A 57671-nucleotide genomic window follows, 5' to 3' on the forward strand; every position below is an offset into this window, starting at 1 on the left:
GTTGGTTGTCGAGCAAACTGCGTGTGAAGTCACCTATAGCATTGATGACTACCTCAAGCTTTTGAGTACCTTTCGGAGACTAGAGCCACAAGCAAAAGAGTTACTATTTGCAGGATTGCGCCAGAAGCTAGAAAAATTTGGAGATAGCGTACAACTCTCGTTTCTTTCTGCTGTTCATGTTGCTTGCACTTCCCCCGTGAGAGGTTAAGAGAATTGCACAAATGTCTTTAATTGTAAGTCGGAAACTTTTATGAAACTCTACTATGTAACTTTAAATAATACAGATGAAGCACGCCAAATTGGTCGGGCATTACTGGAATGTAAGTTAGCAGTTTGTGTCAATTGGTTCCCGATTACTTGTGCTTATAGTTGGCAAGGAGAAATTACTGAAGAACCAGAAGTTGTTTTAATTATCAAAACTCAAGATAGTTATGCTTTAGAAATAGAAAAACTTATTCAAGAGCATATTACTTATACTAATTTTATCGCCGAAATTTCTCCGACAACAGTTAATCAGGGTTTTGTCAATTGGTTGAATGCAGAAGTTTCACCGCGTTAATAATAGAAATTACCTAAGAAGACGGTACAAATAGAGATAGACAAGATATCAAGGCACAGAAAATGGTTTGGAGCAAGATATGAACCTGCTACGGGTGTGATTAACGCTCCTGCAAAATATGAAATAATACTTTTTAAATAGTTTATTTGCTCCTACAAGTTATGCCTCGAAAGCCTTATTTTAACTATTTTACTGGAGGTCAAAAATGGCAGTTCTCAAACTAGAAAATGGAACTCTCCACACCGATTTAATTCACATTGCCCAGGAATTAGCCCCCCTGAATATTCAAATTAATCACCTGGCTGTAGCAGATAACCCCAAACTTCAACATTTGTTGGCACAGAATAGTCTCAACGAAGATGAAAAAGAACAAGTACTCAAAGCAATAGATAGTTACTTTGAGCAACTACAACAGACAGCCGGCTATAAATCTCGTGATTTGGTTGTCCTTCATCAAGGGATTCCTAACCTTGATGAGTTAATGGCAAAGTTTGACCAAATTCATACCCATGCAGATGATGAAGTCCGCTACATCATTGATGGAGAAGCAATTTTTGGTTTTGTACTTTCTGATGGTAGTCAAGTAGAACTGACAGTACAACCAGAAGAATATATCAACATCCCAGCCGGAACCGAACATTGGTTTTATCTCACCCCAGGAAGGCGGGTGAAAGCAGTACGCTATTTCATCACCACAGAAGGTTGGATACCCCAATATACAGGCAGAGAAATTCGCATCCGCCAACCCCTGGTGAGGTAAATTCTAAATTATCAAACATTACAAGTTACAAATTAGTATGAAGCGGATTGTTTTTTGTGACTTTGATGGCACTATTACAGTTGACGAAACTTTTGTCGCGGTTCTGAGAAAGTTTGCACCAGTACTTTCTGCAAAACTACTGCCTGAAATGTATGCAAAAAGGCTGACACTGCGAGAGGGTGTCAAGGAAATTCTGCAATCAATTCCATCTGCAAGTTATCCAGAAATTCTGGAATTTACTAAACCTCAATTGATGCGTCCTGGGTTTATAGAATTGTTGGATTTTCTGGAGTGTCAGGGAGTTTTATTAATAGTAATTTCTGGGGGACTACGGGGAATGGTAGAGGTCGTTTTGGATGCGATAGTGCATAGAGTAGAGAGAATTTATGCTGTAGATGTTGATATTAGCAGTACTTATTTAAAAGTAAATTCTCAATACGAAGGAGATACAGAACTGATCGCTAAGGTGCAGGTTATGGATCAGTACCCAGCCGATGAAAAGATCGCTATTGGTGACTCCATCACCGACTTAAATATGGGATTGCAAGCTTCTGTTGTCTTTGCACGCCCTCCCTTAGCACAATATTTAGATGAACACCAAAAACCCTATATTCCCTGGAATGATTTTTTCCAAATCCGCGATTATTTAGCAAAATCATGGAGTTAAACCCAACAATAGCAGATCCTCGTTTGCAACTAATTGCCACTGCTCAGTATTTTTACCAACAAGGTTGGATGGTAGGAACTGCCGGCAACCTCTCTACTCGATTAGCCGATGGTAGTTTTTGGATTACAGCTAGTGGTAAATCTAAGAGTGAGTTATTACTCAACGATTTTGTTCTCATTGCTCCAGATGGCAAAATAGAAGCATTAGCTACCCAGCAGCTACCTTCAGCTGAAACAGCTATTCATCAACTACTTTACCGCCTGTTTCCAGAATCACTTGCTTGTTATCATATACATTCTATTGAGAGCAATTTGGTTTCTCGCTTGGTTGAAGATGATACTTTACCTTTACCACCGCTAGAAATGCTCAAAGGTTTGGGAGTTTGGCAAGAAAATCCCTATTGTGTAATACCAATTTTTGCTAATCATCTCCAAGTTGCCCAGATTGCTGGTGATATTGAACAACGCTTTGCCACTACTCCACCGCAAATATCCGCATTACTAATTCGGGATCATGGTTTGACAGTTTGGGCTTGTTCTCTTGAAGCTGCTCGTAATTATATTGAGTTATTAGACTACATCTTTCGCTACATAATTGCCGCCATTCGGTTAGGCATAAATATCTGAATCAGACTAACTATTGACTATGGACTCTTGATTATAAACTAATGGCTAATAATGCTGGAGTGCCAAAATAAGATATTATTTTGGGTTTTTATGCTCCCTACAAGCGGAAGTTTACTGAGTTTGCAGCAGGTTAGGCAAAATAGCTGTAGGGGTTATAAGTTATGAGTGATGAGTTATGAATTTTTAACTCATCACTCATAACTCATAACTCATTTTCTGTCGCGATCGCTCTTGGGATATTACCAACAGTTGCCAGTTGCACTGTAAAGGTAGAACCTTCAGATAATTTACTTTTTACAGAAATAGATCCACCACAGCGCAGCAGCAATTGCTGTATTATCGTTAACCCTAACCCAGCACCACCATAATCTTCGGTTGCTGCTGTACGCACGCGATAAAACCGATCAAAGATTTTGGGAATTTCGTTTTCGGCAATACCGATACCTGTGTCGCGGAATTCTAATTGGACATAATCACCTTGATTACGGGCACGCACCCATACTTGACCTCCATTAGGAGTAAACTTAAGGCTGTTGTGCAACAGATTAATCACAATTTGCCTCAGCTTACCACTCACGCACCAAACAGATGGGAGTTCAGTCGGTACGGTGTAGGCTAGCATAATTCCTTTTTCTTGGGCTACAGGTTGGTAGGTACTGACTACTCCAGGTACTATCTCTGAGAGACGCACCAACTCCAAAGTCGTCCCCTCTAAATTCTGTTCTAGCTGCACCAGTTCCAAGAAACCAGTAATCAGGGAGTTTTGCTGATCGCACTGGGTATTTAACATTTGTAAATAACGTTGTCGTTGTGGGGGTTTAAGATTGGGGGAATTTAATAATGAAAGTGCTGTCTTCATGTGCGTCAAAGGTATACGCAGTTCATGACAGACATTTTTCAGGTATTCATCTTTGAGTTGCTCTTTGTTGTGCAGTTCTTGATTTTGCTGCTCCAACTTATTAGTGCGTACTGTGATGATTTGACGATTAATTTCATCTTGTCGGAGGAGTTGTTTTGCCAACAGTTGATTCATAAGTGCGCCTTCGGGCACGGTTGGACAAATAAAACTAGCAGGTAAAATTGAGGATGATTCTGGTGCAATCGCTTGTTGGATACTATTTAATACTTGCTGAATTACTCTCCCCTCAACAGTAGTTATAATTAGCAACGGCTGGTTTTTATTAGTATTTACCTTCCCTAATGTCTGATTTTTGCGTTTTTTAAGTGGTCGATGAGCCAAAATTAAACTGCAAAACTGGGGCGATAACACCATCAGAAAGTTTTCCCGTCGCATTTGGCTATCTGGTGGTAGGTGAACGGGGACATAATGAGATGATGGGGATGAAGGAGATGAGGAGATATTTAATCTTCCCTCTCCCTTGTCTTCCCCTCCTTCCTCTGCTCCCCCTTTCCTACTCTCCTCAATCTGGCAAGTATAAATGAGACTAGACGCACCTATCGAGGATTGATAACGCGCTAATTCTGATTGCCAAATTTTATCTGGTGGTAGCTTCACCCAGAGAGTGGCTGCAATTTGCTGCTCAATGAGTAAGTCAATTTGCGCTCTCACCAGTGATAGCAGAGTAGCAGGACTGAGGGACAATGGTTTAGGAGGCGCTTGCACTCCCATAACCAGTTGATAAACAGACAGATCCTTAGCCAGAGAAACATTCATGAGTCAAGCACAAAAAGGATGAAGCAAGAAATAATTCTGTCTTCGATTTTCACCTTTATGTGTGCATTTTTTACAAAATCCCCACGGAAAGAAATATTAACTATAAAAAACTCTACCTAGAGGGGAGTGGGGGAGCAGAGGGGCAGGGGAGTAGGGGAGCAGGGGAGTAGGGGAGCAGGGGAGTAGGGGAGCAGGGAAGCAGAGGCGCAAGGGAGTAGGGGAGTCGGGGAGCAGGGAAGCAGAAGCGCAAGGGAGTAGGGGAGAAGTTGCAGTAAGTTTTTCTCCTCTGCCCCTCTGCACCTCTGCCTTTTATGCCCAATGCCCAAATTAAGCTTGTACGTTAAGTCTTTGCTGTAAAGCGTCGCGTGCGTGTTCTCGGTCGTCAAAATGGATTTTTTCGGTGCCGAGAATTTGGTAGTCTTCGTGACCTTTACCAGCAAGCAATACTCCATCACCGGGTTGTGCTTGTAAAATAGCGGTACGAATTGCGATCGCCCGATCGCAAATTACTGTTGGCTGCACTGTGTCAGCTATTCCCGCCAAAATATCTTGCAAAATCCTTTCTGGGTCTTCAGTTCGGGGATTATCTGATGTCACCACTGCCACATCAGCTAACTCAGCAGCGATTTTACCCATTTTTGGGCGCTTAGTGCGATCGCGATCGCCTCCACAACCAAATACACAAATCACTTTACCAGGTATAAACGGACGCGCAGCTTTCAATAAATTTTCTAAGCTGTCGGGCGTGTGGGCATAATCCACAATCACGCTAATATCTTGGTCAGTACTAATCTGTACCCGTTCCATCCGTCCGGGAACTCCGGGAAACTCAGGTATCACAGATGCCACTAACTGCAAATCTAGCCCTAAGTGCAAAACTGCTCCTACAGCTGCGAGAAGATTTTCTAAATTATATTGTCCGACTAGGGGCGATCGAAAAGCCACGTCACCTTTTGGTGTATGTAATGTCCCACTAACACCATTTGGCTGGTAACTTAAATCGCTCATCCATAAATCAGCGCTATTGTCGTTAACACTGTAACTCCAAACCCGTTCGGAATCCAACGACGCAATTAACCGCTTTCCGTAAAAATCATCAGCATTAATTATTGCCCGTCCCTTGAGATAATTAGGACTAAATAACAACGCTTTGGCGGCAAAGTAATCTTCCATATCGCTGTGATAGTCGAGATGGTCTTGAGTAAGATTACTAAATACTGCCACCTCAAATTCACAACCCAACACTCTACCTTGGGACAAAGCGTGAGAACTAACTTCCATCACCCCAAATTCACTCCCAGCATTTACAGCCTCTGCTAGCTGCTGTTGCAGTTCCACTGCAAAAGGGGTAGTGTGGGCAGCAGTTTGCTCAAAACCTGCCCAACGAGTGTAGAGAGTTCCCATCAAAGCTGTAGCTAAATTAGCTTTGTTGAGTAGAAATTCAATCAAATGAGTAGTTGTAGTTTTGCCATTTGTACCAGTTACGCCTACCAACTTGAGTTTTCGCCCCGGATAACCATAAAAAGCACTGGCTATCTGCGCACAAGCTTGAGTAATGTTACTTGCACTAATGACCACAGCCTGATTTGTGGGAGGATTTTTTTGTGCAGCTTCGGGAGAAACGATCGCAGCTACAGCCCCCGATGCGATCGCACTTTGCCAAAATTCCCCACCATCAACCCGCGTTCCTGGCATCCCAATAAACAAATCTCCCACACGACAAGCATGAGAATTCGTCTTTAAACCCCTAACTTCCACATCTTCCAAAGTTGGATAATTAGGCAATTGCTCAACACTGTCTACCGCTGCTAGTAATTCCCGCAATTTCATTTTGTGAACCTCGTCACATTCTTGATCTTGCGCTTATTCTGCATTATTTTTTTCTAATTGGCTAAATATTTACGCAACATTTGCTCCAACTGCTGCACGCTAGCACGAGGAGAAGGACGTGGCAATAATTTCTCACTCCCCTCCTCATCCTCTGTGCCTCTGTAGTTCGATAAATAAAGTACCGGCACTTCATACTCATAGGCAGCAAACCAATCTTCACGAGTCGTAATATCCCTAACTTCCAACTCGAAACTAAGATTTTGGATTTGTTCTAGCTTTTCTTGCAAGCCTTCACATAAATGACAGCCGGATTTACTGTATAAAATTAATCGCATTCTTGATTTGAGTTGGCGCAAGAAGTTATAAGTTTAGAATAACGTAGACGCTTCGGCTTGTCGCAGAGAGGGCACGGAGGAGAAGGTAGCCAATTTCAAAGTCCCTCTCTCAAGCTTGGAAGAGGGATTTAGGGTGAAAGCTCATTGATTCACGAAAGAAGTCTAATGACCAAATTCTGTGACAATGATTAACAACCAGCCAGAATACTGTATCTAAGCTACTTATGAGCCAAAGTTCTCAAAACAGCCCTTTATCAGGCAAATCTGTTCAATCATATTTCCAATGGTTATACGCTTTCTGGAAATTCTCTCGCCCTCACACAATTATTGGTACAAGTCTGAGTGTTTTGGGTTTATATTTAATTGCCATTGCCATCAGTAGAGATGCGATTCATCGCGTCTCTACGTATTCCCTACTCCCTGTCTTTGGTGCATGGATTGGTTGTCTGTGTGGCAATGTTTATATTGTGGGGCTGAATCAATTAGAAGATGTGGAAATTGACAAGATTAATAAGCCTCATTTACCCTTAGCGTCTGGTGAGTTTTCCCAGCAAACTGGGCAATTAATTGTCGCTTTGACTGGGATTTTGGCGCTAGTTGTGGCGTGGCTAACTGGCCCGTTTTTATTGGGTATGGTAGCAATTAGTTTGGCCATTGGTACTGCTTATTCTTTACCGCCAATTCGCTTGAAACAGTTTCCCGTTTGGGCGGCGCTGTGTATTTTTTCGGTGCGCGGTACGATTGTTAACTTAGGGCTATATCTGCATTACAGTTGGGCGTTGCAACAAAGCCAAACAATTCCGCCTGTGGTGTGGGTGTTGACATTATTTATTTTGGTGTTTACCTTTGCGATCGCTATCTTTAAAGATATCCCCGATATGGAAGGCGATCGCCTATACAATATTACTACTTTCACCATCAAACTTGGGCCCCAAGCTGTGTTCAATCTGTCTCTTTGGGTAATAACAACCTGTTATTTGGGAATAATTCTGGTTGGGGTGCTACACGTCGCCTCAGTTAACGCCATATTCCTGGTAGTTACTCATTTGGGCCTGTTGACTTGGCTGTGGTTGCGGAGTTTGACGGTAGACTTACAAGATAAAAGTGCGATCGCTCAATTCTACCAATTTATCTGGAAACTCTTTTTTATGGAATATCTGATTTTTCCTATCGCCTGTCTTTTGGCTTAGACAATGCTAGAAACCTTTCCCACTAGTTCGATTATCGCTGCTGTTGTAGTTGTTCTGAGTCTGTCAATCCTTGGCTATTTCGCTTGGAAAACTTTGATCACCTCAGACTTGTTTCAAAAAGGCATCAATCTTGCCGAAGCAAAAGATTACCAAGGTGCAGAAGCAGCTTTTCGCAAAGTGATTTCCATCAACTCTACAAATGACGTAGTACGCTTGTTTTTGGGAGATGTTTTAAACCAGCAAGGACAAGTAGAGGAAGCAACAGAATTATTTCGGGAAGTAATTCGCCGCAGTCCGAAAAATCCTGATGCTTACTTGCGTCTGGCGAATATCTTCATGCAGCAAGAACGAGAAGAAGAAGCTAAAACTAACCTGCTACAAGCTAAAGATTTATTACAAAAACAGCGTCAACCTGAAAAAGCTAAAAAAATCACTCAACTGTTAGATAAAATGAGTGCTAAGTCCAGCGAATCTTAACTTTAATGAGAATTGCAGAGATTAAATTTTCCTGTTGTGTCTCCTAATTTTTTTGCCATTCTCACCATAATGATGGGAATGGTTTTTATTTTGTAACTTACTAGTGTATACCATAATTATGTCCACACTTTCCGCAAGTTTGACCACTCTCTTCATAGCCATTACAATTGCAATCGGATGCGCGAAAAGCTCTATAGTCGCAATTAATTAATTTAGGCTTTAGAAGAGAAAATATTGGGAATTTAAAATGATTTATTTTTGCAAAACAGCGATGATACTAACAGTCTTTTTGTTTTGTAAAGATATATTGTAGTCTCCTTAAGGAGTACAGAAATTAGACACACTGTATCAGTAATATTTTGGTACTAGAATATTCTTAAGCAAGGGCAGAGATTTAGTAGTAGATTTTATAGCTTAAACAATCAAGTATTTATGTCAAATATAATATCAAAATTGTGGATTAACTTTTTTACACCAGAATCATTATATCTCCTCTATACAAACAACGTTGGAACCCAAAACATCGTTTCAAAAAACTAATACGTCCTTCTACGCTGTTATGCCAATAACGACCTTTTCTAAAATTTATTTTCCTTTCATGCTCAATTCGTTGCTTGCTTCTATAACCTCCTTTAGGTAATATAACTTCTTTGTCTTCGACCAATATTTCTAGAGGCGCGCTGAGCAAATTCGGCGATCTTCTCCTCAATGGTAAATTCGAGCAACTGTGGCACGCGATCGCCCAAAAACTGCTGTGCTTGTGCGGTCGAGGAGAACTCCAGCGGTACATCACTACCGACGATGGAGAACCAACGGACTGTTTGTGTTTCTAAATCTTTGTCTTCCGCGAGCGCGCCTGCAACGCTTATGCGGACATCGGAGAGCACATAAATATAGTTTTCTCCCATTGATTGCCAATTCGATCAAGCTCAATCATCGTGGAATAGTAAGAAGATGATTGGGCCTCGACAGTGAATCCTGGAATCTGCTCCTCCATTGCTTGGCAAACGACACAACCTGTACCATCTGCACCAATAATGAAATCGAACTGCTGCCTTTGCGCACCATTTGACTTAGACTCGTAGGTGAGGCTACCAGCCAGGACATCGACTGAAGTAACGTGGCATTCAAACTCGCAGGATATCCATTGTGAGACTACCATCAAAAATTCAATAGTAAAACTTTGCAATTTTCTGAGCGTTTTCTTTCCACTGTGGATTACCTGTAACAGATGCCCAGTAAGCAAAAGCACGTAATGCTGACTTTCTATCTATACCTTTTACCTTACCAGAACGTCCTTTTTCCTGTCCAGCGGTGCGGGTATTGCCCTGAGTACTAATTTCTCCAGAAGGCAAGATTCTTGTCTGCTCCCATAGCAACGATTTATTAATCATCGCTACAACTTTAGGCGTTATTTCATCTTGCGGAAAGTATGTCACCCATCGCTGGGCATAAATCACACCTACCATCTGGTAACTACTGTCATGTCCATTCTTTTCCGGGTTAACGCCATCTGGACGTTGCAGAGATAAACCATCTTCAATAGACTTATGGGCGTACTCAATCAGTTCTTGATCGCCAGTTAATTTACCCGTAAGTCCTAAAGCTGTTGCAACTAAGTAACGACGATGGGTGTATGGTTTGTTACGTCTGATTCCGATTTTCCAGATATTTGGCTTAATCATCCATCGAGCTGCACGATGCACCAAAGGTTTATATTTGGCTACTTGGTCAGCATACTTTTCTGCATAGGGGGATTGTTGTATTACTAAAAGGCTACGAGCAACAGCTTCTACAAAGAAGGATGTACTGTGAAAGCGATCGCCCGTTATAAAGAAGCTACCATCATCAACTTGGTGGGCAAACCCCCAATCAAACATCTTAAATCCTGCTTCAATGGCTTGTGGATCATTCTTGACCAACCCACCAATGATTAAGTCTTCCCCATATCGCTGCTCTTCAATATACCAACTTCTTGCCTGATGACGTATCCAAAGGACGTTTGCAGCAATAGCACCATTAGGCATCATTGATTTCTGCAAACCTGATAAACGTCGGTAGATAACATTGGCGATTAAATCAGTTGATTCATGCTCAAAATCTGTTTTTGCAGAAAGTTTGATGGGAATTTGTTTATTTTCCCTTACCAATAGATGCATTCTAGCGTTTACAGTACTATTGTTATGAGTCGCACCAATAAAGACGATTTGTGTTGCTAGCTGCAATAACAATAATATTGAGAACCGAGATGCTAGATATCTCAGTGTAAGCAAAAAACTTTTTTTAGCCACAGATGTTACCATCAAATTTACTGCTACTATTCTTGTTTAGCTAGAGACTAAGCTACCAATCCTGGCTTAGTACAATAATATATATCTTCATCTGGCATCAAGCCAAATTTTTGAATATTGTCAATCCCCAATTCTTGCGCGTAGCTATCAACTTTTACTGTAAATCCAGCTTTTTCAAGCTTCTCTTTATAATCACGACCATACATTCTCATATGATCATGATGACCAAATAGCCGTTCTCTTTCTTCAGGTGATAAATCACTTGTTCCTTCCAGGGTCTTCTCTAGCTTAGGATCAAGCGGGATATGTAAAATTGCCCAGCCACCAGGTTTTAATACTCTGCATAATTCAGCCATAGCTTGCCAATCGTTAGGAATATGTTCTAGAACATGGCTACACAAAATTACATCAAATACATTATTTGGATATTGAATATCTGTAATATCCATCTGCACCATTGCTTCATTTGGTTGTAAATCAGCACTGAGGTAATTAATATTAGGCAGATTAGATATAGATTTTTTGAGAAGATATTCTGGTGCAACATGAAGTAATTCGAGTTTTTGTGAAAGCAAATTTGTTTTGTTCTTGAGATAAAGCCAAAGTAAACGATGCCTTTCTAAAGATAAACATCTAGGGCATATAGCATTAGGTCGCTTCTGAGCGCCAAAAGGTAAAAATTTTTGAAACTTTCTTTCACAGCAAGGGCAGAAAACATCGTTGCCAGCATACCAGAGTGAGCGTATATAAAGATAGGGAGTCCCTAGTTTAAAAAACAAAGAACGTTTTTTGAGAATATATGGATATATCTTTAGAAAAATAGAGCGGTTCATAAGTACCTCAGATCAAATGTAGTATATAGTGAATTTCAACGAGAAGAATTTTGCGAATCATCTGCTTGCTTAATTTTCTGGAATCCAGCAGAATCTAATAGTAAGATTACTCCTCCTGGTAAGGCTAATAGCCAACCTAGCATTGTCATGGTAATAGATAACAAAAGAGCTTGCTCTCCAGTTAGACCAATTCGATTGAACAAGTAAATCCATAAACCTTCTTTTACACCAAGACCCCCTAGAGATATAGGAATTAACGTAATTACCGCTATGATCGGAATAAAAACTAAAAGCTCCAGGTAAGAAATAGGAATTTTTAGTTGTTGAGCTATGAGATAATGATAATAAACTATAGCAAGCATTAATAAAAAAGAAAGACAGATCGATAAACCTAAAGCTTGGCGATGTTGAGCAAATTGCCTTAAAAGCATTTGGATTTTAGCAAAGCGTACTCCTAAATTTTGCAAATGTAGTTTTTGTAGCCAAGGTTCTGCTACTTTTAGTAATTGAGGACTAACAATTAAAAGCACTCCACCAACTAAAGAAATAACACAACCAAAAAAAAGTAGAATAATATCCCAACGTCCAACTACTCTTATGGCAGGAGGTAAGCCTAATATAGCTAAAGCAGATAAAGCAAAAAGCCCTGTAAATCTTTCTAGAAATACAGATACAAGTGCAGCTTCAGAATCTTTAGTTTCTTTTGTTAATCGGTAGACACGATAGGCATCTCCACCAAAAGAACCAGGGAGAAATATATTGAGAAACATCCCAGCAAAATAACTGTTGAGGAGACTAATCATCGGTACTGAATGTCCAGTGGAATGGAGTACAACTAGCCATCGCCAACAACTCAACCATTGACACGCTGTGTAATAAATTAGAACACAAGCAACAAATGGCAAAGATAAAGTCTGAAACTGTTTCCAAGTTTTAGCAATATCTATATGAGTGAATATTAAGATTATAAGTCCTAGACTAATAACAGTTTTAAAAAGTACTATTGGTTTGATTTTCACTATAAAATCCTCATATCTATAACATCCGATTTGATTGGTAAAATTACTTGCATAGGTAGTGCATAGAGAACACTTAATAGGGTAAAAAAAGATAATATATTATGTAATAATTTGTCAATTTCCCAAAAATAAAGAAGAGTCATATAAAAGTGTTAGTAAGCTCCTAAATCCTTACCTTGATTAGATACACTACTTGGTATTCCATCTTCTGGTTGCCAGAGCCTTAAACGAGTTCCGAAGCTATTTAGAACTGGTTTACCCAAAGTTGCAATATATGTCCAAGTTTCACGGTTGAATCTACCTTCTCTAGTATCTTCCAAATGAATCCATACACGGTGGGAGCTTTGTAAAACACGATTTAATTGGTCTAAATTACTAATTACCGTTGCACCAGCCCAACGGTCAATTAACTTACCTTCATGCCAATAAACAGCATCAAAATAGCCAGTACCCATTAAGAAGTAATCAAGTTTACCTAATTTAATTACTGCCAATGATGGTAGAGGAGAGAGAACTATATCAGAAGGCTGTTTATGATCATGGATATATTCAAATACAAACGTATTATTTCTATTGATAGCCTCGTTATATCCAGCTAAGATTCGAGTCGGTTGTATATCGATAAAAAATATAATAAAAACTATAGCCAAACTAATAGCTTTTAGTGGAATCAAATCATTCAAAAGAGACTGTAATTTTCTACCATAAGTTTCTATTATAGAAACTGCGCTGTAAATACCTAATAAAATGAATAATGGATAAACTCCATAGACATATCGCTCATTTAATCCATAACTGATAATTGTAACTATCAAAATTTGAATAAGAGTGCTACTAAATAGAAAACATAATTGATAATTATTTTTTCTGATAAAGTAAATAAATCCCACTAAAAAGAAAGCAGTATAAGTATTTTGCAATCTGTCAGGACCAATAAATAAATTGGAAATTAATAATGTGATATCTGAAAAGTGCAATCTCAGATAATCATTTGTACTATCAGATATAGCGGACAGAGGAGTTAAAAGGCGGATAGCAGCAAAACCAAGATTATATATAAAAATAGCTAAAGTAACTATACTGCCTAAAATTATATGCCAATCTTTAGATAAGCTAAATGGGCGATAAAAACAAAGGAAAGCAATTAGGAATACTGGCAATAGAGTTAAGCTAATCTCTTGAGTTAGTAAGGTTAAAGTAAGAGCAATAAAGAAAACATATTGATAACGCTTTCCAGATTGTTCAATAAAACCTTTAAAGAAAGACCAAAAAGATAGAATAGTTAAGCATTGTAGAACCTGATAAAAACGAATATTGCGTGAATACCAAAGTTCCCAAGAGTTGATAGCTAAAATTGCTGTTACTAATACAGCAATCCAAGCCTTTCCAGTAAGCTGACGAGCAAAGATATAAACTAAAACTAGAGTAACTGTACCCCAAATCGTAGATAGCAAGCGAGCATTAACTATAGAATCTCCCACTACTCGTAACCAAAGAGCTAGCAAGTAATGATAAAAAGGGCCACGAGTATACCAAATACTAGAAGTAGCTATAGGTGCGCCTGTACGAAGAATACCCCTAGCAGCATCTAGGGAAGTATTTTCATCGGCATCCAAATCTATAAAACCAAGGTTATAAACCCTTAGCCCAAACCCTACACTGACGATGAGGATGAGAAATATCCACTCGCCCCAAATAGGCCATCTCTGCTGTATAAGATTAAATTTGTCTTGCAATACTCGGATTGGTGATTGTTCCCGTCTCTGCATCAAAACGAAAATGTAGGCAAGAATCGCTGCTACAAACGCTAAACTAAAGACAAGAAAGACATTTCCACCCGATGCCAAGCTGAAACTAACACAAGCTACTAAACCCAGTGAGAACCAAATAAAAGATAGAGGTAATTTATTAATTTTTCTATTGACGCGAATGTAAACTAATGTCAATACAATTATGGCTGTAAATCCAAACAATATTACATAGTTGCTTTGCGGTTGGGCAAATAGTAAACCAACTTCTGCTTCTGCAAAGCGGTGTTTTAGTAAACCAATAGCTGCTAAAAATAAAGTACTTGGTGAAAGTATTGCAGATCCTGCAACAAAGTTATCCCACCAACGATTCCCATATCCCAGCCATAAACCTAAAAGTGAAGCATAAATTACTGCAAAGACAACTCCTCCTATTAACCATAGACTTTGATGCCATAAATAATTAGGGTAATTGAGCAGATAGGCATTACCTTCAAAGTTGCGTTGGAAAGTTTCTGCTTTAGGTTTAGCTAAAAGACTTACAGGTTTATCCTTACCTACACCTTCTGTCCATCTAGATACAGGTTGATTTAAACCTTTCCAAGTATTATCAGTGGTAATTTCGCCAAGAATTTTGCCTGTTGTTGTTTCTGCCCATCCATCGAGAAAGAAATTAAGAATATTATTAGGGCTAATAGAATTAGTCCCTGTTGATACGGTATTTAGTGAGCTAATTAAGCTTACAGCTAATGTATTATTTCCAGGTTTGAGAAACCTTGTAATTTCTAAAAGATGGAGTTGGTTACTATTTTCGTTTCTGTAACTATTAACAAGATTGCCGTTGATTAACAGAGAATATGCACCTTGCCCAGCAAATCGAATGTAGGCGCGAGAAATCCGATCTGTTGGTATTTGCCAACTACCTCTGAGCCATGCTTGCCCTTCAGAACTTTGATTTCCTGCAATCCAATTCCCCTGTAGAGGACGGTCAAACAAATTTTTACTTAAGCGACTGTAAGTTGCTTCTCGAACTGAACCCAGTACCTTAGCTTCTGGCCAATTTTCATCTGAAAAATCTTGGTCAAACCATTGGAGAGATTGACGAGTTTCTGACAGATTAGAAACTCTCCAGGTAGTTTCTCCCGTTGACAAACTAATCGCTGTAGCATCATCTGTAGGATAAACAGCTCCCTCAACAACTACACGAGGATTAGTTTGTCCCTTTTGAACTTCTAATGCAATAACATTTTTACCTGGGCGTAAATGATGAGTTATGTCTATATAAGCTGTTAATTTCCAGTCATTGGAACTAGCCAGTAAATAATTGACTGATGTTTTAGTATTGTAATGATTACTATCATTAATGTCTTGAAAAGGTATTCTCAATCCTGCACTTAATCCAAGAGAATTATTGAGAACACTATTTTCTCTTGCTATAGCTCTGTTATTTACATATAAGGTAAAGTCATTATCAGCACTTATTCGTAGCCAAGCTGCTATTGCATTATTAGGTAAACTGAAAGTATTACGTGTATAAAAACGGTAATTAGGTGTTTGAGGGGCAATCCATTGGGCTTGTTGTGACCAATTTACGCGCTCTAGAGAAGTAGGTATTTTCTCCCAAATAGAAAACATCAAACTTCCCAGTAATAATCCTAAAGCTAATATCAACCCCAATGGCAACCAACGCTCTGAACGTTCCATTATTATTCCTCTACTCCTGATTCATCCCAAGCTTTGGTGTCAACCGATTGACGGTATCTTTCCCAGGTTTTACTAATATTGCCTTTGTTATATTCAGCCCAAGTTAGATGGACATAGGCTTGTCCCATTAAACCAATCCCTGGTTCTTGAAAGTACTTCTGCCCATTTATGATTTGTTTAGCAACTTCAGCCGATTTCTGAAATTCTCCATTAACAACCCTGGCTAGCATCAGGTCATATAAAGCCTCAACATGACCCGGAAATATGCTGAATGCTTTTTCAAAAATATCTGCTGCTGTGCCCGCATTTCTAGTATTAGGTTCGTTGAAATAATTAACACCTCTATTTAAAGTGGCTGCCACCAAATATCCTCTTACTAAAAAGCGGTTAGGTTTAATCTCTAAAGATTTTTTAAAATAATTCTCTGCTTCTAGAAAATTACTATTTTTATAATTTTCTAGACCCTGAATGAAATTAATTAATCCTGGTTCGGCAACATCTGTATATAACTCTGCTCTGGCCAGACGCTCTAAAAACTCTTCATCTCCCTGCAAAGGTGGATACAATCTTGTTAAAACTTGGCTGGTGTTTACTACTTGAGAATATTCACCTTTGGCAAACTGCACATTTAATTGATAATTAACAATATTAAAATAAATATGAGAGCCTAAAATAGCAGAAAATAATAGTATGCTCACAGGCACTAATATTTTCATATCTTTAGTTAGAGAATTGATTCCCTGCTGTTCGCAGGCTAGATAAAGGCCCATTAGGCAAATCAGCACTCCAATCAGGCTGAAGCTCCAACCTTGTCCAATAAAAGCAAAAAAACTATTTTTATAACCAAATCCTTCAAGGATAACTTTATCCCATGATGGAAGTTGAAAAAATCGGCTATCCTCAATTTTTATGCCAAAACTAGAAGTAGGAATATCTGGATTATCTAAAACTATATTCTGTTTCCATTGAGCTTGAACTTCTGAAAAATTTTTATCTACATGAGATGATACTTTTTCTCCCTGGTTATAGTATTCTGCTGCAACAAAAGATACAGCAGGTGACCAAGTTGTAATGAAATAGGGAAAAAATAATATTGGTATTAATACACCCCAAAAAACTAAGCGTGGAGCTTGTCGAACATGAAATACAAAAGTGTAAGTAAAACCTGCGATCGCACACAAAGCTAATGGCACTCTCACAGCATTTGCCGAAAATAGATTTGTACCGAATGCTTCTAGGGTTTCTGGAGGTAACCGATACCAAGGATAGATGGCTCCTAGTAATAGTAAAATAGAGCCAATTAACAGAGTAATCCTTTCTCGATTAAACCAATTAGTAAAGGCAAAAAATCTGTAAGTCCAATAACTTTGATTCATCTGTTAATTTCTCTCTGCGATTGGCAATGATGCAGATTTGGTGTTTAGGCGATCGCCTGGATTTAAAGCTCTAGAAGAAGGCACTACCTGTTCTCCTTCTTTTAAACCTTCTAGCACTTCTCGTTGATTATCAAATACCCTACCTAACTTCACTTTTTTGACAATAGCTTTGCCTTCTTCAGCAACCATCACCATACCCTCACCAGCAGACAAATGTGTAACTGAACTTTCTGGTATGACTAAACTTTTTATGTTTTGCTCAAACTTAACGTAGCCTTGCAATCCTGGAGCCATTTTTAAGTCGTTAACCGCAACCCAAACAGAATATGTGTACTGTCGATCAACTCCAATTTTAGTAGTTTTATTTGCCTCAGTTTTGACTGTGGGGTTGAGTTGAATCACACTTCCTTCAAAGGTTCGTCCTGGATATGCTACTAACCGAACTGTAGCCTTATCGCCAATTTTGACAGAATTAAGTCGCGCTTGATCAATATAAGCCTTGAATACAGTATTTTGAGTCACAGTCATTAAAGAATCACGGTAGCGTGAATCCGCTAATTCACCAATATGGATATTGATTTGGCTAACTAATCCATCTGTACTGGCATAAATTATTGTCCTATTTAAGTCTCTTAAAGACTCTTGAAGTTCTATTCTTCTGTTATCCAAGGCTAAGCGAGCATTCGCTAATTCTTTATCTAAATTATCCTGAGTAAGTTCTAAAGCTTGTTTAGCAGATATGAATTCATTTTGCCGAGTAATTGAGAAATCTTGATTAGTAAAACGTTGAGTTTCAGTATTCAAAACTCCTTGTTGTGCTGTTATTAATTCACGTTTGCGAGTGGCGTAAACATCTTGCATATCATATAGCTGAAACTTGGCAATTGCTCCTTGCTCAGCTAATAATTTCACTTGTTTGAGTTTTTCTCCAGCTGTCCTTAATCTCACTTTAGCAGCAGCAATATTATTTTTGTATTCATCATCTGCTAAATTATCAATTGCTTTTAGTCTAGTATTTGCAGCATCTAGCCTAGCTTGAGCTGACCTAAAATTTGCTTTTAAATCTAATAATCTTCCTGGTACAGTGCTTTGCAAAGTTTGAAGATTCTTTTGAGCCGTGGTCAGATTGTTACGTGCTGCATTTACACTATCTTCAAATGGACTTTGTTGTAACTGGATCAGAGGTTGACCTCGACGTACTAACTGCCCTTCTGTCACGTATACTTTTTCTACTTTTCCCGATACCTGAGAGCGTACGTCTACTTGTTGTAAAGGAACTGATTCACCTGGAGCGGCTAAACTCTCTTCTAAATTTGTGAGAGCTACTGGGAAAGTCTGCACTTGAATGGGTTTGCCTATCAGACGTTGCATAGATGGATAACCAATACTGGAAGAATAAATTCTTGACTCTGGATCTTTTAAAGCAGGTAAAAGAACATTTACTGAAAGAACCCCCATCAAAACTAAGGGTGCTAATACCAGAGTAGTCAAAACTCCACGAGATAAAAAAGGTCTGAGTTGCATTACTTTCTTAATAAAAACAGTATTGACATAAGAAAATTTACAAGTTACTTTAAAGCATAATTTCTAGTCCTATTTGGAAGTTTTTACTACATCAACTGTTAACTACTTTTACTGACTTGCCGTTTTATCCGAGCTTTTAATACTGTGATGGAATTGTAAAAATTGGCTAGGCTATATTTTAAACCAGAGCCTTGTTCAGGTGCAAAATTTGTTAGATGTCTAGGTGGTAATTTCTGAAACAATTCTTCTTTGTATAAGGGAACAAGAATTGATTTACGAGTTAAACCATCAGGTAGTTTCAATTGGCTGTAACCATGATAAGTAGTATCATCTGATTGCATAATAATGCAGCGATTAAACCGAGGATAAATCTGATGGGTTACCCCTTTCAATCCTGATTTTAATAAAAGTTGTCCTCTAAACTCTTCTTTCCAATCTTTAGTTAAATAGATAATAATATTTAAACTATGTAGCCAGTTATCTTTTAATTGATGTAGATTGAAGTCTGTGTGTATATCTAAAAAGCCGCCGTTGAGACCAAGATGGATATCTCCACATAATTCACGGTCAACAAATAAATCTTCATTGACAATTTCTTTAATAAACAATCTTAGTCTATTAGAAGTTAATTCTTCATAAAGTTTTTGAAAAGAATCAGATTTTCTTTTCCGAATTCCTAGCTCATATTTCTTAGCAAATAGATAATGATGAGAAAGATTCATCTCAAAAATATCTGGAAAATCTTGTACCAAAGCTTCTGCTAAAGATTCATCTAAAAAATTGTCGATGACCACATAAGAAAAGGGAACTGCATTATAATACAACACTGCCCAATCTTTGACTCTGTTATATACATTTGGATTAATTGCACAAGGCATAATACTAATTCGTAATTCGTAATGATGCTCGTTAGTGGGACTTAGACAAAAAATAGGCAGAAAAAACACTCAAATGTATATACAGAGAGATTTTGACATCGTTTTGCCTAGTTTATTGATATATCTGGGTTTCAAGCATTTTTGAGCCTTTGGTATATTTTCCTTGCCCTGTATGGGTTTGAGGCTTATTTCTGCCTCAAAAATGTTTAAGTCCCGTTAGCATAGCGTTTCTGACAGGAGAAAAATCACTAACCTTGCACTAACGTAATCCGTAGGTTTTGGGTCTGATTCCTTCTCGTCTATATGTGATTTGTTTCAGTTGATTCTAAATCCTTGTCTGAAACTGTTTTGAATTTTTTAACTGTCTTATAGGTTAGGTTTTAGCTGCTCTTCGGTAGTGTTCAAAGCTCTGTTTATTCCCAATGCTGTAGCAAATGTTTGCTGCCACAGGGGAGTAATCTTAGACCAGCTAAAGCGACTCTGCACATCTTGAAAACCTTTGCGCCCCATTTCACTGGCTTGTTCAGGATTCGCTAATAGTCCTATAATTGCCTTAGCTAGAATAGATGGGTCTTTTTCTGGTACAAGTAATCCAGTTTTGCCAGACCTAATTACATCTATAATTCCGCCAACGGCACTAGCAATTACTGGCTTTTCATGGGCTAAAGCCTCAATCATCACAATGCCCAGGCCTTCTGTATCGCCTTTGCTATCTATAATCGCAGGCAATACAAATATATCGCAGGAAGCGTACTCGTCTGCCAGTTCTTCTTTAGTAACAAAGCCTAAAAAATCTACCACATCTTCTAAACCTAGAGCTTGGCATTGCGCTCTGATTTCTGACTCTAAAATGCCTTTCCCAACAATTCTCAAACGGACAGGCTGATGCTGCAACACAGTAGGTAGTGCTTCTAATAGATACCGCAGCCCCTTGCGTTCATCTAGCCTACCGACAAAAAGTAGTCTGGGATCTGCTCCTTCAGGACGAAGTTTTGAGGGTTTGACCTCAATTGTCATTCCATAGGGAATGATAGTGACTGGTCTATCATAAAGTTTGCGGATTAATCCTTGCGTAAACGAAGAATTAGCTGTGACGATCGCACTCATTGGTATCATCCAGCGTAAAACATTTGCTACAAAGCCAAACCTATTTGCCAACAGGAGTTCAGCACCATGAAAACTGAAAACCATCGGAATGCCTAATACTCTACTAGCAGGTAATGCCATTAATCCGTGTGGAAAAGGCCAGTGAACTTGTAATAGGTCTGGCTTTTCTTTGCAACACACCCAAAACAGCTGGCAAGTTCCCAGTAAAATGTATAAAGCAGCAACAAACAGATAAAGAGGCTGACGCTTGAGTTTAGTAGGCGCACCATCTCGAACTAGATTTTCAAAACGTTTGAGGCAGTAACGAAAACGATAAACCTTGACTCCATCCAATATGCAAGATTTACTACCTTCATAGGCGGGAGCAAAAACTGTAAATTTTATTTCTGGTTGTTGCAATCGCACAATAGCCTCTCGAACAAAAGCGCCATGATTGGCATCAACAGTTTCGGGATAGACTGAACTTATAACGAGGAGGTGTTTACCTTGAAAAACCATAGTGTCTGTACTACCTCTGTCAAAATGGTCGGGAAGCAATTAACGGTTCTATTACTGCCTCAAACAGTACGAAAAGCTTATCTTACAAGTATTTTGAACTTTTAATTACATGTAGCGGCACTAGCCACCTGCTTCTGTTTTAATCTGCATATAAAACTCTTCTCGACCAGCGCAAAATCCCACTTTAGTGGCTGCTAAAATTGCTAAAAAATAGCGCATCGGTAGAATTGGACGGTGTTGAAAGTAAAACCACCACCAAGTTTTAGAAAAGTCGATCGCAGACGAAACTAAGCGCTTGCGACCAAACTTACTCTTACCTGAAAAGCGGGGATACCAAGGTGTTGGCACCTCAGTAATGCGATGCCCCTTTGCAGCTAAAATGGCAAGAAGATAGCGGTGAGTAGTCACTTCAACCTGTAAGTCTACTAGTAAATCCCGACGTACCAGCTTAATCCAGTTCATATCGTGGATCTTGAGTCCAAAAGCTAATTTACAGGCAGTGTTAGCAAACTTAGATGCCAAAATTTTGCCATCTCCCCGTTGCTGTCGCCAACCTGCAACACCATCTATTCCTGGTTTACAAGCATTCAACAGTAATGGAATGTCGGTTGCAGGATCAGACTCCAAATCAGCTTGGCTCCAACAAATCCAGTCTGTTTTGACATTGGCGATGGCTGTCTTCCAAACTTCAGTTACCCCTCGTATCTGGGGATGACGAATTACTTGTAAAAAAGTGTACTGCCTAATTAGCTTTGCCAAAATTTCTTGACTACTGTCTGTGCTGCCATCATCAATTATTAATACTGGTAAGGTGAAGCCAATGTTTTTAAATGCTTTTTCTACAGAAAGCAGCAAAGGCTGCAAATTACCTTCTTCGTTATGGGCAGGAATCACAACCGTGACAGAACGACTCTCAGCAGGCATCGGTGAGAAATGTACTTCAGGCGAAATCATAGCTATTTCCTTAATTTCCTAGAGAAGAACGCTGCTCTTGCTTGCCGGCTGGACAGCGCTATTTTACTTAGTTGTGCGAGTAAGTGATAAACTTGCAGTTCAGCACCATCTATACTATGAACTTATTTTCACAGCAGCTAAATTACCTGTTTGGTTTTAATTTAATGGCAGTTTTATTTGGGTTGGTTATAATATCACTAACCCTGGTTTCCTAGGGAACTGGACACCGTTCTTGCTTGCCGGCTGGGCGGTGCCCTTAATTTTGCCATCATCAATTTCTCCTTATCTTTAAAAGCGTAGCTGTTTATACAGACAAGTAAATATTCTTCAAAAAATTGTCAAATTTTGCTAATAGTTTGTCAATTTTGTTTTTTTTTTGACTGTAGTTATTTAAATACCACAATCTACAATGAGATGTTAATACTCTTCACGATATCTTCATATTATTACAAAATTAAAAGATTTGAATGATTAGAATACGCCTTATAACAGTTTGAGAAGCAAATATTAACAGTCTTAAATATTAAGAGAACTCCACAGAATGATTGATCCTATGATCAGAGAAAGATAATTTCAGTGTGCAGCCTACCTCATGTCTCCAAAATCTGTTATTTAACTCACCGAGAACCTAAAATCTCTTTACATCAAAACAGCGAAAAAACTCAAGGGAAGCGACCGACGACTCTTTAGTAGACCCACAAACTCAAACTGACCCCAGCTTTAAGAGTACACGCTTATATACACGCATGACTGCCAGTGAAGTACGTCGTCAACTAATTGAATAATTTGGTTACAGTGACAAAGAACTACCTTCATCAGAGACAATTCGACGACGATTGAATGATTTGGGTTATACCTTAGACCTCTTGCAAAAATCCTTGAATCACCCCTCCCCAACCCTCCCCGATGTGTTGGGGAGGGGGCAAGATTTCAAGTTTCCCCCCAATATATCGGGGGGATTAAGGGGGGTCTATTCGACTTATGCAAGAGGTCTCTTAAAACGAGTTCTTAAAACCAAGCCTATCAAGAAGATTCCAGAAACAGAAGCCATTTTTGAACAAGTCGAGCAAATTAATACGCTTTGCTGATAATGACCCTCATACTCTCCGGATATCCGTTGATCGAAGGTGGCAGTCAAGATTGGAGAATTTGACTGAGGTGGTAAAACTCGAATGCCAACTACCTCATTAGACCACGATTTTCCGACCGAGACGACTCTGATTCCCTACGGCATTTTTATACCTGAGTACAACGAGTTATTTTTATTCTTCGTTTCTTCCAAATTAACTGCTGATTGTATTGTTGACTTGCTTGAAAGCTGGTGGCAAACTGTCAAACACCGATTTGCTCATATTCAAAAACTGGTAATTAATCAGGATAATCTACCGGAAAATCATTCTCGTCGCACTCAGTTTCTGAAACGGATTGTAGATTTTAGCACATCATCTCAACTGACGTTACAACTTGCTTATTATCCGCCGTATCATAAGTAATTAAACAAATTAATTACACAAATAAATATACAATTTAAACTAGGATTAGCTTAAATGAAAATAAGAGTTTCAATGATTTTTTTGAGAGAAATCAATCCGCTTTCGCTGAAACTGTTGGAGCGCATCTATCGCCAAAGTCAATATCATCATGTGCGTCAAAGAGCACATTTATTAATTTTAGTCTGTCAGGGAATAGAGTTAGAAGAATTAATGACAATATTTAATGTTAGTTCCAAGACAATATATAACTGGATAAATCGTTGGGAATCAGAGGGAATGGTAAGACTGTATAATAAACCAGGAAGAGGTAGAAAACGAATATTTAAGCCAGAACAAGAAGCAGAAATTAGAGAGTGGGCGGAACAAGAGCTAAGACAATTAAAAAAGACGCTACAAAAAATTAAATCATCATGGGATATTGAAGTTAGCACTGAAACCATTAAAAGAATATTAATAAATTTTTATATGAGTTGGCATAGAATGCGACGAGATGTTGGAGGAGAGCCAGACCCAATAGAATACAAGGAAAAATCAGAACAAACCAAGGGCTTTGTGTTGCTCAAAAAACGTTGGGTGGTAGAGCGCACTTTCGGTTGGTTGATGGGGTGTCGGCGATTGGTCAGAGACTATAAGTTACTACCCAAAACATCGGAAACGTTTATCTATCTTGCCATGATCCGTATTATGCTAAGGCGATTGGCTTAAAATTTGACTTCCTAAAACTTTTCAAACAGCCTCTAAGAGTAAGAAAGGGCTGAAATGGGGTATTTTAACGATCGCAATTAGCCGAACTTGATATTATATGTAAACCAAGCAGGTAAGGTAAGAAAAATGCTGAAAAACAAGAATCTACTGATAGCAGCTATTATCTGCTTGTGTTTGAGTAATGGGAATACTGCCTTTGGTAAAGATGTTGGCGTTATTTTAGCAAAAATTCAAAACTCTACTCAGTCCGCAGTTATTCGGAACAAAAACGCAGTTGCTAACTTTGAGCAAGGAAGCAATCTCTATAAACAAGGAGATTTAAAAGGAGCAGAGGCGGCTTTTCGGAAGGCAATTGAATTAGAACCCAATTTTGCACAAGCTTATATTGCCTTGGGAAATACTCTCGACGATCGAGGTAAACCACAAGAAGCGATCGCTCAATACAATAAAGCCATTAGCCTCGATCCTCAAGACTCTAGAGCATATTTTAATCTAGGTTTGACTTTAGCAAGACTAAATCAGTTAGAACCTGCGATCGCCCAATATCAGAAAGCCATCAGCCTTGAACCCAAGTATGCTGAAGCTCACTATAACTTAGGAAATGCTCTCTACGCTCAAGGCAAACTCACAGAAGCAGTTACCGAATATACAGCAGCTATTCGCCTCAAACCAGACTATGCGCCGACTTACACGCGTTTAGGAAATGCTCTGTACGATCGAGGTGAGCTAGCAGAAGCAGTTACTCAGTATAAAAAATCTATTAGCTTCGATCCTAACTATGCAGACGCTTACTATTACTTAGGAAACGCCTTGTACGCTCAAGGAAAGCCAGCAGAAGCAATCGCCAACTATACCGAAGCCATTCGCCTCGCTCCGAAAAATCCAGCAGGTTATAATGCCTTGGGAAATACTCTGTACGCTCAAGGCAAACTAGAAGAAGCGATCGCACATTACAAAAAAGCCATCAGCTTCGCTCCCAACTATGCAGACGCTCACTATAATTTAGCAAGTGCTTTTTACGCTCAAGGCAAGCTAACAGAAGCAATCGCTGGCTATACTGAAGCGATTCGTCTCGATCCCAAACACGCACAAGCTTACACAGGTTTGGGAAATGCGATGGACGATCGAGGTAAACCTCAAGAAGCGATCGCACATTACAAAAAAGCCATTAGCCTCGTCCCCAACGATGCATTCACTTACTATAATTTGGGAATCACTTTGGGAAGACAACAACAGCCAAAAGAAGCGATCATTAATCTCAAAAAAGCCAGAGAATTATTCCAAGCTGAGAAAAACAAGGAGATGATTGAGCAAGTCGATCGGCTAATCCAAAAAATTAATACCCAAACGAATTGAATAAAGGGCATGGGGCATGGGGCATGGGGCATTGGGCATTGGGCATTGGGCATTGGGCATTGGGAGCAGGAGAGCAGAGGAGAATAACTACTGACAAATGACAAATGACAAATGACTGAAGAAAGGGGTAAAGTCTACCTCGTAGGTGCTGGGCCTGGAGATGCAGCATACCTGACAGTAAAAGCTTACAAACTCTTAGCTGCTGCTCAAGTGTTAGTCTACGATGCTTTAGTAGATGCTCAATTATTGCAGTGCGTACCAGATGATTGCCTGAAGTTAGATGTCGGTAAACGCGGTGGCAAACCCAGTACAAGCCAAGCACAGATTAACAAGTTACTGGTAAAGCACTGTCTGCAAGGAAAACAAGTTATACGCCTCAAATCAGGCGATCCGCTGATTTTTGGGCGTTGCACTTCCGAAATTGAAGCTTTGAAAGCATCCAGTTGTGATTTTGAACTAGTACCAGGAATTTCCTCAGCCCTTGCAGCACCTTTATTGGCAGGAATTCCCCTAACAGATCCGGTTTTAAGCCGCACTTTTGCAGTGCTTACAGCTCATGAACCAGAGGTTTTAGACTGGGAGGCGCTGTCACGCTTAGAGACACTGGTAATTTTGATGGGAGGGCAACATCTAGCAGAGATTGTAGATCAACTGGTGCGACATGGGCGATCGCACTTAACACCCATTGCCATCATCCGTTGGGCAGGAACTCCCGATCAACAAATTTGGACCGCGCAACTGGGCAATATTCTGGAACAAACCGCCGGATTACCCCTTTCCCCCGCAGTAATTGTAATTGGCGAAGTTGTTGGGCTACGTAAGTACTTACAACCTGAGAAAATAGATTGTCAGGATTCGACTACAGCCAAAACTTTTAGCCCCCCTGCTATGTCAAGCAATTTCCCTCTATCTCCCCTTACTGGTAAAATGATCTTGGTAACACGTTCAGTTAGCCAATCGAGTCAATTTAGCGATCGCCTCATTGCATCAGGTGCAACAGTCATCGAAATGCCTACCTTAGAAATCGGCCCGCCCTCCAGTTGGGAAGCTTTGGATCGTGCGATCGCTCATTTATCTGACTTCGACTGGTTAATTCTCACTTCTACCAATGGCATAGACTACTTTTTTGAAAGGCTAACTACCCAAGGTAAAGATAGCCGTGCCTTAGCTGGCATCAAAATTGCCGTCGTTGGTGAGAAAACAGCCCAAAGTCTCAAACAACGCTCTCTGCAAGCAGATTTTATTCCCCCCAACTTTGTTGCCGATTCTTTAGTGGAAAATTTCCCAGATAAATTAGATGGTAAAAAGGTGTTATTTCCCAGAGTTGAAAGCGGCGGTAGAGAAGTTTTAGTTAAGGAATTAACTCTCAAGGGAGCAAAAGTGATAGAAGTTGCGGCATATCAATCTTGTTGTCCTAGTAGTATTCCACCTGCGGCAAAGTTAGCTCTCCAAAACCGCAAGGTAGATGTGATTACCTTTGCCAGTTCTAAAACCGTACAATTTTTCTGTCAACTTACTAATAATATATTTCCCAACAACTCTGATGCTAGCCAAGTCTTAGAGGGAGTTTGTATTGCCTCTATCGGCCCCCAAACATCCAAAACTTGCCATGATTTATTCGGACGTGTGGATGTAGAAGCCCAAGAATATACTTTAGATGGTTTAACCCAAGCACTGATCGCATGGGCGACAAATTCTTAGATGAGGGAGAAATCAATTCAAAATTCAAAATTCAAAATTCAAAATTAAAGAACTTCTGCCTTCTGCCTCCTGCCTCCTCTTTCCCAATGCCCAATGCCCAATGCCCAATGTCCAATGACAAAACGTATAATCGGCTTAACTGGAGGTATTGCCACAGGCAAAACCACTGTCACCAATTATTTAGCTAGCACTTATAACCTGCCGATTTTGGACGCAGATATTTATGCTAGAGAGGCAGTATCTTTAGGTTCGCCTATTTTGGGTGCGATCGCTCAACGTTACGGCGAACAAATTTTATTACCAGATGGCAGCCTCAACCGCCAAAAGCTAGGTGAAGTTATCTTTAATCGTCAAGATGAACGCAACTGGATAGACAATTTGATTCACCCTGATGTGCGCGATCGCTTCCTCAAAGCAATTGCTCAGTCTTCGTCACAAATACTGGTGTTAGTAGTGCCTCTATTATTTGAAGCTGGGATGACTGATTTGGTAACAGAAATCTGGGTAGTGCGTTGTTCCCAAGAGCAACAACTACAAAGATTGATACAACGAAACCATTTAAATACAGAACAGGCACGAGCCAGGATTAACAGCCAATTATCCATCGAAGAAAAAGCGGCTCATGCAGATGTCGTTTTAGATAACTCTTCTACCCTAGAAGTACTACTGAAGCAGATAGATGTAGCTCTAGTCATGACAAGTAGTGACTAAATTATATTGATATTAAAATATATACATATATGACATTTTCAAGACATAAAAAGCTTATTAATTAATACTAGATAGTTAAGCAAAAAACTTATATCTCACCAAATCTCGTCCAACAGTTAGGTGATTTTACAGTTGAATCTGCGGTTAATAGTACTGTAAATTTAAAAGAATCGGCTTTTAAATTAATTATAAGTTCTATTTTTTAAATGTTTTTAAGTGCCTTCTCTTCAATCAGAACAGGTATGAACTTAAGTTTTAGTTTTTTAAATAAATTAGCTCTGGTTATCTCTCCAGTAACAGAATTAAAACAAAAGAATAAAATCCATGATTACAGACAACAACTTTGTGGAGGCGACTACATATTTGAGCGCCTCAATGAAGGAACAATCGGGTACATGACTGGAGTAGGGAAAAGCGTTAAAGCTTGCGATCGCATTATTTTACGAGAAGGTTGTGAATCTTATCAATATCAAGTTGAAGAAATTGATTACTACTCCGCTCCATCTGATATGTGGATAGCTTTACTCAAGCAAATACCGAATGACTAAATATTAAAGTCAACCAGTTGCTTCAGTTCTAGAGTTCAATACAGTTCAGAATGAGCAACAAAATCTTGATGTAGAGACGCTATAAATCGCGTCTTGAAATGCTCTCTTGATACAATTATCCTCTCATCAAGGGGGAACTGAGTAGCAACTTCTTTTTGATCAATTACATTTCTTAAAAGATTAGTTTTTACTATTGTGCCACTCGGGTCTTGCCAGTGTTCTAATTTCCACCAATGCTGCCAATATGAAATCTTATTAATTTTTTCAAAAATATTTCTGTAATGTCCAATTGGGAAGGTAAACCAACTTTCTCCTGCGTCGCTAACGCTGCGCTAACAGCAGTCGCTCATGGGGGAAACCCCCTTTGCGTAGCGTCTCGTAGAGAAGACCGCGCTGCTTCACCAAGTTGCAATCTGCTGTAGCTTAAGTTTTAGTCATGGTCTGAGCCTCGACTTTATGCATTTTTCCTTTATTACACTTGTAGCAAACCGCTAAAGCGCCTACGCATAGGCTGAAACCTAAAACCTTTATTGATTAAGAAATTGGACTTTTTCAATTTCACCAGAATTAGTCACAATAGAAAAAGTTTCACGCCTCAAACCAAAACTTTTACCCAACAACGTCGTTTACTTTCCTTAATTGGATAAAGTCGGACTAAGCTGTTGAAGAAACTCAATATTCAAATCTAGCTTTTCTCCTAACCATAGGGAATGAACTGCGTGGTCTGCCACAGCATTCCCGGTCTCAGGATGGACGAGAATATCCAATCCCTCACGATTGAGCATTAACCAAGGAACGACTTTATCAAACTGATTCGGTAAGAAAGCAACTTGATACATCGCTTTTGGATGGGGCCCGATGGGCTTGTCAAACCAGCGTCCGAGTTGCACGTCAAACCTAGCGCCTAATCCTTCGCGTATACGCGCAGCTACATCCTGACTCGCAGGATCGAAGTAAACATGTGCATGAAAACCAGCGATTTTGCTAGTATCTTCTTTCATAGATCCACTTTTCGCTCTCAACTATAATTTTGCATAGCATCACGCCAAAGTTTTGCCCACTCTAATTATCCAAGTTAGATGTGGAATAGCTTAGTAGTTAGTTAACGCTGAAAGCGCTTGTAGTTTCTTTGACAACTTCATCTATTTTAGGAGTAATTGAAAGATGCACAACATGCACTGAACAAGGAGCATGGTGAAGAACGTAGTTACTCACACTACCGAGAAATAGTTCCATCAACCGAGAATGACCCCTACGCCCCATAACAATTAGGTCAGCGCCACAACTATGCGCTAAATCACAAATAATGCGACCAGGATTACCAACATTTTGTGTAAATTCCGTAGTCACGCCTGCTGTGTTTGCTTGAGCACAGAAAGATTGCAACATCTGGATTCCTAAATTTTTAAAGGTATCCCACTGTTGTTGGTATAACTCAAAGCTTTGATTGGCCAATCCTGGATAGTAGTCCATATTAGACAGCATAGGTACATAAGGACTACCCTCTTCTTCAGAAGATAGGACATGAAGTAACATTAAGCTAGCTTGTGTTAACTTTGCTAAATCCAATGCTTCCTCAAAAACCTGTTGCCCTATTTCCGAGCGATCTAATGCAACTAGAATCTTTTTAAACATCATATAGACCTCCGATTTCATTGGTTATTGGTCTTTACGGTTTCGGGTTTCCAGATGCTGGATTGTCAAAATGACTAATCCCTCAACTATGTTTAGCGACTTCTGAATTTTAAATCTCTTAAAGGGTTTCGCCCTATATTTATATTTATAGCAAAACAATTTGAGGAATTTGTGAGGAAAGCCAGCATTTATCTTTGAGCATCCCATTTTGGGAGAAATATCTTTGGCCCCTGAGCCTAAATCCCTCTCTCAAAGTTGCTATGCATTAGTCACATCTTTCTTAAAATTGCTGTAAATATGTATTGCATACCAACGAAAAGGGTAAAGCATTAAACAATCCGGTTGACAATTGTCCATACTTCCCCATCAGAGCGGACATAGGGAACGGAGATTGTTTTAAAGCCTGTAATAAAGGGCTTGTAATAAATCTGCCAATACATTGGACTCAGTTGATTGGCACAAGCCTTAAGAAAACGGACTTCTGCGGCCAGTTCACTTGCTAGTTGATTAATGCGTTGAGCATGTACCTGAGCCACTTCTTTCGCTTCCTCTAGCTGCTGCTGTTGGATAAGTTGTTTGGATTCACCTTGCCAACGCACTAACTTACCTTGTTTTTGTTTTATCTGGGCTTCCAGGGCGACGATCGCTGCATCTATGCCTTGGAGTTCAACTGATAATTGGGCATTTTCTCTGGCTTGACGGCGGTAAGCTTCCACCATTGCCTGGGGTGAATCATTCTCGCCAGAGATGACATTATTAATAGTGAGTGCAGCGCGTTCTTCTAAAAGAGCCTGAATTTGAGAGTTAAGCGCCGCTATTTCAGCCTGAGTTTGCTGCATAAATCGAGTTTTAAGTGCTGAGTAAAATATTAAAAGCTTTTTGCGCCTTGGGTATCTAGAGAAAGCGATCGCACCTCGGCTGTAATTCCTTCTTCTTGCCAAGCAGCTAACATCGCCGCCTCCACAGCCTTTGAGTGTAACTTATCCGCCAAAGCTAACAGTGTCGGCCCCGCACCACTAATCACCATACCATAAGCACCAGCACTAACGGCTGCAATGTTGAGAGCATCATAACCAGGAATCAAAGCTTTGCGATAGGGCTGATGCAATCGATCTTGTAAAGCTGTCTTTAACCATTGTCCATTACCAGTTTCCAAGCCGCGTAACAATAAGCCCAAATGGGCTGTATTGAAAATCGCATCCGCACGACTCACTTCATTTGGAAGAACGCCCCGCGCTTTTGAAGTGGAAAGTTCAAAATTAGGAATAGCCACAACTGGGACAACATCTTTATGCCAGGGAACATCACAAATTTCCCAACCTGCGCCACTGGTAGCAGCAAGACGACATCCTCCCAACAAAGCTGGAACTACATTATCAGGATGTCCTTCCATTGCGATCGCTAACTCCATCACCTGTGACTGACTCATAGGCGCACCTTCGAGTTGATTAGCAGCAACCAACCCACCAACAATTGCTGTCGCCGAACTACCCAAACCTCTCGCCAGTGGGACACCCAATTTAATCTCTATTTTCACAGTCGGCGGCGTCTGCTCTATATGTTGATAAAACTTGACAAACGCTTGATAGAGGAGATTGCTCTCATCAGTTTGGACTCGTTTAGCTTCTGTACCAGTGACATTAATAATTAACCCACCCTCTTCTAGGCGAGTGAACTTGAACTCGTTGTACAGCTTTAAAGCTGCACCGATGCAATCAAAACCAGGCCCCAAATTCGCAGTTGTGGCAGGAACGGTAACAGTGATAGCAGAAACAACAGACATTGGCAAAACTCACTAATCATCAACTAGCATCCCATGTTAAGGGTTGATTTGTTTACTAGTGATGCTCATTATCTGTTGTGGTAGTTTGCATACCTATCTGAGTGTTTACATTTTATTAATATATTTTTTTCCCTAATGATTTAAAAATAATGTTATTATCGGATTATATATTATTGACTATTTATATTAACTAATTTAAAAAATGGAATATTTAAAGCGCTTTCTTGAGTATGCTCCTGAAGCGTATGATGCTATTCGTGATGCTGACGATATAGCAGAAATTGCACGTAACACTGGATGGGCAGAGTTTCGCATTCGTCGGATCAAAAAACATTTATTTTATGATGAACACCAGTTGGATTACGATCTCGGATTTAAACACTTTAGTCCTGATCCAGATATAGCAGATGCCTGGATTAGGTTACAGCGAGGTAATTTTAACCCTGAAGATTTGAGACTACTGGAACATGAATACTTTGAGTCGAGGTTTGAAGGCATTTTCCATACTAACTACCGTACAGCTCATGACGCTACTGAACGCTCTGGTCGTTTGTGGAGTCCCCCAGTAACATGAGCATAACTCAAATGAGTTAAAACTGAAGTATTCAACTTTTACAGACCACATTAATTTGTTATGGCTTTTTACGTATTGATTCTAAAAGAAAAGGAGGATGAGACCGGCGTTACTTACCGCTTTGGCCCACATGAAGATCGTCTCGGCTCTTTATGGATAGATAAATTGAGTGGAGAAATTAAGGAACTTCAAGAAACCCCAGAGCAGAACTCGCAGGCATTTTTTCAACGAGCAGCAGTAAAGGTTTGGCAAAATTGGAAAAAAGGAGCTTTTCCAGAAAAAACATCTTGGGCATCCTGAGAATGATTTGGCATTGATAGCCTATCCATAGTGATCGGCTATCAATCCTCTGTTCTTCCTCAGAAATATACCTAGAAGTTATCTAAGTTAGCGATCGCTCTTTTCCACAGAAGGAAGAGATTTCAAAAAGCTTACTTCAAAGTTCCCAAAACGGGCGCTACCTCAACCTCTGAAATTTGCGGAACTAAGAGTGCTTTAGCATAAATCTGGGGATTGGTTTGCGAAACTATGGCATAAGACTGGCGAAGATTAGCATTGACTGCAACGGTCTTCACATCGTACATCTGCATCGCCATCTTGGGATAGAAACCAATACCAATAATTATCAGCAGAAAACAGGCAGCGATAAACACCTCACGGGGTCTAGCATCCTCGTAGACTGCATCTTCTGGCACGAGACAGTCTGTACCAAAACAAACTGTTCCCTCATCTTCTTGATTTTCCAAGCCTGCATTATTAATGTCGCAGATGAGTGCTGCACCCTGACCATAAAATACCTCTCTTAGCATAGAAAGTAGATAAATCGGCGTGAGGATAATTCCAACAGCGGCGAGAAAAACCGTTACGGTGCAGAAAGTAGAACTGTAAACGTCACTGCTTGTCATCCCAACAAATACCGAGAGTTCGCCAGCAAAGCCGCTCATACCGGGAAGTGCCAGAGATGCCATCGCTCCAATTGTAAACAGGGCAAAGACTTTGGGCATGGCTTGACCAATACCGCCCATATCTTTCATTACCATTGTGTGGGTGCGATCGTAAGTAACACCTGCTAAGAAGAACAGCACTGATGCAATCAAACCATGCGAAATCATCTGCAACATCGCGCCGTTGATTCCCAAATCAGTGAAGGACGCAATCCCAAGCAGTACAAACCCCATGTGAGAAATCGACGAATAAGCTAAACGCCGCTTCATATTGGTCTGAGCAAAGGAGTTCAATGCACCATAGATAATGTTGACAACACCGAGAATGGCTAGAATCGGCGCAAAATAAATGTGTGCATCGGGAAGCAACTCAAGATTCAGGCGAATCAGTCCATATCCGCCCATCTTCAGCAATACACCAGCTAATATCATCGATACAGGAGAGGATGCTTCGCCGTGGGCATCAGGCAACCAAGTATGCATGGGGAAAACAGCAAGCTTGACACCAAATGCAATCAACAATCCTGCATAAAGTAGCAGTTGTAGACCAAGGGGATATTCTTTGCTGGCGAGAGCGGTGATGTCAAATGTCATATTACCGCCGCCATATAGCCCCATTGCCAGGGCTGCGACTAAAATAAATATAGAAGCAGCTGCGGTATACAACAAAAATTTCGTAGCCGCATAACGACGCCTTTGCCCACCCCAAATGCAGACTAGTAGGTAGACGGGAATCAGTTCTACTTCCCACATGATGAAAAATAGCAGCAAGTCTTTAGCAACAAACACCCCTACCTGTGCCGAATACAGCACCAGCATTAAAAAATAGAAGAGGCGAGGACGGTGATCAACTTGCCAAGCTGAAAATATCGAGAGTGTGGTGACAAATCCGGCTAAAAGTACAAGTGGCGCTGAAAGCCCATCGACTGATACCGCCCAGTTAAAACCTAACTGAGGCACCCAGGCATAATTTTCCACCATTTGAAAACTAGCACTGCTGGCATCGTAATGCTTCCAAAAGGCATAGCACATCAATGCAAAATCTGCAATACCTACACCTAGTGCATACCACCGCACGCGCTTACCATCTTTATCAGGCAACACAGGGATGAGCAGCGAAGCAACAAGTGGCAGTAAGACAATCGCGGTAAGCCAGGGAAATTGATCCGCTATCATGTATGTATATAAAAATACTTATTTAGTCAATTATGTCATTCTACTAAACTTTGTAACAATTTCTTCATAAATCTTTGTCCCAGTTAACTGCTTTGACCGAAAAACAATTGACTGGAGACTGGGAAAGAAATATTTTTATTTGTTAAGTGTTGTTGTGTACGCTGTTGATGATGGTTACTTACTTGCTCACGGTACTAATCCCGCCCGCAAAGCACGGACAGCAGCTTGTGTCCGGTCAGCAACACAGAGTTTATTGAGAATACCTCGAACATGAGTTTTGACAGTACCGACTGTTAAATAGAGCCTTTTAGCAATTTCTGCATTGTCACAGCCAGCGACAATCAACTCTAAAACATCCATCTCTCTGTGAGTTAAAGGATAGCTGACTATACTTTTCTCAGTATCTGGGTCAATACCTTCAATCAAGACTCTTTTTCCAGATGCGCCTCTGTTGCCATCAGGGAAATCTTGACGTATTTGTTGTAGTACAAGGTCTGCGATCGCTGGATCGATCCATGAGCTACCTGCATAAGTCGTTTGCACAGCCTCTATTAGTTTCTCAGTTTCGATATCCTTCATGCAATAAGAATCTGCACCTGCTGCAAATGCTGCTAAAACTGCTTGTTCGCTATTTTGCATCGTTAAAATTAGCAGCTTTGTTGTGTAGTCCTCATTCTCTGCCTGATGTTGCCTAAATGTGCGTGTTAGCTCAATACCATCCATGTCAGGCAAACCAATGTCAATAGTAGCAACATCCGGCTTGAGAGTTTTCAGAAGCTTGATGCCATCGGCTGCATTGGCTGCTTCACCAACAATGTTAAATTCTGGTTGGGTTTGTAAAGCAGACCGCAAGCCGATTCTTGTCAGGTTGTGATCTTCAATTACAAGGATCTTGATTTCACTCATAGTTGCTTAACTTTACTGTTATTTATCTAAAGTACAGATTAAAATAATCTCGTTCTTCTATTCGGGATCTTATACAAAAAGCAATGCGTTTGGTATTATTCCCTGAACTTCATCTACCATTAGACATAGATAACCTTATCTCGTAAGCTTTTCTAAGGCAAGAGTTTCGATATGACAATATAATTTAATCAAAAAATATTTCTATACATTAACCTAACGCTTGATGTTTGATGCTAAACAATTTTTCATGAAAAATCTGGTAGCAAGCAAAAGTAGGTGACTATCAAGTAGTTACCCTTGCTTTGAGTGGGATTATGCACAGAAAGGGACTAAAATAACTCACTCTAACACCAAGGCACTGATATTAATTGGATAATTCAGGCTGCTAATATACTTACAAAAAAATATGCTAATTAAATAAATAGCACATATAAGAAAGGAAAAACCAGTTTAATTACGTAGATAATAGGTATTTAAATCAGGAAACTCTAAAATAAAATGTTAATCCTTAATAATCTCAGCGCTGGTGAAGTAAGCTATTACTAGATTTGCGAGGGATAGCCAAGCACTTCTTTTTTTATTTAGCCATGTCTTTACCTAAAACTGTCAAAAAAGATAAAATTCTCGTTGTTGATGATGTTTTTGACAATCTACTGGTCTTAGAAGCAGTCCTAGAAGATGAGGACTATGAAATTAGCTTGGTAGAAGATAGCAAGATTGCTCTGGTTATGGTTGAAGATTCACCGCCAGACATAATTCTCTTAGATGTGATGATGCCGGAGCTAGATGGCTATGAATTTACTCGGCGCATCCGACAGAATCAGGCGTTGCCATTTATCCCAATTCTGCTGCTTACGGCTCACTATGAGTCTAGCGTTGTTGAAGGACTCGACGCTGGTGCAGATGACTTCATTCGCAAACCATTCGATCCTGATGAACTACATGCAAGAGTGCGATCGCTCCTGCGCCTCAAGCATAGTATCGACGAACGAGATCAGATGGCGAACCTCCGGGCAGATTTTGTTTCGCGTTTTACTCACGATTTACGTATACCGCTAGTAGCCTCCAACCGCGTATTAAAATTATTGCTGGAAGGCAGGTTTTGCGATGTTTCGCCACAATTGCAAGAGATAATTGATACCATGATTGGCAGCAATCAAGACCTGCTGGAAATGGTAAATACCTTGTTAGAAGTTTATCGTCATGAAGCGGGCTGTAAAACCTTAAAAATTTCTCCCTGCAATATTCAGGAATTAGTTAGTGAAGTTTCCCAAGAATTAACTCCTTTAGCTGAAGAAAAAGGATTAGCTGTAAACATTGATCGAGGTGAAACTGCAAGCACCATTATGGGCGATCGCTTAGAACTGCGGCGAGTTTTGACAAATCTCATCGGCAATGCTATCAAATTTACAGACAAAGGCTCTGTAAATATTCACTGTTATCTGACTTCGGTAGCTGTGAATATTGATATCCGAGATACAGGGCCAGGAATTTCTAAACCAGATCAGGCAATATTATTCGAGCGATTTCGTCAAGGGAAACACCAACGTTCTGGTAGTGGCTTGGGACTATATTTATCTCGCTGTATTATTGAAGCACATCAAGGCACAATCGATGTGACATCTGAACCAGGCAAGGGTAGTACATTTACTATACGTCTACCTTTAGCTGACGAAAACTAAAAGTAGGCAAACAAAAAATTATTACCGATCGATTTCTGGAACAATATCAGGACGTTCTTTATCTTCCCAACCTACAGGACGTTTGGAATTGTACCAGGCAATTGATCCTATAGTCACAGCAGCGATAAAGCCTAATCCTAATAACGCTGTCAGCACAATAGAATAAGTAGAGTTACCTTGTGATGTTGGGATGTCTGTTAAAAGATAGGTAAATAAAATATTAATCATGAATTAGCACCTTTGAAAAAATCAGTAATAGATTGATAAAATGTTTTACGATCGCTATTGTCAAAATCCCTGAAAATCTTAGGCAAAAAACAGACTTAATAAAGGGAGAAGGTTCAGTAAATAATTATTTAACTTAAACCTTCTTCCTAAATAAAGTTTCACCTATTACATTACCGCCAAAATTTAGTTACTTGAGCAACTTGTTACAGCGAGGAAAACCTCGATCGCGCTGTACTATTCTAAAGTCTTTTTAACTTCATCCTTAATATTCTCAGCGGTGTGACGGACTTGGGCTTCAGTTTGTTTAGCTTTACCTTCAGCTTTATCTTTAGGATCGCCAGTTACTTCGCCAATTGCCTCTTGTACTTTTCCTTCGACATTTTTAGCAAAAGCTTTTGCTTTATCTTCGATACTCATATTTTTTGTTCCTAAAGTATGTTTAAGTGTTGATTACTTCTTGCTTGCTCGAAAAGCGCTGCAATGTTTATAGATTACTTCTATAAAACTTTTAAATCTTCTATCTGACGATATTTTTATAACAAATATTTGTGTCCATTGTACATAGTTATTTAACCTTGAAATTCATCTTTGGAAATTCAAGTAATATTCAAAAGAGGGAAAGGGATCATTCTATTGTTCTATCTTCAGACAAAATCATTTATCACTTCAGGTAGACAGCCATAATCATAAACCGCAACTTGGCTTATTACCACTGGATATGGTAAATACAGCGCTTTTTATCTAGGTCGAGTACACTATCCACCCGCCCCAATACTTCTCGGGTTTTGGGGAAAAGGGGAAAGAAAAAACCTTTAACCCAAACCCAGTAGCATTTTCCCAAAACCCGATTCCGAATTAAAAATGTCTAACCGAGAAGTATTGCCACTCGTCCTATCGGGCACTCTCCCCAATAGCTTGGTTATACATTAGTCACATCTTTCTTAACAGTCACTTACGAACGTGCAATCGCCTGTATATTACTTCTGTAACTCTGACTACTTAAGCAAGTATTAGAAATAACCGACACTAAAAATAGTTTAAATCTCAGTAAATACTTTAGGAGTAGTAGCTTATAGAATAAAGATTTTGTCACAAAATTTAGCAGAAATCAACATAATTTTTCAGGTTTTAACTGAAGAATAGTTTAGCTAGTGGAAGAAGGCATTGAAAAGTCTAAGCAGCGGCTTTGAAGTACCTAATAGAACTTGTGACTAATTTCTGCTCAAAGACAGCAGGAACAATTATCCACGTTTCTTTATAGCTTCTTACTTGTAGTATTTATGAAGATATTTATGCAATCAAATTCTAGTACTCAACCAACTCCCAACTCCCAATATATAGACTCTAGGATACAAACTGATTCATCTGTTAACATTTTCATCGGATATTCTATCTTGATTCCAATGATTGTGTTTGTAGGGTTTAATCTTTATAAGAAACACCGGGCTGCTGTTTTTTGCCGACAAGTTGCTTCTTTAGAGAAACTGTGGCATTTGAATATTAAAAAAGAGCTTGAAGAAAAATAATAATGAAGTACTTATTTCTAGTTTGGGTGCTTATATTCTTTTTAGTCGCTCCTAGTGCGGCGATATCTGACAACAAGCCGCTTCTCGACGAGAGCCTACATCAACATGTCTATGCTGAAGTAAAACAGCCATACAACTTAATATCTGGACTTGGTACAATCCACCATCCAGTTTCTACTTCTAATCCCCAAGCCCAAGAGTTTTTCGATCAGGGATTAAATTTAATTTACGCTTTCAATCATGATGAGGCAGTGCGTTCTTTTGAATATGCTGCCAAACTCGATCCGCATTTAGCGATCGCATATTGGGGTGTTGCTTTAGCCTTGGGGCCCAACATTAATTCAGAAATAGACCCCAATCGGGAATTAGCTGCTTACCAAGCGGTACAGCAAGCTTTGGCACTTTCTACCCAAGCTTCCACCCAAGAACGAGACTACATTACCGCCTTAGCAAAACGTTACTCTCAAGATGCCGATGCTGATTTGTATCAACTAGCGCTTTACTACGCCAAAGCAATGGGAAACCTAGTCAAGCGCTATCCTGATGATTTGGATGCAGCGACACTTTACGCTGAAAGTCTGATGGATCTGCATCCTTGGCAGCATTGGACTAAAGATGGCAAGCCACAGCCAGATACAGAAAAAATTGTGGCTGTTTTAGAATCAGTTCTCAAACGTAACCCGAATCATGCAGGAGCTAATCATTACTATATCCATGCAGTGGAAGCCTCACCTTCTCCAGAACGGGCCCTTGTCAGTGCTAAACGACTCGGAACTCTAGCGCCAGCGGCGGGACACTTGGTGCACATGCCTTCTCATATTTATTTTCGTGTGGGAGATTATCAAGGGGCAATGCAGGCAAATGAGCAAGCGATCGCTCAAGATGATATTTACATCAAAAAATATCAAGTCCAGGGCACTTACCCCATGATGTATTACAACCACAACGTACATTTCCTCATGGTGGCCAGCAGCATGGCAGGAAGATATGAAGATGCTCTTAAATCCGCAGATAAATTAGTTGCAAATGCTACTGCAATTGACCCGTATGCACCAATGCTTGAGGGATTCCTGGGCAGCAAAATGCTGATTCAGACACGCTTTAGTAATTGGGATGCCATCTTAAAAACTCCTGCTCCCGAAGCTAAATTGCCCACTACCACAGCACTTTGGCATTTTGCTCGCGGTATGGCAAGCGCAGCCACAGGTAAACTTGAAGATGCAGCAAGTGAAAGTCGGGCATTACTGGCTGCCAAACAGGGAATTTCCACCAAAGCAACCATTGGATTCAGTCCCGCCAGTAGTATTTTAGACATTGCCTCAAAAGTTCTAGACGCCAAAATTGCTAGAGAAAATCATGATTATGAATCTGCCATCCAATTACTAGAAAAAGCAGTAGTAGCAGAAGATTCTCTGAAATATATGGAACCACCAGACTGGTATTTTCCGACGCGGGAATCTTTGGGTGCTGTGCTTTTGGCTAAGGGTGACTATAGAGAAGCTGAGAAAGTCTTTCGTGCTGATTTAAAAAAGTATCCCCATAATGGACGTTCTCTATTTGGCTTGCAGGCAAGTTTGCAGGCACTAGGCAAAGATGAGGCCGCTCAAGTTGTCAAAGCTGAATTGGAAACAGCTTGGAAAGGTGATGTTCGGCAATTTAACATTGCAACTTGGGTTAATTAGCCGAACATGATATTACGCCACTTACTCCCCTTTTCCAAAAAAAGAGGCTAGCGCCAAAGAAAAAGACTCGCGTAGCTTGCCGCCGTAAGCATCGCAGTTACTTTCATAGCAGGTTTTCCAAGAGAGTACAAGTCACAATAGTTTTATATTTGTTGCCTGACTTTGCCTTTCGTATTAAAATTTTGAAGTAATGCTTCATGGTTAATGCAGTCAAACGTTCAATTCGGATATTAAAGATGCGCCCCTGCATGTCTGATTTTCTATATCACCCTACAGAATTTATCTTCTTCCATTTCCAACCCCTTTTTGCGGTGGATTGTACTTAGGGTATGTGGGGGCGAGCGATCGCTTATGTGTGATCGCGTCACTGGTTAACTATCTACTGGGTGCAAAGAGTTGGCTCGTATGTCATCCTAGATTTATGAGAGTTAATTCAGTGATGTCTTTGGTTTTAGTATTGAAAGGCTTTTTCCTTTTAGTATTTACAGACTTCTGAGAGAAATTAAAATCTCTACACAGTGATGATTTTGGAGAGAATCGATGTCAATTTATGTAGGTAACCTCTCTTATGACGTTACACAAGAAGATTTAAGTGGTATTTTTGCAGAATATGGTACTGTAAAGCGCGTTCAAGTACCTACTGACCGTGAAACAGGTCGTCCGCGCGGCTTTGCTTTTGTGGAAATGGGAACTGAAGCTGAAGAAACTGCTGCCATTGAAGCTCTCGACGGTGCTGAGTGGATGGGTCGTGACCTGAAAGTTAATAAGGCTAAACCCAAGGAAGACAGAGGTGATAGAGGTTCCTTTGGTGGTGGTAACAGAGGAGGATATGGCGGCGGCGGCGGTGGACGCGGCGGACGCTACTAATCTTGGAAACAAAAAACTTACCAAGAGTCTTAAGGTCAGACAAACAAGAGTCTGTCTTTTTTTTGTAATGTTACCGCCTGCATAGCCATCGATGAAGTCAACTTAGTAGGAGAAATAATGACCCAAGTAATTGTAGGTGACAATGAACACATTGAGTCAGCCTTACGACGATTTAAACGAGAAGTTTCCAAGGCGGGGATTTTTCCAGACATGAGAAAGCATCGTCATTTTGAAACACCCTTAGAAAAACGCAAGCGCAAAGAAGTTGCCAAGCACAGACAAAGTAAGAGAAGTTTTCGCAATTAAGGGCTGACATACAGCAGAATTCAGAATTCAGAAGTAAAACAGGCTTTATATCTTGCTTTGACACGAATCGTTGTGTACTTCACCTTCCTTGAATTCTGTTGTAAATATAAACGAATGCCCTCATAAAATTTATGAGGGTTTTCCTTTTGTCTATTTTAAAATCAGGAAACCTAAAGAAACGCTAAAATCAAGTCAGCCTTTGTATTGTAGCGGTTGTGTCCCACATCACTCAGAGTGCGGTTCACTGCATAAATCCTGATTGTCAACGTCCTTATCCTCAGCCTTGGGGAAACAAATTTTGCAACAGCTGTGGCGCACCGCTAGAGTTGTTAGACCGCTATGTTCCACTTCAGCCCTTGGGATCGGGAGGATTTGCTCAAATCTACACAGTTTGGGATGAAAAAACTCAAACTGAGAAAGTATTGAAAGTATTGGTAGAAGATTCGCCCAAGGCACTGGAATTATTTACCCAAGAGGCGGCAGTTTTATCTAGCTTGCAGCATCCAGGTGTCCCCACTGTCGATGATGATGGGTATTTTAACGTAAACCTGTTTAATCCCAAACCGCACCAACTGCCTTGTCTGGTAATGGAAAAAATCAATGGGCGGACTTTAGAGGAGATATTAAAAAAGTTTCCCCAAGGGTGTCCAGAGAATTTGGTTTTAAACTGGTTTGCCCAAGCTGTGCAGATTTTACAAGAATTACACAAACGTCAGATTCTTCACCGGGATATCAAACCTTCTAATTTAATGCTGGGCACTTCTTCGCCATCTGTAACCCCGTCTCCAGGACAAACAGAGGGCGATCGCCTGGTACTAATTGATTTTGGTGGGGCAAAACAATTTAGTGCCTCTAAGCTGCGTTCTCAGTCCAGTTCCACGCGATTATTTTCTTCTGGCTACAGTCCACCAGAACAAGTGACTGGAGGTATTGTTGGACCAAGTGCCGATTTTTATGCCCTTGGTCGAACGGTGATTGAACTACTAACAGGCAAATACCCGCTAGAGTTGGAAGATCAGCAAACGGGTAAATTACGCTGGCGAACTACGGTGAATGTCAACCCGCAACTAGCAGATTTGCTGGACGAGATGGTGCAGGAGGATGTGCGATCGCGTCCAGCAAATGCAGCTATAATTCAAAAACGTTTGGCGAAGATTTCTCAACCATTACCGCCACCAGGGTTATTTGCTCAACTACAAGACAAATTTAAGCAAGCCTCAACGCAAGTTTCCCAGAGATTTACACTGATAACACAAGCTATTGAACAAGTTTTAGCTAACTTTAGCCAAGCTGTTACCAAAACCGTTATTTTTATCGCTCAGACAATCATCAAAATTTTCCGAGCTTGTTTGGCGACGATTTGGGCGATGATCCTGAGTAGTATCGGTGCTTGTTTTGGTGCGATCGCTGGTTTTATTTTGGCCTATCGTACCAGCTTGGGGCGTCAGGTTGTGGAATTTATTGGGAGTCAGCTAAACCAATTAGTGCCAAATACTCAACCCGTCTTCGGGGCAGATATTTTGGTATTCGTCGTAGCAGGCTGGGGAACGGCATGGGGATTGACAGTATCCGGGTGTTTTGGTCAACGGCGGCGGTTTTTAGTGTCTTCCCTGATGGGCATGATTAGCTATGGCTTTGGCTGGTTGATTTTGCAATTAATCACTCCAAAAGATAGCGGTGAGGGCTTAGTGGCAGTAATTTTAGTGGCAGTTTGCCTACTCACCTTGAGCTTAGGACTTCGCAGCCATCATGTAGTGTACGCTGTGTTCGCGGCCTTTGGCAGTGCGATCGCCTATGCAGTTTTAATTCTTTTGAAGTTAGCACCTCCAATTTTCCAATTTACTAGTCAACCAGCCTGGTCAGAGTTATACTTGCCTCTGACTTTTTTTGGCTCTGTAGGCTTCTTTATCAGCTTCTGGTTAGGAGTGAGTTACTACCTAATTGTCCCTGGACTGCGCCTTTTAGGATGGCGATGAAGAAGGCAGGGGAGCAGGGGGACAAGGGGACAGGGAAGATGAGGGAGCAGGGGAGCAGAGGAGAAGTAGCAGTAAGTCTTTCCCCTTTGCACCTCTGCTTCTTATGCCCAATCTCCAATCCCCAATCCCCAATGCCTAAAAACAAGATCCCCCTAGTCGTATTTTTCATCGAGCTAGGGGGATCACATATTTGGTAGTCTATAATTGGTTCGGTATAGTTCCTTACGATTTGATTCTATAGCCAATATTTCCGTTTGAGTAGTCTTACTACTATAATTTATAGTATTTTTACAGCTTCTTAATCAATGCTTCATCCCTGTACTTCCTTAGAGAAGCGGTATATGTAAGGATGACAGTACGTGATGTTCGTAACTTGTCATTTTTGTAAATATCAGTAAAAAATATGAAACTTAAGATTGTTGCCACCGTCTCCCTGTTAGCTTGTTTAGGGTTTGCAGAGCAGGCTCTTGCATTAAATCAGCTAGACTTGGATCAGTTGAAGGCAACAAGTGCCTGTCCTCGGTGTAATTTGAGTGGCGCTGACCTAACTAAGCTGAATCTAACTGGAGCAAATTTGCGAGGGGCTGACTTGAGCGGCGCTACATTATCTCAAGCTAATCTCACGAATGCCGATCTCACCGGTGCAAATTTAGAAGGTGCGATTCTGAATTCGGCGAATCTCAGTGGTGCTTCTTTAACAGGAGCAAATTTAAAATCAGCATCCCTGGAAAATGCCGATCTGTCTTTTGCCGGCTTCATTAGTGCCAATTTAGAAGCAGCAAACTTAAAAGATGCCAAATTGCAATTTACTAATTTTCGGGGGGCTAACTACCGACTAACAACTTTAAATAATGGTGTTGTCACCTCCGACAAACCTTATGGCTGGTCGTTAGAGCGTCCAAATCCCAGAGAATGTAACGAGTTCAAACCCGAAAATACTTTAGGCACAACCTGCTATTCAAAATAAACTGGGCATTGGGCATTGGGCACAAGAGGCAGAGGGGCACAGGGGAAAGACTTACTGCTACTTCTCCTCTGCTCCCCTGCTCCCCTGCTCCCCTGCTCCCCTGTTCCCCTGCTCCCCTGCTCCCCTGCTTCTTCCTAAACCCCTATCCTTGTATAGCAAAAGCATTTTGTTTGTTAACAGTTCTTTATCATGGGAAAAAAGCCTATAGATTAATTGAATCGATGCTTACCCATATAAAAGACTTAGCAGCAAAACTAGCGCCTCGCTTAATTGAAATTCGCCGCCACATCCACTCTCACCCAGAACTCAGCGGTCAGGAGTACCAAACAGCAGCTTTCGTAGCTGGTGTTTTGTCTTCCAGTGGGCTGCATGTACAAGAGGGAGTTGGCAAAACGGGTGTCATTGGAGAACTTCAAGGCACTGGCCAAAATGACCGTTTATTGGCAATTCGCACTGATATGGATGCCTTGCCAATTCAAGAGGGTACTAATTTAGAATATGCCTCTCGTGCTGATGGGATTATGCACGCTTGCGGTCACGATGTTCATACCACTGTGGGGTTAGGAACGGCAATGGTACTGTCTCAAGTGGCAGAGGAGTTGGGTGGGAAAGTGCGGTTTTTATTTCAGCCAGCCGAGGAAATTGCTCAAGGGGCAAGCTGGATGGTCAAAGATGGGGCGATGGAAAACGTCTCAGCTTTATTAGGGGTTCATGTTTTCCCTTCTATACCCGCAGGTTCTATTGGGGTGCGTTACGGGGCATTAACAGCCGCCGCTGATGATTTAGAGATTCTGATTATGGGAGAATCTGGACACGGGGCGCGTCCCCATGAGGCGATTGATGCGATTTGGATTGCTTGCCAAGTGATTACTGCATTGCAACAAGCTATCAGCCGGACACAAAATCCTTTGCGTCCTGTAGTATTGAGTATCGGCAAGATTAATGGTGGCAGAGCGCCGAATATAATTGCTGATAAAGTGCAGTTATTGGGAACCGTGCGATCGCTCCATCCCGAAACCCGTGCCCATCTCCCAAACTGGATTGAAAACATTGTATCTAATGTTTGTCATACCTACGGAGCAAAGTATCAAGTCAATTATCGCCAGGGTGTACCCAGCGTCCAAAATGATTACGCCCTGACGCAATTATTACAATCATCCGCAGAAGAAGCTTGGAGTAGCGATCGCGTTCAAGTCTTACCCGAACCTTCCCTTGGTGCTGAAGATTTTTCTATGTATTTGGAACACGTCCCCGGTTCCATGTTTCGCTTGGGTGTCGGCTACAAAGAAAGAATCATTAACCACCCTTTACACCATCCCCAATTTGAAGTCGATGAATCTGCTATTATCACTGGGGTTGTAACTATGGCATACACAGCTTATAAATACTGTCAGCAAAATTTGTAAACAAAAACTCCCAGCGTTTATCTGCTGGGAGTTTTTGTTTAACTAACTTTTTTTAGCGGATATAGAAAGCCCGAAAGCATCCTATACGTTCGATTCGCTAACAACACCCAATTTCTCTTGAATTCGGGTTTTAGCGGCTTTGAATTCAGTCGCCAGTTGTTCGGTTTGCTCAGTGCTTAAGTTGTTGCGAATGGCAGCGAACATTGTGCTTTCTTCTTGACGAATATGATCGCCAATAGCAGTCATCAACTGTTTGACTTTCTCTTTGAATTGAGGTGAAGATGGGCTAAGAGCCTTAATTTCCTCTAACGCCTGCTTTGCATGAGCTTGTTCATCAAACAATTCTTGGGTGTTATCTTGACCGTAGAAAGGACGTACTCTTGGGTAGACTACTTCCTCTTCAGCTTCAGCGTGGGCACTTAAATCCTTGTAAATTTGACCGAAGTACTCTTGGATCTTTTGTGGATCGTTGCTTTGTAGTAGTTCGGTAAACAGGGTATTTACCTTGTTGTGATCGAGGCGGATGACATCTTGGATATTTAGATCCTTTTTGTCGCTGTTTTGGGTGACAGCACTACCTACCACACCACTAACTGCGGCCAAAGCGTCTTGAACACGTGCCCAAATTCCTTGATCTGCATCTTGTCCGGTGAGTTCACGGACACCCAGAATTTCCAGAATGCCTTTGAGTTGCTCTTGGTGAGCGCGGTTCTCAAAGTTTATAGTATTCAAAGGTGCGATCGCTAGCAACACATCAGCACCAACTTTTTGAGCAGCTTTGTGAACAATTAAGCCACTCATTACTACTTGATGTTTCAGTAATTCATGCTGAGAGATTTTTTCATACAGGCTTAACTCAGAACCTTTGAACAATTCGTGAGCTTTTTCAATGAATTGTGTAACATTTTTTTTGGGTTCAGCCTGAATCCCATACTGACCAATTACAGTTTCTAAAATACCAAGGTTTTTTTCATCATCATTGATAAAATTTCGGATGCGATCGGCAATCTCGGCATCAAGCCCTTGGGTCAAAAGCGATTTTTCATTTTCGATGACCAACTCTTGCAGAGCTTTAATACTTGCAAGTTTTACAGCAATAGCATTGCGTTTCGTATCATCTAAAGTAGTTACCATCCGTGTTCTCCTCGGCAAAGTGTTCGTAATTCTTATTGATATAAGTTTGACACAGAGGTTAGGGAGATTCCATCTTTCTTTTGAGCGATGCGTTCACAACTCTGGGTAGAGAAACAAAACTTTTCCTTAGAGAAAAATTGCAGCGATCGCTTCAATTTTTGATTGCAATCAAAGCAAGTAGTTTAGTATGACATTCAAATTCAATAGATTACCTATTTGGGAGTAATCTATACCTTTGGAATGAAAATTAATATCAAAAAAACTACTTCTTATTCAAGAGGGCAAAATCGTAACCAGTTCCACTAGAACAAGACTCACAACGCTCAATTTTGACTAGCATTGCTTCTCCTTGACGCTCACCGGAAGGCGAAAACTGAATCATTCCGGTTGCTCCAGATGTTGAAAATTTGGGATTAGACAATACCCTTTGTAATCCTTCGCGGGTATTGTCTTCTTTTAAGCCAGCAATGATTGCTTGGAGTGCATCATAAGCTCCCGCTGTTCTTTGATTTACTTGTGCATTCCAAAGCCGAAAGGCATTTTTTGCAAATGGGTTATCTTTATTAGCATTACGATGCCAATACACAGGTAATACCATTCCTTCCAGATCCTTGCCATTTTGTAAAGTTGTAGCACTGTACATAGTTTCAGAAGCAAACAGTGGCTTTCTACCTTTAACCTCTTGTGCTACCTTGGTGGCAAAGTATATATTTCTGATTGAAGGCATTAGTAAAAAGCCACTTGCATTTTCTGTTTCTATGGCTTTATCCACAAAAGCTCTTGGGTCAAAATTCTTATCTGCTAAATTGCAAGGCGTACTAATAACGTTGCTGCCATATTTCTTGATAGCTTGAGTGTACTGTTCTACAAGTATCTGATTTGATGAAGAGGTTGAATTATCTCTTGAACTACGAACATCGCCACAAATAGCAACATTTCTTGCTTGTCGAGCAATGTAGCGAGAATGAGTATCTACTAAATTAGTATATAAAGGATTTACGTGAAATAAGTAGTTACTTGTGGAACTATTAGACTGACTATTTACTGTATTATTATCTAATTTTTCGGGATTTTCTGCTTGATTTGGTAGCTCGACGGGTAAGACTAAAACCAAACCTTTCTCTTTATATATTTCTGCTTTACGTCTAACACCCACAGCAGCTACAAGGCTTTTATCTTGAGCTAATTCATTATCTAGGCGTGCAGAATCTTCTCTATTATCAGCACTTGCAATTACAATTTGCAATTTTTTACCGTTAATTCCTCCTTGGTTATTAACTTCATTTTGAGCTTGAGCTACACCACGTAAAATCTCTTCTGCTAAACTAGGATCAAAGCTAATTGGTGCGACGATCGCAACTTTTATAGATTCTGAATTATCTTGTGCTATTTTGGCATTGTTTAAATAAATTAAAGTTTCTGGATCATTGGGATTATTTTTCAGAGAATCAGTAAATTTTTTAACGGCAGTACTGAAATCTTTCTCAGCAAAAGCTTTAACTCCATCTGTTTTTTCAGGGGATGTTTGCACTTTCACCAAAATCCTTGTACCCAAATTCATTAGTGAAGGCTTATTTGTAAATGAAGATGAAGTTTGTGTAGGGTTTGATGATGTTGTTACGATAGTAGAAGAAACTTTGCTAATTAACCATAAAATAGCTGCTACCATTACCCCAGCCAGACCAAGAGAAATAAGCAGTCTTAAGTTTTCTTTTTTATTTGTCATGAATAATTACCAAGATTTTAAAAAGTTTATCTGAAAGAGATTTATGACAATTGAGCAAAACCAAAAAACTAAAGATATTTAGAAATAAGTTTGTTGATTATTTCAGACACACCGACAATAATAACTGTCAACAAGCCTGCCAGAATCACTAGCAATCCTACAAGCAACAGTCCATTTAAACCAGCTTTGAGAAGATTATTAATTAGGAGATTTCTGAAAATAAAGATAACGAGTAAATTTGCGATGATAGCAACAACAATTAAATAAGCTTTTTCCAGAAGTGGGCGCGATTGAATAAAGACTAATCCTCCTAAAATTAGTAACCACAATCCAGAGCTAATCCAAGTAGTTCCGAGAAAACTTATAAGTGCGATCGCTAAAAATGAACTACCCGATCCAGCTATTATTGCTCCAGACAATAATCGACTGTTAGAGAATTGCGGTAGATATCGAGTTGATTGATGTTGATTTTGTGGTTGCGTTCTTGATGGCAGAGTAGGTGGAATAACTGTAGGAGTCGATGTATACCTTAGCGGTGGCAACTTCTTCAAGTCTTGTAAAACAGCCTGTGCAGATTGATAACGCTGTTCGTGATTTTCTTGTAGGGACTTATTAAGAATCATCTCTAATTCTTGACTTATGGGTTGCGTTAAATGCTGCCGCCAATTAGAAGTCCAACCATAGCCTTGTTTCATCCACAAACTCGAAGGAGAGATATTAGTCAGCAGTTGAAAGCAAGTTATTCCTAAACTGTAAATATCACTGGAAGGAAAAACTTTACCCGCTTGCATTTGCTCAATTGGTGCATAACCTAATGAACCAATAATTGTCCCCAATGTGGTGTTTGTAGGTTCCGTTTTTTGCTTTGCCACTCCAAAATCAATTAGTACTAATTTGCCATCATTTTGACGGCGAATAATATTTTCTGGCTTAATATCTCGATGAATTACTTGTTGCTGATGTATGTCTACCAGCACAGATAATAAATCATTTAAAAAATCTCGAATTTTGGCTTCATCAAAAACTCCCTGTTGTTTTAACTCTTGCAACAGATTTTGCCCTTCGATAAACTGCTGCACTAAATACAGATATTCAGCTTCCTTAAAATATGCATACAAATTGGGAATTTGGAGATGTTCTCCTAGTTCTTTGAGACGTTTGGCCTCTCGTTCAAACAACTCAGTCGCTTTTTTATGTGCCTGACTACCCTGACTGCCATAAAATTGACTTAGAACCAGTTGCTTAACAACACATCGTTCATTGAGCTTGTCTATATCTTCTGCGATATATGTGCGTGCAAACCCTCCTCTCCCTAATGGCGTGATGATTCGGTAACGATTTCTCAATAGCGATACCAACTCTGTGCCACAACTGAGGCAGAAATTTGCCCCGTCAGGATTTTGGGGATTTTCGCAATTAGGATTTAGGCAGCAGACCATATAATTATCGCTGTCATTTTATTAGTTTTTAGAATATACCTTAAATTCCCTAGAGGCGTTACATTGTAAAGTCTCTACATAGACAATGACGATCGCTTCTTACTCTCGTAAACAATTGACCTCGCTCTACATTGTGATCGTTCCGTGTACACTAAATATTTTTGTAGAGATACCCATCCCATTCTAGTCAATTAAAACCAGGCTTGGCGATCGCTTTTCTTCGCTCCCAAACACGAAATAACCTGACTTTTAGCAGCCAGGAACTTCATCTTTCTTGGTCAAAGATCGCACTTTTCACCAAAGCATTTCAATGACTAAATTCCTCTATGCGAATCAACGGCAATTCTCAAAAGCAATACAGCCCTTCAGGTAACACCTGTTTGCCACAGAAGCTTTTTTTATCCCACCAACGCCGTAATTACCACACATCTCCATTGTGGGGTTTACAAAACTCACCGCAATTGTGACGATTACGCTAGAATTATTAAAGGTTCTTTACAGAATTTGCTGATCGTTCCCAATTCTGTTAAAACAGCCTAGCATTCAAATGTAAATCTTATAAACCCCCTCTAGAGTTCACCAAAAGCTTCTATGACGCTCCCAATTCGCAACGTCGCCATTATCGCCCACGTTGACCACGGCAAAACCACCCTGGTTGACGCACTCCTCAAACAATCCGGCATTTTCCGCGAAGGCGAAGACGTTCCGGATTGCGTTATGGACTCCAACGCCCTAGAACGGGAACGGGGTATTACTATCCTGTCCAAAAATACGGCGGTTCGCTACAAAGAAACACTAATTAATATTGTTGATACTCCTGGACACGCTGACTTTGGTGGCGAAGTTGAACGCGTACTCGGCATGGTTGACGGATGTCTTCTGATTGTCGATGCCAACGAAGGCCCCATGCCCCAAACACGCTTTGTCCTCAAAAAAGCTTTAGAAAAAGGGCTGCGCCCCATCGTTGTAATCAACAAAATTGATCGTGGTCAAACTGACCCCCACGTTGCTGTCGATAAAGTTTTGGATCTGTTCTTGGAATTAGGGGCAGATGAAGACCAGTGTGATTTTACCTATCTGTTTGCCTCCGGTATGGCAGGTTTCGCCAAAGAAAGCTTGGAAGCAGAATCGGTAGATATGCAACCCCTGTTTAACGCGATTCTGCAACACGTTCCACCACCAGTAGGCGACAGCAATAAGCCTCTACAATTGCAAGTCACAACCCTAGATTATTCTGAATATCTGGGACGGATTGTCATTGGCAGAATTCACAACGGTACTATCCGCTCAGGACAGCAAGCAGCTTTAGTAACAGAAGATGGTACTATTGTCAAGGGTAAAATTACCAAGTTGATGGGCTTTGATGGACTGAAGCGCGTAGAGATGGAAGAAGCAACCGCAGGTTATATTGTCGCGGTCGCTGGTTTCGCTGATGCTTATATTGGGGAAACGATTACTGACCCCAATGAACCGCAAGCTTTACCACTAATTAAAGTGGATGAACCAACCTTGCAAATGGCCTTCTGGGTGAATGATTCGCCCTTTGCTGGTCAAGAAGGCAAGTTGGTGACATCAAGACAAATACGCGATCGCCTATTCCGCGAACTTGAAACCAACGTTGCTTTGCGTGTTGAAGAAACCGATTCTCCCGATAAATTCCTCGTTTCCGGTCGTGGAGAACTCCACCTGGGTATCTTAATTGAAACCATGCGCCGGGAAGGCTTCGAGTTTCAGGTATCTCAGCCACAGGTAATTTACCGCGAAATCAACGGTCAACCTTGCGAACCTTACGAACTCTTGGTGTTAGACATTCCTGCTGATGGTGTGGGTAGCTGTATTGAACGCCTGGGACAACGCAAAGGCGAAATGCAAGATATGCAACCAGGTAGTGGCGATCGCACTCAACTAGAGTTTGTCATTCCCGCCCGTGGATTGATTGGTTTCCGGGGTGAGTTTATGCGGATGACTCGTGGCGAAGGCATCATGAACCACAGCTTCTTAGACTACCGTCAGATTAGTGGTGACATTGAAGCCCGTAACAAAGGTGTTTTAATCTCCTTTGAAGAAGGCGTTTCTACCTTCTACGCTATGAGAAATGCCGAAGATAGAGGAGCATTCTTTATTACTCCTGGCACAAAGGTTTACAGAGGCATGATTGTGGGAGAACACAATCGTTCCCAAGATTTGGAATTAAATATCTGTAAGACCAAGCAGTTAACCAACCACCGCGCTGCTGGTGGCGATGAATTGGTTCAGTTGCAAGCACCAATAGACATGAGTCTAGAACGTGCTTTGGAATACATTGGCCCCGATGAATTGGTGGAAGTTACACCCCAATCGATTCGTCTGCGGAAGATGTCGAAGAAGTTAGCGAAACGGTAAGTAAAGCAATAACTTAATTGATTTAGAAAGCCCACTGATGTGGGCTTTTTATTTTGTTGGTTACATCTGTCCATGTCTTTTTTAGGTTGCTCAACTCTTCGAAACTCTCTAGTGTTGTTTGTCGTAGTTATATCCAAAAAGACAAATTTGTTTTCTATGAAGATTTATACAAATGTTCGTTATGTTCATTAGAGTAATAAGGTTTTTTCTGGTATAAAGAAATATAATTGTCAGTCTTTATAAAAAAAACTAACTAAACTTTTATTAGTCACAGTATGACCGCAAATAGCATTAAATTTACGATCGCTTTCAATGACCCTGATTTGGACGCGGAAGAAAAGGAGGAGCAGGTTCAACGACTAATTACTGAACTCAAGCAAATTGACGAGGTAGATGCAGTTGGTCGTATTCTTGATCCCAGCCCACCAGAAGGCAACAAAGCATTAGGCGGATTTCTGGTGGGTTTATTAATGGCTGAGGTAAATACAGCCAATGCGAAAAAGTTGATTGGATTTCTGGGCGATCGCCTCGGTGGTAAACCCATTGAACTGTCGGTAGAAGCCAACGGCAAGAAGCTAACAGTGAAAGCCCACAGCCAGGAAGAACTAGAAGCCGCCATAAAAGCAGCCCAAGATTTTATTGCAGCATAGACAGGAAAAGATGGCAAAGGTAGCATTGCTGATTGGAGTCAGTGAGTATGAGCCAGGACTAAATCCTTTACCTGCGACTGTCAAAGATATTGAGGCGTTGCAACGGGTTTTGAAAGATTTGGAAATGGGCGGATTTGATGACGTGAAAGCGCTTCCTAATCCTGACCGACAAACAATGGAATCTGAGATTGAAACCTTGTTTTCTGGTCGAGCCAAAGACGATCTTGTGTTGCTATTTTTCTCTGGACATGGCATCAAAGATGATGGTGGCAAGCTGTATTTTGCAACTCCGATAACTCGCAAGAATTCCAAAGGGGAGTTGATTCGGTCAACAGCTGTACCTGCCAACTTTGTTCAAGAAATTATGAATAATAGCCGTGCTAAACGGCAGGTGATTATCTTAGACTGTTGCTTTAGTGGAGCGTTCGATCCTGCCTTACAAGCCAAAGATGATGGATTAGTTGACTTGCAAACACAACTTGGATCTGAAGGGCGAGTGGTACTCACTTCCTCCAGTTCAACTCAGTATTCCTTTGAGCAGCAGCGATCAGACTTATCGATTTACACCAGATATCTAGTCGAGGGGATTGAAACAGGAGCAGGCGATCGCGATGAGGATGGCTTTGTTTCGGTACTGGAATTGCATGAGTATGCTGTCAGCAAGGTGCAGGAAACTGCCCCCAATATGACCCCGAAGATTATTGTTCTTAAAGATAAGGGGTTTGAAATTTTTCTCTCCAAAGCAAGAGTTACTGATCCTAAGCTGAAATATCGGAAAGCCGCTTCACGTTATGCAAATGCCGGAACGATTCGTCCATCTGGTCGCGCTGTTCTGAATACACTAAGGCAGCAGTTAGGTTTGGCCTCTGAAGAAGCCGCTGAAATTGAAACTGAGGTATTACGCCCTTATCAAGAGCGATTAGCGAATTTACAAACCTATCGAGAAACTTTAATTGCAGAAGCAGAGCATGAATATCCTTTAAAAGAGGAAGCCTGTGGAGAAATGAAAATGCTTCAAGGGCTTTTAGGGTTAAGAGACAATGATATTTTGCCAATTAAACAAGAAGTTGAGTCACAGTTTGCGTTGAGAGGTCAAGATACTACTGGTGTTGAACAACCTCTTCTTCGGCAAGCAGAAATTAGTTATCAAGAAAAGCTGAGACAAGAACAGGAACAGGCGGAGTATGAAAATAAACTCCTTCGTTACAAGCAGGAATTTTCTATTGCAGTTCAAGCAGAATATCCATTGAGTGAATCTGTTATTGCTGGATTAAATAAGTTTCAACAGTCTTTGGAGTTAAAAACTGAAGAGGTTGAGCTTATTGAAAAAGAAATTATAGTTCAGAAAGAAGCTGAATTTCAAAAAAAACAAGCAGAAAATCTAAAGCTGGAAGAAGGATATCAGTATAATAAACTATTAGAAGCTTATGAGTCTGAAGTGCTTAAAGAAATTCAAAAAGAATTTCCACTTGGGGAAAAAGTAAAAGATAGGTTCAAGCATCTCCAAAAAATTTGGGGTTTAAAAAAAGAAGATATAGATAAAATTGAGCTACCAATTATTGCTAATAAAGAAGTTGAATACCAGAAAAGTTTAGAATTAGAAAATAATAAACACGGACAAAGGAAACAAAATCAAGACCAGTACAGATTGAATAGCTTGAAAGCGCGTTTATCTAGACTTCGGGAATTACTAAAGGCAAAAAAATGGGAAGAAGCAGACGAGGAAACATGGAATATTATGTTTGAAGCTGCTGACTATAAAGGTCAAGTATTTTCATCAGTACAGTCTTTCAAAGATTTTCCATGTAATATTATCTCTGAAGTTAATGATCTTTGGCTCAAACACAGTGCTGGATATTTTGGTTTTAGTGTTCAAAAACAGCTTTGGGAAGAAACTAAGAAACATGGTGATGCTCAACGCAACGTTTTCTGTCAGAAGCTTAAACTACCTTCAATCAGGCTTGGAAAAGGCTCAGACTACAAGCTCGATATTGAAACGTGTCCTAGAGGTTATTTCCCTAGAAAGGGGAAATCTAGTCAGTATGATATGAGAATAAGTTGGGTTTTCGATTGGCAAAGTGATTTCTGGATTGAAAATTTTGACATGATGTATTTAAGGCTTAATGAGTGTGGAATATAGGCAATAAAACTCTATATTTACCCTTAGCAAAGGTAATTATCATAACTATTCGTGGTATTGCGATCGCAATACCATAGCAGAGATTTACAGTGCGTAGGCGTAGCGCGTCGTAGACATCGCTCCTTTGCATATTTTCACACAAAGCGATCGCCCTTAGTCAAATCTTTGAGTAACAATGAAGAGGACTGAAAAAGGATTATTCTCATGACTATTCGTGAAACTGCGATCGCCAAACCATAGATTCATAGTGCGTAGGCTTAGCCCGTCGTAGACATCGCCTCTTGGTACTACTTTCATTTCACAAAAATAAAATAAGACTGATATATTTAAGGTAAATAATTTTCATCTAATAATTGAACAAGAGTGTAAGGGCACTTTTCTAGAAAAATAGTTAAATCGGTTTTAATTTTCACAAAATCAACCGCACTTCGATAAATATTCTCTAAATCATCCTGTAACTTTTTTGTTAAATTAGTTGTTAAATAATTATTTAAATCATATCTAAAGGTTTTGATTTCTCCAATCCAATGACGATAGTTTCTTTCATATTCTAACTGCCAATATTGGAGTAATAATATATGAATAATAATTTGCCTTAAAAGACTTTTGGCTTTGGCTAAATCTCTTTTGCCCAAACTGATTAATTCCTCAATTAAGTTTTCTAAATCAAGTTGGTTAAACTGCTTTTGCTTTAATAATTTAATAGTTTCTTCTAGCCATAAATTTTCATCGGTTTCATAGAGTTGTTTTAAATTGGTAGTAATTGTCATATTTTTACCTTCTACCTATCTTCCATCATTTAATCATCATATACAATTATAAATTTACATATGCAAACCACCAAAATACAGAGAACTGGTTACATTGTGCATACAATTACTAACTGACTCCACCGAAATGCTTTTGAAGATGCAAGTCTTTCAATGGTGCTTTCATTTTACACAAACTCGACACGTCCCACCATCTCTTCAGGTGTCATCACCTCATACATCAAAACCAAAGTTTCAATGATTTCACCAATTGAACGAGTTCCTTTCTTGCAGTAAGTAATACCAGGATGATCGAGCCTAGAACTTGCAATAATCAAAAAATCTGCATCTTGGGTGAACAATACTCGCTGTGTTTCCTGAATACATGCTAACTGGACTTCATCGCTTTGAGTACGTAATTCCACATCATTAGTTGTCGTGACATCAATTCCATAACGGCGCAAGCCAAGGGCAATTGCAGGATCGACATTTTCATCAAGATGAAAGCGAATTCGCTCACTCATTCCTCAACTGTCTGAGTTTCTCTTGAAGACGCGACGGATGATTTTGCTTCAGTACCTCAACTAACTCATTCTCTTCTGCTGTACGGCGATCAATCTCGTCTCGGTGATCAAAGTAATAAGCCATTGCTGCATAAACAGATGCCAGTGACAGGTCATACTTCCCAGCAATCTCTACCAAGGAATATCCTAGCTTTAAATGCATCATTGCCACATCTTCTACAGCAATGCGAGTACGAGTAATGCAGGGCTTCCCACTACGTATATCAGAAGAGATTTCAATATGCTCCCGACTGACTAACTGCATCAATCAATCTTCCACCTCCATTCCATATCTTAATAATATATAGTGTGATTGCTCCTCGCCGTTGATATTGTGGTGAGTTTTTTGACTTAAAATGGTGAATAATCTGAATAGAGGTTTTCTATGAGCATCAGTCTCACACCCGATCAAGAACGCTTTATTCAAACCAAGTTCCAGTCTGGGAAATATCGATCCGCAGAAGAAGCCCTTGAAATCGCCTTACGGTTGCTTGATGAATACGATCGCGCCGATGCTAAATGGGTCGAGGATGTGCGAGAAAAAATTGATGCGGCGATTTTAGCTTCAGACAAAACGCCTCCTATTGATGGAGAGACATTCGTAAACCAAATTCTAGAGCGGTTTCGACAAGGACATCAGGCGCAAGCATGAGTCGCTACGTCAT

Annotated in this window: 53 protein-coding genes and 5 pseudogenes (2 of these 58 only partly in view); 30 read left to right on the forward strand and 28 right to left on the reverse strand. The window is 40.2% G+C overall.

Translation table 11 applies throughout. From position 1 onward, the window contains the following. From HWQ40_RS11770 to mtnB, 5 genes are all read left to right on the forward strand, one after another. Window positions 1–208: the 3' end of a class I SAM-dependent methyltransferase gene (locus HWQ40_RS11770; RefSeq protein ID WP_292777894.1), read on the forward strand. 617 nt of this gene lie to the left of the window's left edge; the window shows 208 of its 825 coding nt (coding positions 618–825); its start codon lies off the left edge, out of view; its stop codon occupies window positions 206–208. Window positions 209–250: 42 nt separating this feature from the next. Beyond that, window positions 251–559, forward strand: a complete 309-nt coding sequence (cutA, locus tag HWQ40_RS11775; protein ID WP_292777896.1) for a divalent-cation tolerance protein CutA — start codon at window positions 251–253, stop codon at window positions 557–559. 205 nt (window positions 560–764) lie between these two features. Further along, complete coding sequence (locus HWQ40_RS11780) at window positions 765–1319, forward strand: acireductone dioxygenase (RefSeq protein ID WP_292777897.1); 555 nt, start codon at window positions 765–767, stop codon at window positions 1317–1319. Window positions 1320–1356: 37 nt separating this feature from the next. Beyond that, entirely contained in the window at window positions 1357–1986 is a 630-nt protein-coding gene (locus HWQ40_RS11785; protein WP_292777900.1) for an HAD-IB family phosphatase, read from the forward strand. After that, window positions 1977–2612 (forward strand): methylthioribulose 1-phosphate dehydratase, encoded by a 636-nt coding sequence (gene mtnB / locus HWQ40_RS11790; protein WP_292777901.1) that lies wholly within the window; start codon window positions 1977–1979, stop codon window positions 2610–2612. Before HWQ40_RS11785 ends, mtnB begins: the two co-directional genes overlap by 10 nt. Window positions 2613–2814: 202 nt before the next feature. Here mtnB and HWQ40_RS11795 read toward each other — a convergent pair whose 3' ends face one another. The 3 genes from HWQ40_RS11795 to HWQ40_RS11805 all read right to left on the reverse strand — a co-directional run bounded on the left by HWQ40_RS11795 (window position 2815) and on the right by HWQ40_RS11805 (window position 6452). Beyond that, the gene (locus HWQ40_RS11795; RefSeq protein WP_292777903.1) at window positions 2815–4287 is read right to left on the reverse strand and encodes a DICT sensory domain-containing protein; all 1473 of its coding nucleotides are present in this window, start codon (window positions 4285–4287) and stop codon (window positions 2815–2817) included. A gap of 327 nt (window positions 4288–4614) precedes the next feature. Then, a complete protein-coding gene (locus HWQ40_RS11800; RefSeq protein ID WP_292777905.1) occupies window positions 4615–6117 on the reverse strand; it encodes a UDP-N-acetylmuramoyl-L-alanyl-D-glutamate--2,6-diaminopimelate ligase in 1503 nt (500 codons plus the stop codon). Window positions 6118–6170: 53 nt separating this feature from the next. Next, window positions 6171–6452: a glutaredoxin family protein gene (locus HWQ40_RS11805; RefSeq protein ID WP_292777908.1), complete on the reverse strand. Its 282-nt coding sequence runs from the start codon at window positions 6450–6452 to the stop codon at window positions 6171–6173. Between the two features lie 224 nt (window positions 6453–6676). On the opposite strand from HWQ40_RS11805, the gene HWQ40_RS11810 reads away from it, so the two are divergent. Next, a complete protein-coding gene (locus HWQ40_RS11810; RefSeq protein ID WP_292777910.1) occupies window positions 6677–7642 on the forward strand; it encodes a homogentisate phytyltransferase in 966 nt (321 codons plus the stop codon). Between the two features lie 3 nt (window positions 7643–7645). Beyond that, window positions 7646–8119 carry a tetratricopeptide repeat protein gene (locus HWQ40_RS11815; protein WP_292777911.1) on the forward strand — a complete coding sequence of 158 codons (474 nt, stop codon included), beginning with the start codon at window positions 7646–7648 and terminating at the stop codon, window positions 8117–8119. 484 nt (window positions 8120–8603) lie between these two features. On the opposite strand, the pseudogene HWQ40_RS11820 reads toward HWQ40_RS11815, so the two are convergent. The 11 genes and pseudogenes from HWQ40_RS11820 to HWQ40_RS11870 all read right to left on the reverse strand — a co-directional run. Next, window positions 8604–8771, reverse strand: a pseudogene (locus tag HWQ40_RS11820) (ISNCY family transposase); the annotation flags it as partial. Then, window positions 8752–9027, reverse strand: coding sequence for a hypothetical protein (locus HWQ40_RS11825; protein ID WP_292777913.1), 276 nt, complete (start codon window positions 9025–9027; stop codon window positions 8752–8754). The pseudogene HWQ40_RS11820 and the gene HWQ40_RS11825, both read right to left, overlap by 20 nt. Before the next feature lie 261 nt (window positions 9028–9288). Continuing rightward, window positions 9289–10422 (reverse strand): hypothetical protein, encoded by a 1134-nt coding sequence (locus HWQ40_RS11830; protein ID WP_292777915.1) that lies wholly within the window; start codon window positions 10420–10422, stop codon window positions 9289–9291. 35 nt (window positions 10423–10457) lie between these two features. Next, complete coding sequence (locus tag HWQ40_RS11835; protein ID WP_292777918.1) at window positions 10458–11243, reverse strand: class I SAM-dependent methyltransferase; 786 nt, start codon at window positions 11241–11243, stop codon at window positions 10458–10460. A 35-nt stretch (window positions 11244–11278) separates the two neighbouring features. Next, a complete protein-coding gene (locus HWQ40_RS11840; RefSeq protein ID WP_292777920.1) occupies window positions 11279–12262 on the reverse strand; it encodes a lysylphosphatidylglycerol synthase transmembrane domain-containing protein in 984 nt (327 codons plus the stop codon). Window positions 12263–12414: 152 nt separating this feature from the next. Next, window positions 12415–15714: a glycosyltransferase family 39 protein gene (locus HWQ40_RS11845; RefSeq protein ID WP_292777922.1), complete on the reverse strand. Its 3300-nt coding sequence runs from the start codon at window positions 15712–15714 to the stop codon at window positions 12415–12417. A gap of 2 nt (window positions 15715–15716) precedes the next feature. Further along, on the reverse strand, window positions 15717–16907 hold the full coding sequence (locus HWQ40_RS11850) for a hypothetical protein (protein ID WP_292777924.1): 1191 nt from the start codon (window positions 16905–16907) through the stop codon (window positions 15717–15719). 186 nt (window positions 16908–17093) lie between these two features. Beyond that, window positions 17094–18614: an efflux RND transporter periplasmic adaptor subunit gene (locus tag HWQ40_RS11855; RefSeq protein WP_292777926.1), complete on the reverse strand. Its 1521-nt coding sequence runs from the start codon at window positions 18612–18614 to the stop codon at window positions 17094–17096. 98 nt (window positions 18615–18712) lie between these two features. After that, entirely contained in the window at window positions 18713–19492 is a 780-nt protein-coding gene (locus tag HWQ40_RS11860) for a 2OG-Fe(II) oxygenase (protein WP_292777928.1), read from the reverse strand. A 366-nt stretch (window positions 19493–19858) separates the two neighbouring features. After that, window positions 19859–21097, reverse strand: coding sequence for a glycosyltransferase (locus HWQ40_RS11865; RefSeq protein ID WP_292777930.1), 1239 nt, complete (start codon window positions 21095–21097; stop codon window positions 19859–19861). A 120-nt stretch (window positions 21098–21217) separates the two neighbouring features. Beyond that, window positions 21218–22051, reverse strand: coding sequence for a glycosyltransferase family 2 protein (locus HWQ40_RS11870; RefSeq protein WP_292777932.1), 834 nt, complete (start codon window positions 22049–22051; stop codon window positions 21218–21220). A 683-nt stretch (window positions 22052–22734) separates the two neighbouring features. Between HWQ40_RS11870 and HWQ40_RS11875 the strand changes: the two are divergent. The 8 genes and pseudogenes from HWQ40_RS11875 to HWQ40_RS11910 form a co-directional block, all read left to right on the forward strand. After that, window positions 22735–22911: pseudogene (locus HWQ40_RS11875) on the forward strand (ISAzo13 family transposase); the annotation flags it as partial. 135 nt (window positions 22912–23046) lie between these two features. Further along, window positions 23047–23538 (forward strand): annotated as a pseudogene (locus HWQ40_RS11880) (ISAzo13 family transposase); the annotation flags it as partial. Window positions 23539–23616: 78 nt separating this feature from the next. Further along, window positions 23617–23985: pseudogene (locus HWQ40_RS11885) on the forward strand (helix-turn-helix domain-containing protein); the annotation flags it as partial. Between the two features lie 48 nt (window positions 23986–24033). After that, a pseudogene (locus HWQ40_RS11890) lies at window positions 24034–24249 on the forward strand (transposase); the annotation flags it as partial. Window positions 24250–24375: 126 nt separating this feature from the next. After that, a complete protein-coding gene (locus HWQ40_RS11895) occupies window positions 24376–25605 on the forward strand; it encodes a tetratricopeptide repeat protein (RefSeq protein WP_292777934.1) in 1230 nt (409 codons plus the stop codon). A 111-nt stretch (window positions 25606–25716) separates the two neighbouring features. Further along, a complete protein-coding gene (cobA, locus tag HWQ40_RS11900) occupies window positions 25717–27306 on the forward strand; it encodes a uroporphyrinogen-III C-methyltransferase (protein WP_292777936.1) in 1590 nt (529 codons plus the stop codon). A gap of 114 nt (window positions 27307–27420) precedes the next feature. Next, window positions 27421–28017: a dephospho-CoA kinase gene (gene coaE / locus HWQ40_RS11905; RefSeq protein WP_292777938.1), complete on the forward strand. Its 597-nt coding sequence runs from the start codon at window positions 27421–27423 to the stop codon at window positions 28015–28017. Between the two features lie 242 nt (window positions 28018–28259). Next, window positions 28260–28565, forward strand: coding sequence for a hypothetical protein (locus HWQ40_RS11910; RefSeq protein ID WP_292777939.1), 306 nt, complete (start codon window positions 28260–28262; stop codon window positions 28563–28565). A gap of 635 nt (window positions 28566–29200) precedes the next feature. Here the strand turns inward: HWQ40_RS11910 and HWQ40_RS11915 are convergent. The 4 genes from HWQ40_RS11915 to thrB form a co-directional block, all read right to left on the reverse strand. Then, window positions 29201–29566: a DOPA 4,5-dioxygenase family protein gene (locus tag HWQ40_RS11915; RefSeq protein ID WP_292777940.1), complete on the reverse strand. Its 366-nt coding sequence runs from the start codon at window positions 29564–29566 to the stop codon at window positions 29201–29203. A gap of 97 nt (window positions 29567–29663) precedes the next feature. After that, a complete protein-coding gene (locus HWQ40_RS11920) occupies window positions 29664–30200 on the reverse strand; it encodes a universal stress protein (protein ID WP_292778028.1) in 537 nt (178 codons plus the stop codon). A 329-nt stretch (window positions 30201–30529) separates the two neighbouring features. Next, window positions 30530–31039 (reverse strand): hypothetical protein, encoded by a 510-nt coding sequence (locus HWQ40_RS11925; RefSeq protein WP_292777942.1) that lies wholly within the window; start codon window positions 31037–31039, stop codon window positions 30530–30532. 29 nt (window positions 31040–31068) lie between these two features. Continuing rightward, entirely contained in the window at window positions 31069–31983 is a 915-nt protein-coding gene (gene thrB / locus HWQ40_RS11930; RefSeq protein ID WP_292777944.1) for a homoserine kinase, read from the reverse strand. Between the two features lie 202 nt (window positions 31984–32185). Here thrB and HWQ40_RS11935 point away from each other — a divergent pair, with 202 nt between their 5' ends. Then, a complete protein-coding gene (locus HWQ40_RS11935) occupies window positions 32186–32557 on the forward strand; it encodes a hypothetical protein (RefSeq protein WP_292777946.1) in 372 nt (123 codons plus the stop codon). A 60-nt stretch (window positions 32558–32617) separates the two neighbouring features. Continuing rightward, window positions 32618–32857 carry a hypothetical protein gene (locus HWQ40_RS11940; RefSeq protein ID WP_094342344.1) on the forward strand — a complete coding sequence of 80 codons (240 nt, stop codon included), beginning with the start codon at window positions 32618–32620 and terminating at the stop codon, window positions 32855–32857. A 131-nt stretch (window positions 32858–32988) separates the two neighbouring features. Here the strand turns inward: HWQ40_RS11940 and HWQ40_RS11945 are convergent, their stop codons facing one another. After that, window positions 32989–34677, reverse strand: a complete 1689-nt coding sequence (locus HWQ40_RS11945; RefSeq protein WP_292777948.1) for an NAD(P)H-quinone oxidoreductase subunit 4 — start codon at window positions 34675–34677, stop codon at window positions 32989–32991. Window positions 34678–34863: 186 nt separating this feature from the next. Beyond that, window positions 34864–35583 carry a response regulator transcription factor gene (locus HWQ40_RS11950; RefSeq protein ID WP_292777950.1) on the reverse strand — a complete coding sequence of 240 codons (720 nt, stop codon included), beginning with the start codon at window positions 35581–35583 and terminating at the stop codon, window positions 34864–34866. Between the two features lie 587 nt (window positions 35584–36170). On the opposite strand from HWQ40_RS11950, the gene HWQ40_RS11955 reads away from it, so the two are divergent. Further along, a complete protein-coding gene (locus HWQ40_RS11955; protein WP_292777953.1) occupies window positions 36171–37265 on the forward strand; it encodes a hybrid sensor histidine kinase/response regulator in 1095 nt (364 codons plus the stop codon). A 21-nt stretch (window positions 37266–37286) separates the two neighbouring features. Here the strand turns inward: HWQ40_RS11955 and HWQ40_RS11960 are convergent, their stop codons facing one another. Both HWQ40_RS11960 and HWQ40_RS11965 read right to left on the reverse strand, forming a co-directional pair. Further along, window positions 37287–37493 carry a hypothetical protein gene (locus tag HWQ40_RS11960; RefSeq protein WP_292777956.1) on the reverse strand — a complete coding sequence of 69 codons (207 nt, stop codon included), beginning with the start codon at window positions 37491–37493 and terminating at the stop codon, window positions 37287–37289. 234 nt (window positions 37494–37727) lie between these two features. Continuing rightward, on the reverse strand, window positions 37728–37910 hold the full coding sequence (locus tag HWQ40_RS11965) for a CsbD family protein (protein ID WP_292777958.1): 183 nt from the start codon (window positions 37908–37910) through the stop codon (window positions 37728–37730). 875 nt (window positions 37911–38785) lie between these two features. Between HWQ40_RS11965 and HWQ40_RS11970 the strand changes: the two genes are divergently transcribed. From HWQ40_RS11970 to HWQ40_RS12000, 7 genes are all read left to right on the forward strand, one after another. After that, a complete protein-coding gene (locus HWQ40_RS11970; protein ID WP_292777960.1) occupies window positions 38786–39019 on the forward strand; it encodes a hypothetical protein in 234 nt (77 codons plus the stop codon). A 2-nt stretch (window positions 39020–39021) separates the two neighbouring features. Then, window positions 39022–40701 (forward strand): hypothetical protein, encoded by a 1680-nt coding sequence (locus HWQ40_RS11975; protein ID WP_292777962.1) that lies wholly within the window; start codon window positions 39022–39024, stop codon window positions 40699–40701. 540 nt (window positions 40702–41241) lie between these two features. Then, the gene (locus tag HWQ40_RS11980) at window positions 41242–41568 is read left to right on the forward strand and encodes an RNA-binding protein (RefSeq protein WP_190732485.1); all 327 of its coding nucleotides are present in this window, start codon (window positions 41242–41244) and stop codon (window positions 41566–41568) included. A gap of 117 nt (window positions 41569–41685) precedes the next feature. Then, entirely contained in the window at window positions 41686–41874 is a 189-nt protein-coding gene (rpsU, locus tag HWQ40_RS11985; RefSeq protein ID WP_012407716.1) for a 30S ribosomal protein S21, read from the forward strand. A gap of 215 nt (window positions 41875–42089) precedes the next feature. Next, entirely contained in the window at window positions 42090–43850 is a 1761-nt protein-coding gene (locus HWQ40_RS11990; RefSeq protein ID WP_292777964.1) for a serine/threonine-protein kinase, read from the forward strand. A 403-nt stretch (window positions 43851–44253) separates the two neighbouring features. Then, window positions 44254–44817 (forward strand): pentapeptide repeat-containing protein, encoded by a 564-nt coding sequence (locus tag HWQ40_RS11995; RefSeq protein ID WP_292777967.1) that lies wholly within the window; start codon window positions 44254–44256, stop codon window positions 44815–44817. Between the two features lie 221 nt (window positions 44818–45038). After that, the gene (locus HWQ40_RS12000) at window positions 45039–46223 is read left to right on the forward strand and encodes a M20 family metallopeptidase (RefSeq protein WP_292778030.1); all 1185 of its coding nucleotides are present in this window, start codon (window positions 45039–45041) and stop codon (window positions 46221–46223) included. 81 nt (window positions 46224–46304) lie between these two features. On the opposite strand, the gene HWQ40_RS12005 is transcribed toward HWQ40_RS12000, so the two are convergent. The 3 genes from HWQ40_RS12005 to HWQ40_RS12015 all read right to left on the reverse strand — a co-directional run bounded on the left by HWQ40_RS12005 (window position 46305) and on the right by HWQ40_RS12015 (window position 50522). Continuing rightward, window positions 46305–47357: a hemerythrin domain-containing protein gene (locus HWQ40_RS12005; protein WP_292777969.1), complete on the reverse strand. Its 1053-nt coding sequence runs from the start codon at window positions 47355–47357 to the stop codon at window positions 46305–46307. Window positions 47358–47619: 262 nt separating this feature from the next. After that, window positions 47620–49083, reverse strand: a complete 1464-nt coding sequence (locus HWQ40_RS12010; RefSeq protein ID WP_292777972.1) for an ABC transporter substrate-binding protein — start codon at window positions 49081–49083, stop codon at window positions 47620–47622. Window positions 49084–49151: 68 nt separating this feature from the next. Continuing rightward, entirely contained in the window at window positions 49152–50522 is a 1371-nt protein-coding gene (locus HWQ40_RS12015; RefSeq protein WP_292777975.1) for a serine/threonine-protein kinase, read from the reverse strand. Between the two features lie 591 nt (window positions 50523–51113). On the opposite strand from HWQ40_RS12015, the gene typA reads away from it, so the two are divergent. The 3 genes from typA to HWQ40_RS12030 all read left to right on the forward strand — a co-directional run bounded on the left by typA (window position 51114) and on the right by HWQ40_RS12030 (window position 55694). After that, window positions 51114–52904, forward strand: coding sequence for a translational GTPase TypA (typA, locus tag HWQ40_RS12020; RefSeq protein WP_292777977.1), 1791 nt, complete (start codon window positions 51114–51116; stop codon window positions 52902–52904). A 275-nt stretch (window positions 52905–53179) separates the two neighbouring features. Then, window positions 53180–53554, forward strand: a complete 375-nt coding sequence (locus HWQ40_RS12025; RefSeq protein WP_292777979.1) for a hypothetical protein — start codon at window positions 53180–53182, stop codon at window positions 53552–53554. A 10-nt stretch (window positions 53555–53564) separates the two neighbouring features. Further along, window positions 53565–55694: a caspase family protein gene (locus HWQ40_RS12030; protein ID WP_292777981.1), complete on the forward strand. Its 2130-nt coding sequence runs from the start codon at window positions 53565–53567 to the stop codon at window positions 55692–55694. A 326-nt stretch (window positions 55695–56020) separates the two neighbouring features. Here the strand turns inward: HWQ40_RS12030 and HWQ40_RS12035 are convergent, their stop codons facing one another. From HWQ40_RS12035 to HWQ40_RS12045, 3 genes are all read right to left on the reverse strand, one after another. Beyond that, complete coding sequence (locus HWQ40_RS12035) at window positions 56021–56464, reverse strand: DUF29 domain-containing protein (RefSeq protein ID WP_292777984.1); 444 nt, start codon at window positions 56462–56464, stop codon at window positions 56021–56023. Window positions 56465–56631: 167 nt separating this feature from the next. After that, window positions 56632–56967: a DUF5615 family PIN-like protein gene (locus HWQ40_RS12040; RefSeq protein ID WP_292777986.1), complete on the reverse strand. Its 336-nt coding sequence runs from the start codon at window positions 56965–56967 to the stop codon at window positions 56632–56634. Then, on the reverse strand, window positions 56960–57271 hold the full coding sequence (locus tag HWQ40_RS12045; RefSeq protein ID WP_292777987.1) for a DUF433 domain-containing protein: 312 nt from the start codon (window positions 57269–57271) through the stop codon (window positions 56960–56962). Before HWQ40_RS12045 ends, HWQ40_RS12040 begins: the two co-directional genes overlap by 8 nt. A 120-nt stretch (window positions 57272–57391) precedes the next feature. On the opposite strand from HWQ40_RS12045, the gene HWQ40_RS12050 reads away from it, so the two are divergent. Further along, window positions 57392–57658 (forward strand): type II toxin-antitoxin system ParD family antitoxin, encoded by a 267-nt coding sequence (locus tag HWQ40_RS12050; protein ID WP_292777989.1) that lies wholly within the window; start codon window positions 57392–57394, stop codon window positions 57656–57658. Then, window positions 57655–57671, forward strand: partial view of a type II toxin-antitoxin system RelE/ParE family toxin gene (locus HWQ40_RS12055; protein ID WP_292777991.1) — the start only. It continues 283 nt past the right edge of the window; 17 of the gene's 300 nt are visible here — the first part of the coding sequence; its start codon is at window positions 57655–57657; the stop codon falls past the right edge of the window. The genes HWQ40_RS12050 and HWQ40_RS12055 overlap by 4 nt, the downstream gene beginning before the upstream one ends.

Source organism: Nostoc sp. NMS9 (genome assembly GCF_017114995.1).
In the GTDB taxonomy this organism is placed as follows: domain Bacteria; phylum Cyanobacteriota; class Cyanobacteriia; order Cyanobacteriales; family Nostocaceae; genus Nostoc.

Excerpts from the sequence above, each read along its gene's own strand:
- cutA (WP_292777896.1), top strand. The coding sequence starts at position 251 with ATGAAACTCTACTATGTAACTTTAAATAATACAGATGAAGCACGCCAA.
- HWQ40_RS11780 (WP_292777897.1), top strand. The coding sequence starts at position 765 with ATGGCAGTTCTCAAACTAGAAAATGGAACTCTCCACACCGATTTAATT.
- HWQ40_RS11785 (WP_292777900.1), top strand. The coding sequence starts at position 1,357 with ATGAAGCGGATTGTTTTTTGTGACTTTGATGGCACTATTACAGTTGAC.
- mtnB (WP_292777901.1), top strand. The coding sequence starts at position 1,977 with ATGGAGTTAAACCCAACAATAGCAGATCCTCGTTTGCAACTAATTGCC.
- HWQ40_RS11795 (WP_292777903.1), bottom strand. The coding sequence starts at position 4,287 with ATGAATGTTTCTCTGGCTAAGGATCTGTCTGTTTATCAACTGGTTATG.
- HWQ40_RS11800 (WP_292777905.1), bottom strand. The coding sequence starts at position 6,117 with ATGAAATTGCGGGAATTACTAGCAGCGGTAGACAGTGTTGAGCAATTG.
- HWQ40_RS11805 (WP_292777908.1), bottom strand. The coding sequence starts at position 6,452 with ATGCGATTAATTTTATACAGTAAATCCGGCTGTCATTTATGTGAAGGC.
- HWQ40_RS11810 (WP_292777910.1), top strand. The coding sequence starts at position 6,677 with ATGAGCCAAAGTTCTCAAAACAGCCCTTTATCAGGCAAATCTGTTCAA.
- HWQ40_RS11815 (WP_292777911.1), top strand. The coding sequence starts at position 7,646 with ATGCTAGAAACCTTTCCCACTAGTTCGATTATCGCTGCTGTTGTAGTT.
- HWQ40_RS11825 (WP_292777913.1), bottom strand. The coding sequence starts at position 9,027 with ATGGGAGAAAACTATATTTATGTGCTCTCCGATGTCCGCATAAGCGTT.
- HWQ40_RS11830 (WP_292777915.1), bottom strand. The coding sequence starts at position 10,422 with ATGGTAACATCTGTGGCTAAAAAAAGTTTTTTGCTTACACTGAGATAT.
- HWQ40_RS11835 (WP_292777918.1), bottom strand. The coding sequence starts at position 11,243 with ATGAACCGCTCTATTTTTCTAAAGATATATCCATATATTCTCAAAAAA.
- HWQ40_RS11845 (WP_292777922.1), bottom strand. The coding sequence starts at position 15,714 with ATGGAACGTTCAGAGCGTTGGTTGCCATTGGGGTTGATATTAGCTTTA.
- HWQ40_RS11855 (WP_292777926.1), bottom strand. The coding sequence starts at position 18,614 with ATGCAACTCAGACCTTTTTTATCTCGTGGAGTTTTGACTACTCTGGTA.
- HWQ40_RS11860 (WP_292777928.1), bottom strand. The coding sequence starts at position 19,492 with ATGCCTTGTGCAATTAATCCAAATGTATATAACAGAGTCAAAGATTGG.
- HWQ40_RS11865 (WP_292777930.1), bottom strand. The coding sequence starts at position 21,097 with ATGGTTTTTCAAGGTAAACACCTCCTCGTTATAAGTTCAGTCTATCCC.
- HWQ40_RS11870 (WP_292777932.1), bottom strand. The coding sequence starts at position 22,051 with ATGATTTCGCCTGAAGTACATTTCTCACCGATGCCTGCTGAGAGTCGT.
- HWQ40_RS11895 (WP_292777934.1), top strand. The coding sequence starts at position 24,376 with ATGCTGAAAAACAAGAATCTACTGATAGCAGCTATTATCTGCTTGTGT.
- cobA (WP_292777936.1), top strand. The coding sequence starts at position 25,717 with ATGACTGAAGAAAGGGGTAAAGTCTACCTCGTAGGTGCTGGGCCTGGA.
- coaE (WP_292777938.1), top strand. The coding sequence starts at position 27,421 with ATGACAAAACGTATAATCGGCTTAACTGGAGGTATTGCCACAGGCAAA.
- HWQ40_RS11910 (WP_292777939.1), top strand. The coding sequence starts at position 28,260 with ATGAACTTAAGTTTTAGTTTTTTAAATAAATTAGCTCTGGTTATCTCT.
- HWQ40_RS11915 (WP_292777940.1), bottom strand. The coding sequence starts at position 29,566 with ATGAAAGAAGATACTAGCAAAATCGCTGGTTTTCATGCACATGTTTAC.
- HWQ40_RS11920 (WP_292778028.1), bottom strand. The coding sequence starts at position 30,200 with ATGTTTAAAAAGATTCTAGTTGCATTAGATCGCTCGGAAATAGGGCAA.
- HWQ40_RS11925 (WP_292777942.1), bottom strand. The coding sequence starts at position 31,039 with ATGCAGCAAACTCAGGCTGAAATAGCGGCGCTTAACTCTCAAATTCAG.
- thrB (WP_292777944.1), bottom strand. The coding sequence starts at position 31,983 with ATGTCTGTTGTTTCTGCTATCACTGTTACCGTTCCTGCCACAACTGCG.
- HWQ40_RS11935 (WP_292777946.1), top strand. The coding sequence starts at position 32,186 with ATGGAATATTTAAAGCGCTTTCTTGAGTATGCTCCTGAAGCGTATGAT.
- HWQ40_RS11940 (WP_094342344.1), top strand. The coding sequence starts at position 32,618 with ATGGCTTTTTACGTATTGATTCTAAAAGAAAAGGAGGATGAGACCGGC.
- HWQ40_RS11945 (WP_292777948.1), bottom strand. The coding sequence starts at position 34,677 with ATGATAGCGGATCAATTTCCCTGGCTTACCGCGATTGTCTTACTGCCA.
- HWQ40_RS11950 (WP_292777950.1), bottom strand. The coding sequence starts at position 35,583 with ATGAGTGAAATCAAGATCCTTGTAATTGAAGATCACAACCTGACAAGA.
- HWQ40_RS11955 (WP_292777953.1), top strand. The coding sequence starts at position 36,171 with ATGTCTTTACCTAAAACTGTCAAAAAAGATAAAATTCTCGTTGTTGAT.
- HWQ40_RS11960 (WP_292777956.1), bottom strand. The coding sequence starts at position 37,493 with ATGATTAATATTTTATTTACCTATCTTTTAACAGACATCCCAACATCA.
- HWQ40_RS11965 (WP_292777958.1), bottom strand. The coding sequence starts at position 37,910 with ATGAGTATCGAAGATAAAGCAAAAGCTTTTGCTAAAAATGTCGAAGGA.
- HWQ40_RS11970 (WP_292777960.1), top strand. The coding sequence starts at position 38,786 with ATGCAATCAAATTCTAGTACTCAACCAACTCCCAACTCCCAATATATA.
- HWQ40_RS11975 (WP_292777962.1), top strand. The coding sequence starts at position 39,022 with ATGAAGTACTTATTTCTAGTTTGGGTGCTTATATTCTTTTTAGTCGCT.
- HWQ40_RS11980 (WP_190732485.1), top strand. The coding sequence starts at position 41,242 with ATGTCAATTTATGTAGGTAACCTCTCTTATGACGTTACACAAGAAGAT.
- rpsU (WP_012407716.1), top strand. The coding sequence starts at position 41,686 with ATGACCCAAGTAATTGTAGGTGACAATGAACACATTGAGTCAGCCTTA.
- HWQ40_RS11995 (WP_292777967.1), top strand. The coding sequence starts at position 44,254 with ATGAAACTTAAGATTGTTGCCACCGTCTCCCTGTTAGCTTGTTTAGGG.
- HWQ40_RS12000 (WP_292778030.1), top strand. The coding sequence starts at position 45,039 with ATGCTTACCCATATAAAAGACTTAGCAGCAAAACTAGCGCCTCGCTTA.
- HWQ40_RS12005 (WP_292777969.1), bottom strand. The coding sequence starts at position 47,357 with ATGGTAACTACTTTAGATGATACGAAACGCAATGCTATTGCTGTAAAA.
- HWQ40_RS12010 (WP_292777972.1), bottom strand. The coding sequence starts at position 49,083 with ATGACAAATAAAAAAGAAAACTTAAGACTGCTTATTTCTCTTGGTCTG.
- HWQ40_RS12015 (WP_292777975.1), bottom strand. The coding sequence starts at position 50,522 with ATGGTCTGCTGCCTAAATCCTAATTGCGAAAATCCCCAAAATCCTGAC.
- typA (WP_292777977.1), top strand. The coding sequence starts at position 51,114 with ATGACGCTCCCAATTCGCAACGTCGCCATTATCGCCCACGTTGACCAC.
- HWQ40_RS12025 (WP_292777979.1), top strand. The coding sequence starts at position 53,180 with ATGACCGCAAATAGCATTAAATTTACGATCGCTTTCAATGACCCTGAT.
- HWQ40_RS12030 (WP_292777981.1), top strand. The coding sequence starts at position 53,565 with ATGGCAAAGGTAGCATTGCTGATTGGAGTCAGTGAGTATGAGCCAGGA.
- HWQ40_RS12035 (WP_292777984.1), bottom strand. The coding sequence starts at position 56,464 with ATGACAATTACTACCAATTTAAAACAACTCTATGAAACCGATGAAAAT.
- HWQ40_RS12040 (WP_292777986.1), bottom strand. The coding sequence starts at position 56,967 with ATGAGTGAGCGAATTCGCTTTCATCTTGATGAAAATGTCGATCCTGCA.
- HWQ40_RS12045 (WP_292777987.1), bottom strand. The coding sequence starts at position 57,271 with ATGCAGTTAGTCAGTCGGGAGCATATTGAAATCTCTTCTGATATACGT.
- HWQ40_RS12050 (WP_292777989.1), top strand. The coding sequence starts at position 57,392 with ATGAGCATCAGTCTCACACCCGATCAAGAACGCTTTATTCAAACCAAG.